At 63.9% G+C, this 55,618-nt stretch carries 60 protein-coding genes and 1 pseudogene (2 of these 61 cut by a window edge); 43 read left to right on the top strand and 18 right to left on the bottom strand.

What is annotated here, in order from left to right:
• Positions 1–276, top strand: the 3' end of a protein-coding gene (locus VVT58_RS03825) for a class I SAM-dependent methyltransferase (RefSeq protein ID WP_327754109.1). Its footprint begins 426 nt before the window's first position; only the last 276 of its 702 coding nucleotides appear in the window; its start codon lies off the left edge, out of view; it ends in the stop codon at positions 274–276.
• A gap of 70 nt (positions 277–346) precedes the next feature.
• Here VVT58_RS03825 and VVT58_RS03820 read toward each other — a convergent pair whose 3' ends face one another.
• Both VVT58_RS03820 and VVT58_RS03815 read right to left on the bottom strand, forming a co-directional pair.
• Entirely contained in the window at positions 347–907 is a 561-nt protein-coding gene (locus tag VVT58_RS03820; protein WP_327754110.1) for a PIN domain-containing protein, read from the bottom strand.
• The gene (locus VVT58_RS03815; protein ID WP_327754111.1) at positions 897–1,235 is read right to left on the bottom strand and encodes a hypothetical protein; all 339 of its coding nucleotides are present in this window, start codon (positions 1,233–1,235) and stop codon (positions 897–899) included. Before VVT58_RS03815 ends, VVT58_RS03820 begins: the two co-directional genes overlap by 11 nt.
• A gap of 670 nt (positions 1,236–1,905) precedes the next feature.
• On the opposite strand from VVT58_RS03815, the gene VVT58_RS03810 reads away from it, so the two are divergent.
• The 24 genes and pseudogenes from VVT58_RS03810 to VVT58_RS03695 all read left to right on the top strand — a co-directional run bounded on the left by VVT58_RS03810 (position 1,906) and on the right by VVT58_RS03695 (position 21,954).
• Positions 1,906–2,310 (top strand): single-stranded DNA-binding protein, encoded by a 405-nt coding sequence (locus VVT58_RS03810; protein ID WP_327754112.1) that lies wholly within the window; start codon positions 1,906–1,908, stop codon positions 2,308–2,310.
• 141 nt (positions 2,311–2,451) lie between these two features.
• Complete coding sequence (locus tag VVT58_RS03805) at positions 2,452–2,703, top strand: XRE family transcriptional regulator (protein ID WP_119036601.1); 252 nt, start codon at positions 2,452–2,454, stop codon at positions 2,701–2,703.
• A 139-nt stretch (positions 2,704–2,842) separates the two neighbouring features.
• Positions 2,843–3,106, top strand: a complete 264-nt coding sequence (locus VVT58_RS03800; RefSeq protein ID WP_327754113.1) for a DNA -binding domain-containing protein — start codon at positions 2,843–2,845, stop codon at positions 3,104–3,106.
• Between the two features lie 161 nt (positions 3,107–3,267).
• On the top strand, positions 3,268–4,047 hold the full coding sequence (locus VVT58_RS03795; RefSeq protein WP_327754114.1) for a DNA -binding domain-containing protein: 780 nt from the start codon (positions 3,268–3,270) through the stop codon (positions 4,045–4,047).
• A gap of 120 nt (positions 4,048–4,167) precedes the next feature.
• Positions 4,168–4,434: an AlpA family transcriptional regulator gene (locus VVT58_RS03790; protein ID WP_119036603.1), complete on the top strand. Its 267-nt coding sequence runs from the start codon at positions 4,168–4,170 to the stop codon at positions 4,432–4,434.
• Between the two features lie 7 nt (positions 4,435–4,441).
• Complete coding sequence (locus VVT58_RS03785) at positions 4,442–5,335, top strand: replication initiator protein A (protein WP_327754115.1); 894 nt, start codon at positions 4,442–4,444, stop codon at positions 5,333–5,335.
• Positions 5,336–5,596: 261 nt separating this feature from the next.
• Positions 5,597–6,118, top strand: coding sequence for a DUF2840 domain-containing protein (locus VVT58_RS03780; protein ID WP_327754116.1), 522 nt, complete (start codon positions 5,597–5,599; stop codon positions 6,116–6,118).
• Positions 6,115–6,663 carry a S26 family signal peptidase gene (locus VVT58_RS03775; RefSeq protein ID WP_405053720.1) on the top strand — a complete coding sequence of 183 codons (549 nt, stop codon included), beginning with the start codon at positions 6,115–6,117 and terminating at the stop codon, positions 6,661–6,663. Before VVT58_RS03780 ends, VVT58_RS03775 begins: the two co-directional genes overlap by 4 nt.
• An 11-nt stretch (positions 6,664–6,674) precedes the next feature.
• Complete coding sequence (locus VVT58_RS03770) at positions 6,675–7,007, top strand: DUF736 domain-containing protein (RefSeq protein ID WP_327754117.1); 333 nt, start codon at positions 6,675–6,677, stop codon at positions 7,005–7,007.
• Complete coding sequence (locus VVT58_RS03765) at positions 7,007–7,765, top strand: lytic transglycosylase domain-containing protein (RefSeq protein WP_327754118.1); 759 nt, start codon at positions 7,007–7,009, stop codon at positions 7,763–7,765. Before VVT58_RS03770 ends, VVT58_RS03765 begins: the two co-directional genes overlap by 1 nt.
• A gap of 259 nt (positions 7,766–8,024) precedes the next feature.
• Positions 8,025–9,755 carry a DUF3363 domain-containing protein gene (locus VVT58_RS03760; RefSeq protein WP_327754120.1) on the top strand — a complete coding sequence of 577 codons (1,731 nt, stop codon included), beginning with the start codon at positions 8,025–8,027 and terminating at the stop codon, positions 9,753–9,755.
• Between the two features lie 14 nt (positions 9,756–9,769).
• Positions 9,770–11,797, top strand: coding sequence for a conjugal transfer protein TraG (locus VVT58_RS03755; protein WP_327754121.1), 2,028 nt, complete (start codon positions 9,770–9,772; stop codon positions 11,795–11,797).
• Positions 11,794–12,213, top strand: a complete 420-nt coding sequence (locus VVT58_RS03750; protein WP_327754122.1) for a CopG family transcriptional regulator — start codon at positions 11,794–11,796, stop codon at positions 12,211–12,213. The genes VVT58_RS03755 and VVT58_RS03750 overlap by 4 nt, the downstream gene beginning before the upstream one ends.
• Before the next feature lie 188 nt (positions 12,214–12,401).
• Positions 12,402–13,340 carry a P-type conjugative transfer ATPase TrbB gene (gene trbB / locus VVT58_RS03745; protein WP_405053733.1) on the top strand — a complete coding sequence of 313 codons (939 nt, stop codon included), beginning with the start codon at positions 12,402–12,404 and terminating at the stop codon, positions 13,338–13,340.
• Positions 13,337–13,669, top strand: coding sequence for a TrbC/VirB2 family protein (locus tag VVT58_RS03740; protein ID WP_327754125.1), 333 nt, complete (start codon positions 13,337–13,339; stop codon positions 13,667–13,669). Before trbB ends, VVT58_RS03740 begins: the two co-directional genes overlap by 4 nt.
• Positions 13,669–13,938, top strand: a complete 270-nt coding sequence (locus tag VVT58_RS03735; RefSeq protein ID WP_327754126.1) for a VirB3 family type IV secretion system protein — start codon at positions 13,669–13,671, stop codon at positions 13,936–13,938. The genes VVT58_RS03740 and VVT58_RS03735 overlap by 1 nt, the downstream gene beginning before the upstream one ends.
• Positions 13,935–16,406 carry a conjugal transfer protein TrbE gene (gene trbE, locus VVT58_RS03730; RefSeq protein WP_327754278.1) on the top strand — a complete coding sequence of 824 codons (2,472 nt, stop codon included), beginning with the start codon at positions 13,935–13,937 and terminating at the stop codon, positions 16,404–16,406. Before VVT58_RS03735 ends, trbE begins: the two co-directional genes overlap by 4 nt.
• Complete coding sequence (gene trbJ / locus VVT58_RS03725; RefSeq protein WP_327754127.1) at positions 16,403–17,125, top strand: P-type conjugative transfer protein TrbJ; 723 nt, start codon at positions 16,403–16,405, stop codon at positions 17,123–17,125. The genes trbE and trbJ overlap by 4 nt, the downstream gene beginning before the upstream one ends.
• Before the next feature lie 9 nt (positions 17,126–17,134).
• Complete coding sequence (trbK-alt, locus tag VVT58_RS03720; RefSeq protein WP_327754128.1) at positions 17,135–17,440, top strand: putative entry exclusion protein TrbK-alt; 306 nt, start codon at positions 17,135–17,137, stop codon at positions 17,438–17,440.
• A pseudogene (gene trbL / locus VVT58_RS03715) lies at positions 17,437–18,818 on the top strand (P-type conjugative transfer protein TrbL). The gene trbK-alt and the pseudogene trbL overlap by 4 nt, the downstream one beginning before the upstream one ends.
• A 4-nt stretch (positions 18,819–18,822) precedes the next feature.
• Positions 18,823–19,506: a conjugal transfer protein TrbF gene (trbF, locus tag VVT58_RS03710; RefSeq protein WP_208633296.1), complete on the top strand. Its 684-nt coding sequence runs from the start codon at positions 18,823–18,825 to the stop codon at positions 19,504–19,506.
• Positions 19,503–20,519 (top strand): P-type conjugative transfer protein TrbG, encoded by a 1,017-nt coding sequence (gene trbG / locus VVT58_RS03705; RefSeq protein WP_327754131.1) that lies wholly within the window; start codon positions 19,503–19,505, stop codon positions 20,517–20,519. The genes trbF and trbG overlap by 4 nt, the downstream gene beginning before the upstream one ends.
• The gene (locus VVT58_RS03700) at positions 20,516–21,736 is read left to right on the top strand and encodes a TrbI/VirB10 family protein (protein WP_327754132.1); all 1,221 of its coding nucleotides are present in this window, start codon (positions 20,516–20,518) and stop codon (positions 21,734–21,736) included. The genes trbG and VVT58_RS03700 overlap by 4 nt, the downstream gene beginning before the upstream one ends.
• Positions 21,733–21,954 carry a DUF2274 domain-containing protein gene (locus VVT58_RS03695; RefSeq protein ID WP_327754133.1) on the top strand — a complete coding sequence of 74 codons (222 nt, stop codon included), beginning with the start codon at positions 21,733–21,735 and terminating at the stop codon, positions 21,952–21,954. Before VVT58_RS03700 ends, VVT58_RS03695 begins: the two co-directional genes overlap by 4 nt.
• Before the next feature lie 13 nt (positions 21,955–21,967).
• On the opposite strand, the gene VVT58_RS03690 is transcribed toward VVT58_RS03695, so the two are convergent.
• The 6 genes from VVT58_RS03690 to VVT58_RS03665 form a co-directional block, all read right to left on the bottom strand.
• Positions 21,968–22,276 (bottom strand): hypothetical protein, encoded by a 309-nt coding sequence (locus tag VVT58_RS03690; protein ID WP_327754134.1) that lies wholly within the window; start codon positions 22,274–22,276, stop codon positions 21,968–21,970.
• Positions 22,273–23,220: a LysR family transcriptional regulator gene (locus VVT58_RS03685; protein WP_327754135.1), complete on the bottom strand. Its 948-nt coding sequence runs from the start codon at positions 23,218–23,220 to the stop codon at positions 22,273–22,275. Before VVT58_RS03685 ends, VVT58_RS03690 begins: the two co-directional genes overlap by 4 nt.
• 84 nt (positions 23,221–23,304) lie before the next feature.
• Positions 23,305–26,394, bottom strand: coding sequence for an efflux RND transporter permease subunit (locus tag VVT58_RS03680; protein ID WP_327754136.1), 3,090 nt, complete (start codon positions 26,392–26,394; stop codon positions 23,305–23,307).
• Entirely contained in the window at positions 26,391–27,425 is a 1,035-nt protein-coding gene (locus tag VVT58_RS03675; protein ID WP_352000018.1) for an efflux RND transporter periplasmic adaptor subunit, read from the bottom strand. The genes VVT58_RS03680 and VVT58_RS03675 overlap by 4 nt, the downstream gene beginning before the upstream one ends.
• Positions 27,426–27,897: 472 nt before the next feature.
• A complete protein-coding gene (locus VVT58_RS03670; protein ID WP_327754138.1) occupies positions 27,898–29,316 on the bottom strand; it encodes an efflux transporter outer membrane subunit in 1,419 nt (472 codons plus the stop codon).
• 29 nt (positions 29,317–29,345) lie between these two features.
• Positions 29,346–29,777, bottom strand: a complete 432-nt coding sequence (locus VVT58_RS03665; protein WP_327754139.1) for a cupin domain-containing protein — start codon at positions 29,775–29,777, stop codon at positions 29,346–29,348.
• Positions 29,778–30,158: 381 nt separating this feature from the next.
• Between VVT58_RS03665 and gcvA the strand changes: the two genes are divergently transcribed.
• The 8 genes from gcvA to VVT58_RS03625 all read left to right on the top strand — a co-directional run bounded on the left by gcvA (position 30,159) and on the right by VVT58_RS03625 (position 35,520).
• Positions 30,159–31,124, top strand: coding sequence for a transcriptional regulator GcvA (gene gcvA / locus VVT58_RS03660; RefSeq protein ID WP_327754140.1), 966 nt, complete (start codon positions 30,159–30,161; stop codon positions 31,122–31,124).
• An 18-nt stretch (positions 31,125–31,142) separates the two neighbouring features.
• A complete protein-coding gene (locus VVT58_RS03655; RefSeq protein ID WP_327754141.1) occupies positions 31,143–31,724 on the top strand; it encodes a chromate transporter in 582 nt (193 codons plus the stop codon).
• Positions 31,711–32,247, top strand: coding sequence for a chromate transporter (locus VVT58_RS03650; RefSeq protein ID WP_327754142.1), 537 nt, complete (start codon positions 31,711–31,713; stop codon positions 32,245–32,247). The genes VVT58_RS03655 and VVT58_RS03650 overlap by 14 nt, the downstream gene beginning before the upstream one ends.
• An 11-nt stretch (positions 32,248–32,258) precedes the next feature.
• On the top strand, positions 32,259–32,534 hold the full coding sequence (locus VVT58_RS03645) for a hypothetical protein (RefSeq protein ID WP_327754143.1): 276 nt from the start codon (positions 32,259–32,261) through the stop codon (positions 32,532–32,534).
• A complete protein-coding gene (locus VVT58_RS03640; RefSeq protein ID WP_327754144.1) occupies positions 32,522–33,937 on the top strand; it encodes a cytochrome ubiquinol oxidase subunit I in 1,416 nt (471 codons plus the stop codon). Before VVT58_RS03645 ends, VVT58_RS03640 begins: the two co-directional genes overlap by 13 nt.
• Before the next feature lie 11 nt (positions 33,938–33,948).
• Positions 33,949–34,956, top strand: a complete 1,008-nt coding sequence (gene cydB / locus VVT58_RS03635) for a cytochrome d ubiquinol oxidase subunit II (RefSeq protein WP_327754145.1) — start codon at positions 33,949–33,951, stop codon at positions 34,954–34,956.
• A complete protein-coding gene (locus VVT58_RS03630) occupies positions 34,956–35,099 on the top strand; it encodes a DUF2474 domain-containing protein (RefSeq protein WP_327754146.1) in 144 nt (47 codons plus the stop codon). The genes cydB and VVT58_RS03630 overlap by 1 nt, the downstream gene beginning before the upstream one ends.
• Positions 35,100–35,343: 244 nt before the next feature.
• Entirely contained in the window at positions 35,344–35,520 is a 177-nt protein-coding gene (locus VVT58_RS03625) for a hypothetical protein (protein WP_327754147.1), read from the top strand.
• A gap of 163 nt (positions 35,521–35,683) precedes the next feature.
• On the opposite strand, the gene VVT58_RS03620 is transcribed toward VVT58_RS03625, so the two are convergent.
• Positions 35,684–36,568 carry a LysR family transcriptional regulator gene (locus VVT58_RS03620; RefSeq protein WP_327754148.1) on the bottom strand — a complete coding sequence of 295 codons (885 nt, stop codon included), beginning with the start codon at positions 36,566–36,568 and terminating at the stop codon, positions 35,684–35,686.
• Between the two features lie 98 nt (positions 36,569–36,666).
• Here VVT58_RS03620 and VVT58_RS03615 point away from each other — a divergent pair, with 98 nt between their 5' ends.
• On the top strand, positions 36,667–37,335 hold the full coding sequence (locus tag VVT58_RS03615; protein ID WP_327754149.1) for a DsbA family protein: 669 nt from the start codon (positions 36,667–36,669) through the stop codon (positions 37,333–37,335).
• 23 nt (positions 37,336–37,358) lie between these two features.
• Complete coding sequence (locus VVT58_RS03610) at positions 37,359–37,967, top strand: NAD(P)-dependent oxidoreductase (RefSeq protein ID WP_327754150.1); 609 nt, start codon at positions 37,359–37,361, stop codon at positions 37,965–37,967.
• Positions 37,968–38,045: 78 nt separating this feature from the next.
• On the opposite strand, the gene VVT58_RS03605 is transcribed toward VVT58_RS03610, so the two are convergent.
• The 6 genes from VVT58_RS03605 to VVT58_RS03580 all read right to left on the bottom strand — a co-directional run bounded on the left by VVT58_RS03605 (position 38,046) and on the right by VVT58_RS03580 (position 46,132).
• The gene (locus tag VVT58_RS03605; protein WP_327754151.1) at positions 38,046–38,174 is read right to left on the bottom strand and encodes a hypothetical protein; all 129 of its coding nucleotides are present in this window, start codon (positions 38,172–38,174) and stop codon (positions 38,046–38,048) included.
• 26 nt (positions 38,175–38,200) lie between these two features.
• Entirely contained in the window at positions 38,201–39,565 is a 1,365-nt protein-coding gene (locus VVT58_RS03600; RefSeq protein ID WP_119036636.1) for a site-specific integrase, read from the bottom strand.
• A 237-nt stretch (positions 39,566–39,802) separates the two neighbouring features.
• Positions 39,803–40,288 carry a methylated-DNA--[protein]-cysteine S-methyltransferase gene (locus VVT58_RS03595; protein ID WP_327754153.1) on the bottom strand — a complete coding sequence of 162 codons (486 nt, stop codon included), beginning with the start codon at positions 40,286–40,288 and terminating at the stop codon, positions 39,803–39,805.
• Between the two features lie 91 nt (positions 40,289–40,379).
• Complete coding sequence (locus tag VVT58_RS03590; protein ID WP_327754154.1) at positions 40,380–41,783, bottom strand: efflux transporter outer membrane subunit; 1,404 nt, start codon at positions 41,781–41,783, stop codon at positions 40,380–40,382.
• Positions 41,784–41,788: 5 nt separating this feature from the next.
• Entirely contained in the window at positions 41,789–44,965 is a 3,177-nt protein-coding gene (locus VVT58_RS03585; protein ID WP_327754155.1) for an efflux RND transporter permease subunit, read from the bottom strand.
• A gap of 3 nt (positions 44,966–44,968) precedes the next feature.
• Positions 44,969–46,132 carry an efflux RND transporter periplasmic adaptor subunit gene (locus VVT58_RS03580; RefSeq protein ID WP_327754156.1) on the bottom strand — a complete coding sequence of 388 codons (1,164 nt, stop codon included), beginning with the start codon at positions 46,130–46,132 and terminating at the stop codon, positions 44,969–44,971.
• A 117-nt stretch (positions 46,133–46,249) separates the two neighbouring features.
• Here VVT58_RS03580 and VVT58_RS03575 point away from each other — a divergent pair, with 117 nt between their 5' ends.
• Together VVT58_RS03575 and VVT58_RS03570 are read left to right on the top strand one after the other, a co-directional pair.
• Complete coding sequence (locus tag VVT58_RS03575) at positions 46,250–46,837, top strand: TetR/AcrR family transcriptional regulator (protein ID WP_066558160.1); 588 nt, start codon at positions 46,250–46,252, stop codon at positions 46,835–46,837.
• A gap of 118 nt (positions 46,838–46,955) precedes the next feature.
• On the top strand, positions 46,956–47,120 hold the full coding sequence (locus VVT58_RS03570) for a hypothetical protein (RefSeq protein ID WP_169576093.1): 165 nt from the start codon (positions 46,956–46,958) through the stop codon (positions 47,118–47,120).
• Positions 47,121–47,153: 33 nt separating this feature from the next.
• Here the strand turns inward: VVT58_RS03570 and VVT58_RS03565 are convergent, their stop codons facing one another.
• The 3 genes from VVT58_RS03565 to VVT58_RS03555 all read right to left on the bottom strand — a co-directional run bounded on the left by VVT58_RS03565 (position 47,154) and on the right by VVT58_RS03555 (position 52,427).
• On the bottom strand, positions 47,154–50,045 hold the full coding sequence (locus VVT58_RS03565; protein ID WP_327754158.1) for an insulinase family protein: 2,892 nt from the start codon (positions 50,043–50,045) through the stop codon (positions 47,154–47,156).
• A gap of 194 nt (positions 50,046–50,239) precedes the next feature.
• Positions 50,240–51,625: a DEAD/DEAH box helicase gene (locus tag VVT58_RS03560; protein ID WP_327754159.1), complete on the bottom strand. Its 1,386-nt coding sequence runs from the start codon at positions 51,623–51,625 to the stop codon at positions 50,240–50,242.
• Positions 51,626–51,956: 331 nt separating this feature from the next.
• Complete coding sequence (locus VVT58_RS03555; RefSeq protein WP_327754160.1) at positions 51,957–52,427, bottom strand: pyridoxamine 5'-phosphate oxidase family protein; 471 nt, start codon at positions 52,425–52,427, stop codon at positions 51,957–51,959.
• Between the two features lie 114 nt (positions 52,428–52,541).
• Between VVT58_RS03555 and VVT58_RS03550 the strand changes: the two genes are divergently transcribed.
• The 6 genes from VVT58_RS03550 to VVT58_RS03525 form a co-directional block, all read left to right on the top strand.
• Positions 52,542–53,114, top strand: a complete 573-nt coding sequence (locus tag VVT58_RS03550) for a NifU family protein (protein ID WP_066558176.1) — start codon at positions 52,542–52,544, stop codon at positions 53,112–53,114.
• 88 nt (positions 53,115–53,202) lie between these two features.
• Entirely contained in the window at positions 53,203–53,829 is a 627-nt protein-coding gene (gene tsaB, locus VVT58_RS03545) for a tRNA (adenosine(37)-N6)-threonylcarbamoyltransferase complex dimerization subunit type 1 TsaB (protein ID WP_327754161.1), read from the top strand.
• Positions 53,826–54,305, top strand: a complete 480-nt coding sequence (locus VVT58_RS03540; protein WP_327754162.1) for a GNAT family N-acetyltransferase — start codon at positions 53,826–53,828, stop codon at positions 54,303–54,305. The genes tsaB and VVT58_RS03540 overlap by 4 nt, the downstream gene beginning before the upstream one ends.
• Before the next feature lie 112 nt (positions 54,306–54,417).
• Positions 54,418–54,843 carry a MucR family transcriptional regulator gene (locus VVT58_RS03535; protein WP_327754163.1) on the top strand — a complete coding sequence of 142 codons (426 nt, stop codon included), beginning with the start codon at positions 54,418–54,420 and terminating at the stop codon, positions 54,841–54,843.
• Between the two features lie 123 nt (positions 54,844–54,966).
• Positions 54,967–55,389, top strand: coding sequence for a Fur family transcriptional regulator (locus VVT58_RS03530; protein ID WP_066558189.1), 423 nt, complete (start codon positions 54,967–54,969; stop codon positions 55,387–55,389).
• Between the two features lie 6 nt (positions 55,390–55,395).
• A protein-coding gene (locus VVT58_RS03525; RefSeq protein ID WP_327754164.1) for a lysophospholipid acyltransferase family protein crosses the window boundary here: on the top strand, positions 55,396–55,618 show its beginning. The gene runs 518 nt beyond the window's last position; 223 of the gene's 741 nt are visible here — the first part of the coding sequence; the start codon lies at positions 55,396–55,398; its stop codon lies off the right edge, out of view.

Raw genomic sequence — 55,618 nt, 5'->3', positions numbered from 1 at the left:
CGCCGGCTCAAACCCGGAGCCCCGTTCGTCGTGGCGCACTATAGTTGCCCGCAAACGGATGGCGGACGCGCGCTCTGGTTATCACGCTACGGCGCCTTTGCCCTCGCATCGGGCGCCGATCCGGAACAGGTAAAAAAGATGTGCGCCGGGGTAGGCGCAACCCTGCCGATTCTCGATCCCGCACACGATGAAGCGATCCTGCGCGCAGCGGGGTTCTCGGATGTCGCCATGTTCTACGCGGCGTTCTCTTGGCGTGGGTGGGTTGCCTACACCTAAGCGGAATGGAGATCGGCCCAGGGCTACCGCCCGGCGATCGCGCGCGGACTATGTAACCTTTTGCCGTCGCTCAGAAATGGATGAACCGACCGTGCGGGGCGAGCTGCTGGATCAGGTCGAACTCGTCCCGGTTGGCCGTCAGCACCGGCAGGCCCGCTTTCGCCGCCGTCAGGAAGATCAGCGCGTCGTTCAGGGCTTCCTTGCGCTGGTGCCGCTGCCAGTTCTGCGCGCGGGCGAGCGTGCCTGCGATCAGTCCGGCCTCGGCCCAGACGTCAGGGTCGGGCGTCAACAACCGCGTGGCCGGGATGCTGGCAATCGCCCCCGCATAATAATCGCGCAGCGCCTTCCAGTCGGCATGAGCGGGATCGGCATTGGCGATGCCGGTGCTCAATTCGCCGACGCAGACCGAGCAATGGAACAGTAGCCCCTGCACGACCAACAGTTTCGCCGCCGCCGGCAGAGTGCCGGCGGCGGCATGGATATAGACATTGGTATCGACCATGATCGCCGCCCGCCCGCCGCCGACGAAATCGGCGGCCGCGACCAAATCTTCGGGCTGACGCGGGACGAGCTGGCGAATATGCTTGTCCGGTTTGATGCGCCGCAGATGCGCGCGCAGGTCAATAGTCAAGCTGGTGATCCGGGCCGAGCTTACCGTAGTTTTTCTTGAGATAGGTCGCTACCGGGTCGGGCTGAGCCAGCATCGCCAGCGCCAGCAGACCAAGCTCGGTCGGCTTGGTCGCGCCGCTCTCGCGCTTTGCCGCCTCGATCAGCGCCTTGGGCGCGCGAAAGCTGACATGCTCGGTCGAGTCCCCGTCGAGCAGGCCGGCGCGGCGCGCTTCCTCCATCACTACCGACGCGCCGGTGATGCGCCCGGTCGCGCGCGAACGCGCGCCCTTGGGGGCGCCGCGCTTCTCCGCGCTCTTTCCACTTTTCGACGTTGCTGCACCGGCGACCATGACCGACTCCTTATGTGTGCAAGATAGTATCACCTGTCACACAAATCAAGGTGGCCGGCGACGCTGCGCCGGCCCTCTCGCACCCCGGTTAGGGGACCGCCGCGATCGCCGACGGCGGCATTCTACCCGTCGGCGCACGCCCGCAGGCTGTCCACCTAGCCATCATCCCGACGCCGCAGACGCCCCCCTGTCGCTCCCTCGGCATGGGAGCGCGACCAGCCTTCTTTCCTTTCCGGCTCCTGAGCGGATCGTGCCAGCCATGCCGGGATTGCGCCATTGGAATCCTGAACCGCGCCGCTGTCCCATTGAAATGTCCACCGTCCGCGAAAGCCGGCGGCGGGGTGAAAGGGACGCAGGACCACCCTTGAGGGCGACCAGGCCAACCAGTCTCGCGTCACCGCGAACGACGCTGCGCCCCAGCATATCGCTCCGGGTCGCTTCGCCGCAGGAACAGCCCCTTCCGACTGACTGATCCCCTAAGCCCGTGCGGTTTTCGCCAGCAACCCCCGCGGCGTCCGAACCGTGTTGGCGCTGAAGCGCCTGCCCGCACCACTTCGGGCCTTGGGGGTCAGGTCTCCGCTGCGCGTCGATGCCAGCGCCTCCCGCCGGTCTTGGCCGGGTCTCGTCGGAGGGACGGTCCCTCGGACTTGAAGCAACGGAGACTTAGATCATGCAGAACATCGTCATCCTCGCCGGCAACATCGGCCAGGCCCCGGAAAGCCGCACCACCCAGGGCGGCACCACCATCACCCACTTCACTCTCGCCACCTCGCGTCCCCGCTACGCGGAGGGCAAGGTTCTCCGGGACGAGAACGGCTATCGCGTCCAGGACACCGAATGGCACCGCATCACCGCCTTCAACGGCCTCGGCAAGACCATTCAGGACCATTGCGAGAAGGGCATGAAGGTGCTGGTTCGCGGCCGCATCCACTACACCAAGTGGACCGACCAGCAGGGCGTCGACCGCTACGGCTGCGAGATCATCGCCGAGACGGTGGACTTCCTCAGCCGGGGCAAGTCCGGCCAGACGGGCAATAACGCCGCCGACGATCTCGACGACGACGTGCCCTTCTGATCCGGGGCGCGAGAGGCCCGGCGGCTCCACGCCGCCGGGCCATTTTTTCTTGGGACATCGCGCCGCGTTGCAGTTATACCAAGACGACTATAATAGTCGTTTTCGTGGCGTATAGTTCTCGCCTGGTGAACGTGATCGCACATGATCACTTCCCGCCAGGTGCGGGCCGCACGCGCGCTTCTCGGTTGGACACAGGAGATGCTTGCCGACAAGGCCCTCGTCGCACTGACCGCGCTCAAGCGTGTAGAGTCGGTAAGCGGCCTGCCCGTGCGCGAGGAAACCCGGCACCAGGTGGTCAAGGCGCTGGAAGCGGCCGGCGTGGTTTTTCTCGACTCGGATCGAGGCCAGGGCGTGATGGTGGTCAGCGAGGCCGCGGCGAAGGCACGGAAATAAAAGACCGGGTCGCTAAGTCTATTATCCCTCTTGCATGGAGCGGCCATAGCCGATCCGGTGTGATTACTTCGATCCATTATGGTGTATATCTCGCCGGTCAGCAGGCGCAGGAGGCTATGGCTGAAGGCGGAGCGTGGCGATGGCGATAGCCGCTTTCGAGGATCGCGCGCCCGACGCGCCCCAAGTCACCGATTATGACGAACGTCACCACCGGACCTACTGGCGGCTGCTCGACGCTGCGGAGGAAAATGCCGACTGGCGCGAGGTCGTGCAGATCGTTTTCGGGATCGACCCGGTAGCCGAGCCGGAGCGCGCGCGGCTGGTTTACGACTCCCACCTCGCCAGAGCCCGATGGATGTGCGAGGCCGGCTATCGCCACTACCTGCCCCCGGACCAATCGTAAAATTGGGATTCACGCTGTTCGGCTAGAGCGTGGAATGTCGAGCCAAAACGCTGACTTGAATCAGCTATGCGACTGTCCGGACAGCAGGCCTTCACAGCCGATACTTGCCTGAGAACATCTCCCGACGCGCTCCATAGAGGGCCATGCTTGGGAGGGATTCGATGCCACCTGAGAGGGACTGGCGCGCGCCCCTGGACGAAGCCGGGGACGACGCGCTGCAATATTCCGACATCGCCATCGGCTATGTCAGCAGGAACACGCGCTATCGCATTGAATACCGCCGCGCCCTCGGCCGCGTGAAGCGCGGTGCGACAACCGCCGACGACGCCACGGCCGATCTCGTGCGGCGCTGGGGGATCAGCTTCTATGCCGCGCCGACCGCAGCCTACGATCCGAAGCTGGCCGTCGCGCGGCCTGACCTTTCGCCGAACAACATCGTGCTGGCGCCATCGCTCGAAGGAATCGGCGACGCGCGACCGCTCGACATGAAGATGCTGGGCGCCGTGCGGGCGCGCATGAAGATCGGCGACTTCCTCCACCTCATTCTCGCTGACAGCGACGGCGATGAGCATATCTGGATCTCGGGCTCGCTCGACCGGCCGCTGGCGATGATCCTGCCGCTCGGGCGCGATCCCTTCGCACGCCTCGCGGCCGCCGAGCGCCTGTCCCGCCGCTTGCTTGGCGTTGCCGCGGGGCCGCCGGCTCTGCGGCCCACACCCTTCCGCCGCCAGCATCTTCTCACCCTGTTACAGGTGCTCGACGGCCATCAGGCGGGCGCTACCCGCCGTGAACTGGCCGCTGTCCTGATCGACGGCAGCGTCCGCGACTACAGCGCCGCCGAATGGTCCGACAGTCGCCAGCGCAAACGTATCAACCGATGGTTCGCCGAGGCCGTCGAACTGCGCGACGGCGGCTATCTGCGCCTGCTGCGCGGCGCGTGAACGGGGACATTTCCGACACCCCCGGTTCTGTCCATTCACCGCATAGGGGTCGGTTCGCCACCATCACCTCCTGTCCGCCGACCCCGCTTTTCGGAGCCGGCCAACATCAGGAGGATCATCATGGCCGAGCCTGTCACCGCCACGACGCCACGCTATCTCAAGACGCCCGATGCCGCGATCCATCTGGGCCTGTCGGCCCGGACGCTGGAGAAGCATCGCTGCTTCGGCACCGGGCCGGTCTTTCGCAGGCTCGGCGGCCGCATCGTCTATGCCATCGACGATCTTGACGCCTGGGCGGCGCTGGGCACCCGGCGCTCGACCTCCGATCCGGGGAACGGCGTCGTCCATCCCGCCAAGCCGCTGCCCACCGATTGCGTGCGGCGCTGAGCGATCCATGCACCCAATCCGCTCTCAGTCCGGCTGCGCCAACGGCGAGCGAACACAGCTTGAGCTGTTTCGCTCCAAGCCCGGCGATCTCGCGCCGCGCGATGCCCAGGACTTGATGGCGTGGCCGTTCTTCAGTCTCGCCAAGACCAGGCGCACGACGCCGATCGACTTCCGCATGGGCGCGACATGGATCTCGGTCGAGGCGGTATTCGAGCACGGCATGGCGACCATTTGGGACGCCGACGTGCTGATCTGGGCCGCCAGCCAGCTCGTCGCCGCGCGCGACGCTGGCCGTCCAACGTCGCGGCTCATGGTGACGACGCCGCACGAGATATTGGCGTTCACGCGGCGCGGCACCGGCAAGGCGAGCTACGAGCGGCTGAAGGCCGCGCTCGACCGACTGCAATCCACGACCGTCGCTACGTCGATCCGGCAGGAGCATCAGCGCCGGCGCCGCCGCTTTTCCTGGATCAACGAATGGCGCGAACTGGCTGACGGCAACGGCCGCGCGCTCGGCATCGAATTGATCCTGCCCGACTGGTTCTACGACGGGGTGCTCGACCGCGCACTCGTCCTGACGATCGACCGCGCCTATTTCGACCTGACGGGCGGCCTGGAACGCTGGCTCTACCGCATCGCGCGCAAACATGGCGGGCGGCAGGACGGTGGCTGGAGCTTCGATGTTCCGCATCTTCATCTGAAGTCCGGCGCGCTGTCGCCGCTTCGTCGCTTCGCCTTCGAGCTGCGCGCCATCGTCGCCCGCCAGTCGCTTCCCGGCTACGTCCTCACCCTCGAAAACGCGCTAGGCCGTGACCGGCTGAACTTCGCGCCGATCCCGCCCGATCCGCTCCACGCCGCGATGCGCCGTGTCGGCCTCAAGCCTGTGGAAAACTGGCCATGAGGTTCGGACGATCAGGAACAGCCGGAGTCGGACCATCAGGAACGCCGGATTCGGACTTTCGGGAACGCGCGCACCTTCCAAGCGCCTGCGATTCCTTGCTGAATCCAGCCCCTTCTAACCATGCTAATAGAATCGAATCCTTCGGATTCTTGCTAACCGCGCGCGCGGCTGTGGACAGCCGGCGTCTGGCCGCGCGCGCTCGATCGGGCGGCGACCCGGCCGATCCTCGAACCGATTTCCCACCATCCCCGGAGATCACCGATGAACGATGACCGCCCTCGCGGCGTGCGCGTCGGCGGCGCGTTCAGCGCGCTCGCCAGCGACGGACTCACCCATGTCGAAGTGACCTGGATCGAGCAGAGGCTGGAGCATTGGATACGCTTCGGTCGCGTCTGGGATGATCGCATCCTGAGCCGACGAACGCGCGTCGTCAGCTTCCGGCCGGGCGCGGTCTTCGCCTTCGTCCGCTGGGCCTCGAACGACTTCGGCACCATCGTCTCGCGCATCGACGTGGTGCGCGCGGTGGCGTCGGGCGAGCCTTACACCACGCTCCCGTTCGTGCGACCCGGCGGGGAAATCCTGCTCAAGATCCAGGGCTGGCCGAAGGTGAGCCAAGTGCTCGCCGCCATCGACGCGGTGGAGGCGGCCGGCGTCGATCCCTGCGACGCCGCGCCCGATCACTGGCGCCATGTCCACCAGCGCATCGCCGCCGGCCATCAGCCGCGCCTCTACACGGCGGAGCGCCATAGCGCCTGGCTCAAGCGGCGGGAGATCGAGCAATGACCTCCCGCTTTTATGGCATGGCCACCGTCATCGCGGCGTCCGCGGCCACGGTTTCGTTCGTCGTCGTGGCGCTCGCCGATCCGGCGCCGTGGCTGATCTGGAACGCCAGCGCCAGCGCACCGATCGGCCTCTACCGCATCCATCCTGACCGCGATCCGCCGGTTGGCGCGCTCGTCGCCGCGCTGCCGCCCGCCGGTCTCGCACACTGGCTTGCCGAGCGGCGCTATCTCCTTGTCGGCGTCCCGCTTTTGAAGCATGTCGCGGCCAAGGCAGGGCAGTGCATTTGCCGGACCGGCGACGTGGTGAGCGTCGATGGGCGCACCGTCGCCATCGCTCAGACGCGCGATAGTCGCGGCCGGCCGCTGCCCGTCTGGCGCGGCTGCCGCAACCTGCGAACCGGCGAACTGCTGCTGCTCAACCCGGCCGTCCCGGACAGCCTCGACAGCCGCTACTTCGGCCCGCTTCCGGCATCCGCCGTCATCGGCCGAGCGACGCCGCTCTATCTGCGCACGCCATCGCCCATCGCCTTCACCCGTCAACCCTGAGGAGAGTGACCATGCCCGTGAACATCTTTGAACCCACCGACAATGGCTATGCCGGCCGCGTCCGGCTGTTCGCCATCAACGAGGCGATCGTGCTCGTTCCCGCCGAGCCGAGCCGTGCCGAGGATGCCGCCGATTATCACATCCATCTCGACGACGCGGACGGTCCCATCGTCGGCTTTGCGCGCAAGCGCAGCAGCGAACTCGCCGGCGATTACATCGCGCTGGAGATCGAAAGCCCGCTGTTTCCACGCTGGCTCAAGCCCAAGTTGTTCCGCGCGGATGCCGAAGGACGGACGTTTCGGCTGGCGTGGCGGCACCCGCGATCCGGCCAGGACCGCGCCTGATGCCGTTCCGGCGTCCCGGTTCGCCGCGTCGTCGGATGGTGGCGCTGGCGCTGCTCGCCGTCACGGTGGGCGCGCCGGTCGCCATTCGAGCCGCACCTGCTCACGCGCAATCGGACGCATCGTCCCCCACCGCGACGATCGGCCGTTACGTCGCAGACGCGGCGGGGCAGTTCGCCCTCCCGGAAGCCTGGATATGGGCGGTGATGCGCGCGGAGAGCAACGGCGATGTCCGCGCCGTCTCGCCGGCCGGGGCGATGGGCCTCATGCAGATCATGCCCGCGACCTGGACAACCCTGCGCGCACGTTATCGTCTCGGGTCCGATCCCTTCGATCCGCGCGCCAACATCATGACGGGCGCGGCCTATCTGCGCGAGATGCACGACCGTTACGGCAACGCGACGGCGATGCTGGCCGCCTACAATGCGGGGCCGGGCCGCTATGACGAATATCTCGCGCGCGGCCGCCCGTTGCCCGCGGAAACGCGCGCCTACCTTGCAAAGCTGACAGCGATCACCGGCGGCTCGGGTGACGCCCAAATGGCCGTCGCGCCTGCTCCCGATCCGCTCGCCTGGCGCCGCGCCGCGCTATTCACCGTGCGCTCGGGCGTCACCGCGACAGCGCCGCCGGATACCGCAAGCGATGATGCCGCCGCGCAGACCGCGCGTCGCTCGACCGACCGCACTGGCGTTACGGTGGCCGCGACCACGCCGCCTTCGACCGGCCTGTTCATCCCTCTTTCCGGCTCGCCCGCGCCATGAGCGGCTGCCGCGCACTCTGGCGAGCTTCGTCGCGGGCTTTCGTAATGCCGGAAGGAGGCAGGCTTCAGGTTTTGCAGGGTAAGGAGCGAGGGCAAGATAAAGGGCGGCAATGTGCGTTGCCATTTCGCCCCGGTCGTCGCCTTGATTCTCAAGGCTTTTGGTCATTGCTGCGCAATGTGTGCGGGAAACCCGCACTGTGCGGCGCTGGCCGAAACCCAGCCGCCAGCAGGCATTTCCGCACATTGCGGAGCGCCGCGCCATGAGCGGCGACGACGATTTCCGCATCCGGCCTGGCCGCATCCGTTCGCGCGGCGGCCAGCGCGCGCTTCCGATCGTCGCCCAGGCGATCGCCGCCGCGCAGCGCGCCGGCGGCCATGTCTCGCGCCGTGGCCGGATCATCGCGCCGGGCCGCTCGACCTTCGGCCGGGGCCGCGTCGCCAGCCTGCGCGCCACGCACCGGCTCGGCCACCGATCGCGCCAGGTCGTCATCAAGGCGCGCGTGATCCGGCACGACGGCCGCGCCTCGCTCGCCGCCCACCTCAAATATCTGCAACGCGATGGCGTCACCCGTGACGGCGAGAAGGGCGTGCTGTTCGGCGCCGAGGGCGAGGGGCTAGACCGCAACGACTTTGCCGCGCGGTGCGAGAACGACCGCCACCACTTCCGCTTCATCGTGTCGCCTGAAGACGCGCCGCAGATGGCCGACCTCAAGACCTTCACCCGCGAGCTGATGGCACGGATGGAAACGGATCTCGGCACCCGGCTCGACTGGCGGGCCGCCGAGCATTGGAACACCGACGATCCCCACATCCATGTCATCGTGCGCGGCGTTGCCGAGGACGGCCAGGACCTCGTCATCTCGCGCGATTACATCAGCGAAGGGATGCGCGCCGTCGCGCGGGGGATCGTCACCCGCGAGCTGGGGCTACGCAGCGACCTCGACATCCATGCTTCGCTGGAACGCCAGGTCGAAGCCGAACGCTGGACCGAGATCGACCGCGACCTCGCGCGCACCCAGCAGCACGATGGCGTCATCGACATGGCGCCCGAGCCGGGCGTGCGGCCGGACGGCGACCATGCGCTGCGGATGGGACGGCTGCGCAAGCTGGAACGGCTCGGCCTCGCCAGTGAGATCGCGCCCGGCCAGTGGACGTTTGCGGACGACGCGCAGCCGGCTTTGCGCGCGCTTGGCGAACGCGGCGACATCATCAAGCGGATGCACAAGGCGATGACCGACCGCGGCATCGACCGCGGCGCCGCCAGCTATGTGCTCGAACCCGATCCCGCGCAGTCCGTTGTCGGCAGGCTGGTCGACCGGGGCCTCCATGACGAGTTGAACGGCCGGGCGTATGCGATCGTCGATGGGGTCGACGGGCGCACGCACCACGTCCAGCTTCCCAACATCGAGGCGACGGGTGATTGCCGGCCGGGCGCCATCGTCGAGCTGCGCCATTTCACCGACCGCAAAGGGCGCGCTCGCGTCGCGCTCGCCGTGCGCTCGGACATGGACCTCGACGCGCAGGTCAACGCGCCGGGCGCCACCTGGCTCGATCGTCGCAATCTGGCGAGCGGCGGCCGCGATCTCGGCGGCGGCTTCGGAACCGAAGTGCGCGCCGCGATGGAAGCGCGCGCCGAGCACCTTGCGGATATGGGCCTGGCGCGGCGGCAGGGCCAACGCATCATCTTCGCGCGCGGCCTGCTCGATACGCTCAAGCGGCACGACCTGGACGCGACGGCCAAGGAACTGTCGGCCGAGATCGGCCTGCCGCACACGCCGTCAAAGGCCGGCGAATATGTCGCCGGCACGGTGCGCCAGCGCCTGACGCTCGCCTCGGGCCGCTTCGCCATGATCGACGACGGCCTGAGCTTCCAGCTTGTGCCCTGGTCCCCCTCGCTCGACCGCCAGATCGGCAAGCACATCTCCGGCGTCATGCGCGGCGATGGTGGTGTGGACTGGTCGTTCGGTCGCGGGCGGGGCCTGGGGCTGTGACAAGGAGATAGAAGATGCCCGCCACGAAGATTCTCTGGGGCCAGGTCATCACCGTTTTCGCGATCGTCCTCGCGACGGTCTGGATCGCGACGCAATGGACGGCGGCGGCGCTGGATTACCAACCGCAACTCGGCCCGCCGTGGTTCATGCTGGGCGACTGGCCGATCTATCCGCCCTACGCCTTCTTCATCTGGATGTTCTTCTTCGACGCCTACGCGCCGAAGATATTCGAGACCGGCGCGTGCATCGCGGCCTCGGGCGGCTTCCTTGGCTTCATCATTGCCATCGCCATGTCGGTGCGCCGGGCGCGGGAGCTGAAGAACGCCGAAACCTATGGCTCGGCCCGCTGGGCGGCACGCCAGGAGGCGGAGGCGGCGGGCCTGCTCGGGCCCAACGGCGTCATGCTTGGCCGGCTGGGGCGGGACTATCTCCGCCACGACGGCCCCGAGCATGTGCTCTGCTTCGCCCCAACAAGGTCGGGCAAGGGTGTCGGTCTGGTTGTGCCGACGCTGCTCACCTGGCCGGGCTCGGCGATCGTCCACGACATCAAGGGTGAAAACTGGACGCTGACCGCCGGCTTTCGCGCGCGGCAGACGCGCGTGTTGCTGTTCGATCCGACCAATGCCGCATCGGCCGCCTACAACCCGCTGCTCGAAATCCGCAAAGGCGCCTGGGAAGTGCGCGACGTGCAGAATGTCGCCGATGTGCTGGTCGACCCCGAAGGGTCGCTCGAAAAGCGCAACCATTGGGAAAAGACGTCCCATGCGCTGCTGGTCGGCGCGATCCTCCATGTCCTCTATGCCGGCGAGGACAAGACGCTGGCCGGCGTCGCCGCCTTCCTGTCCGACCCGCGCCAGCCGATCGAATCCACCCTGCGCGCCATGATGACCACCCCGCATCTGGGCGAGGCCGGCGTCCATCCCGTCGTGGCGTCGGCTGCGAGGGAATTGTTGAACAAGTCGGCCAACGAACGGTCGGGTGTTCTTTCGACCGCCATGTCGTTCCTGGGATTGTATCGCGATCCCGTGGTCGCCGAGGTGACGCGCCGCTGCGACTGGCGCATCGCCGATCTGGTCGACGACGTGCGGCCCACCACGCTCTACCTGGTCGTGCCGCCGTCGGACATTTCGCGCACGCGGCCGCTCATCCGGCTCATGCTCAATCAGATCGGGCGGCGCCTGACCGAAGATCTGAGGCCCGCGGCTGGGCGCCAGGACATGCTCATCATGTTCGACGAGTTTCCGTCCGAAGGCCGGCTGGATTTCTTCGAGAGTTCGCTCGCGTTCATGGCCGGCTACAAGATCAAATGCTTCCTCATCGCCCAATCGCTCAATCAGATCGAGAAGGCTTACGGCCCCAACAACGCGATCCTCGACAACTGCCATGTGCGCGTCTCGTTCGCGACCAATGACGAGCGCACCGCCAAGCGTATCTCGGACGCGCTCGGCACCGCCACCGAGATGCGGGCGATGAAGAATTACGCCGGCCATAGATTGTCGCCCTGGCTGGGGCATTTGATGGTGTCGCGCTCGGAGACCGCCCGCCAGCTCCTCACGCCCGGCGAGGTGATGCAGCTCCCGGCCGCCGACGAGATCGTCATGGTCGCGGGCGTGCATCCGATCCGCGCCAAGAAGATTCGCTACTTCAAGGATCGCCGGTTTACGGAGCGGGTGCTGTCGCCACCGGACCCGAAGGCCGGCGTCGGGCAACCGCGACCCGACGATTGGAGCGCATTGGCGCCGGTCTCTGCGCCACCGATGCCCGACCCTGCCGAGGACGCAAAACCGAAAAAGCCGAAGAAGAAAAAGGCTGGCAAGAAGAAATCCAGGGCCGACGACGATGCGACGAACGCGGACCTGCGGCGCGAGCCGGAAATCGAGCGCCATGTCGACATCGCGCCTCCGCCCACCCCGGCGCCCGCCAACGAGTTCGACTTGGACGAACCCGATACGGACGCGGTTAGGCAGGCCACGGTTCGGCGCCACATGCAGGATATGGCGCAGCAGGCGTCGCTCGATCCCGACGACGGCATCGAGCTATGACCACCAAGACACCGTTCTCGGTCTATCTCGACCCGGAGGTGATGCAGGCGCTCGCCGCCTATGCCGATCGCAGGGGCAAATCGCGCTCGCTGGTCGCCGAGGCCGCCATCGCATCCTTCCTCTCGCCCGACGCCGACGAGCAGCGAGAGGCCGCCATCGCCAAGCGGCTTGACCGGCTCGACCGCCGCCAGACCCGGCTGGAGCGCGATGTCGGGATCGGCGTCGAAATGATCGCGCTGTTTGTCCGTTTCTGGCTGTCGAACACGCCACCGCCACCCGAGGCGGAACGGGCTGTCCTGCGCCGTCAGGGCGGCGATCGCTACGACGCCTTCATCGAGGCGCTGGGCCGCCGACTCGCGAAAGGTCCGAAGGTCAAACAGGAAATCGGCGAGGACTTTGCGGCTCAAGAAGAATAAGCAAACTACGCCAGTTCTTGTATCTCTGCGCCAGACTACGATGACCGCATTTCCTTGTTGAATCCCGGTTTATTCTGCCTTTCTTGATGTGTCCCTGATGCCGGGCGGTAGTTCGCCCGGCCCAATTCAGGGGCCATCTCTTGTCCATCCACTCGATCCGATCCGAGGCGAATGCACGCGGCGAGCGAATGCTGCGCACCGCTCTCGGGCCGTCGATCGCCGCCTGGCTCGATGATGCCGCCGTCATCGAGGTGATGTTGAACCCCGACGGCCGGCTTTGGGTCGATCGGCTGGGCGAGGGGATTTCCGACACTGGCCTCACGCTGTCCGCACAGGACGGTGAACGCATCGTGCGCTTGGTCGCCCATCATGTCGGCGCCGAAGTTCACGCCCGTTCGCCGCGGGTCTCGGCTGAGCTGCCGGAAGGCGGCGAGCGGTTCGAGGGCCTGCTCCCGCCCGTGGTCGCTGCTCCGGCGTTCGCGATCCGCAAGCCCGCGGTCGCCGTGTTCACGCTCGATGATTACGCGACGGCCGGCATCATGTCGGCCGCCGAAGCGGCGGCGCTGCGGCACGGCGTCGCCAGTCGCGCCAATATCCTCGTCGCGGGCGGCACCGGCAGCGGCAAGACCACGCTGGTCAACGCGCTGTTGGCGGAGGTCGCCAAGACCACCGACCGCATCGTCCTGATCGAGGACACGCGCGAGCTGCAATGCGCCGCGCCCAATCTTGTCGCCATGCGGACCAAGGACGGCATCGTCTCGCTGTCCGATCTCGTGCGTTCATCGCTGCGCTTGCGGCCCGATCGCATTCCCATCGGCGAGGTGCGCGGCGCCGAGGCGCTCGATCTCCTCAAAGCCTGGGGCACAGGCCATCCCGGTGGCATCGGCACGATCCATGCCGGCACCGCGCTCGGCGCGCTGCGCCGCATGGAGCAGCTCATCCAGGAGGCCGTCGTCACGGTCCCGCGTGTGCTGCTGGCCGAGACCATCGACCTGATCGCGGTCCTGGTCCGCGACGGCCACGGCCGGCGCCTCGCAGAGCTGGCCCGCGTCGAAGGGCTCGACGCCGCGACCGGCGACTACCGGCTGACCTCTCTCACACCCGCACCCCAAGGAGCTACACCATGATCCACGCCTTGTCGGGCCGCGCACGTCGCGCCGCCCTTGCCGTAACCGCCAGCCTCGTCGCCTTGACCACTGCCGTTCCCGCCTATGCGTCGGGATCGTCGATGCCGTGGGAGGCGCCGCTGCAAAGCATCCTCGAAAGCATCGAGGGGCCGGTGGCGAAGATCGTCGCGGTCATCATCATCATCGTCACCGGCCTGACGCTGGCGTTCGGCGATACCTCGGGTGGTGCGCGCCGCATGATCCAGATCGTTTTCGGCCTCAGCATCGCGTTCGCCGCCAGCTCCTTCTTCCTCAGCTTCTTTTCGTTTGGCGGCGGGGCGCTGATCTGATGGACGCCGGCGACCCGATCGCGGGCTTCTTCGCCCCCGTCCACCGGGCGCTTACCGAGCCGATATTGCTTGGCGGCGCCCCCCGTGCGCTCGCCATCGTCAACGGCACGCTGGCCGGTGCGATCGGCCTCGGCCTGCGTCTCTGGATCGCGGGGCTGGCGATCTGGGCGATCGGCCATGCGATTTCGGTCTGGGCCGCTCGGCATGACCCGCAGTTCGTGGACGTGGCCCGGCGGCACCTTCGCTATCCCGCGTGGATGCGGCCATGATGTCCTTGCGCGAATACCGCAACAAGGCCGCGCATCTGGCCGACTTCCTGCCCTGGGCGGCGCTGGTTGGCGAAGGCGTCGTTCTAAACAAGGACGGCTCGTTCCAGCGCACCGCGCGCTTTCGCGGCCCCGATCTCGACAGCGCCACGCCGGCCGAGCTGGTCGCCACCACCGCGCGGCTGAACAATGCGCTGCGCCGCCTTGGCTCGGGCTGGGCCATCTTCGTCGAGGCGCAGCGGACGCCCGCGCTCCACTATCCGGAATCGGTGTTTCCCGATCCGGTCTCGGCGCTCGTCGACATGGAGCGGCGCGAACAGTTCCGCGAAGCGGGCAGCCACTTCGAGAGCGCCTATTATCTGACCCTGTTGTGGATGCCGCCCGCCGAGGAAGCCGCGCGGGCCGAAGGCTGGCTCTACGAGGGCCGCTCGACGTCCGGGGTCGATCCGTGGGAGTTGCTCAAGAACTTCGCCGACCGCAGCGACCGCGTGCTGGGTCTGGTCGACGGTTTCGTCCCCGAGGTCCGTTGGCTCGACGATGGCGAGACCCTGACCTACCTTCATTCAACGATCTCGACCCGGCGCCAGCGCGTGCGCGTCCCCGAGACGCCCATGCACCTCGACGCGCTATTGGTCGACGAGCCGCTGACCGGCGGTCTCGAACCCAAGCTGGGCGATCATCATCTGCGCGCTCTGACGGTCGTGGGATTCCCAAGCCTCACGTTTCCCGGCCTGCTCGACGAGCTGAACCGCCTGGCCTTCGAGTATCGCTGGTCCACCCGCGCGATCATGCTCGACAAGACCGATGCGACCAGGCTGCTGACGCGCATCCGTCGCCAATGGTTCGCCAAGCGCAAAAGCATCGCGGCGATCCTGAAAGAGGTGATGACCAACGAGGCTTCGACGCTGCTCGACAGCGATGCCTCGAACAAGGCGGCCGACGCCGACACCGCCCTGCAAGAGCTGGGCGCGGACTATGCCGGCATGGCCTACGTCACCGCGACGGTCACGGTGTGGGACCGCGACCCGGCCATCGCCGCCGAAAAGCTGCGGCTGGTCGAGAAGGTCATTCAGGGCCGCGACTTCGCCGTCATCCCCGAGGGCATGAACGCGATCGAGGCATGGCTGGGGAGTCTCCCCGGCCAAGTTTACGCGAATGTCCGCCAGCCACCCATCTCCACGCTCAATCTCGCCCACCTGATCCCCCTGTCAGCGGTATGGGCGGGGCCGGAGCGGGACGAGCATTTCGGCGCTCCCCCCTTGCTCTACGGCAAGACCGAAGGCTCGACCCCGTTCCGGTTTTCCCTTCACGTCGGCGATGTCGGGCACACGTTGATCGTCGGCCCGACCGGCGCGGGAAAATCGGTGCTGCTCGCGCTGATGGCGATGCAGTTTCGCCGCTACGAGAACGGCCAGGTCTTCGCGTTCGATTTCGGGGGCAGCATCCGCGCCGCCGCGCTCGGCATGGGCGGCGACTGGCAGGACTTGGGCGGCGGTCTTTCCGGTGACGACGATGGCGGCGTCCAGTTGCAGCCGCTGTCCCGCATCGACGATCCGGCGGAGCGCGCCTGGGCGGCGGAATGGCTGGCAGCGATCTTCGCATCCGAAGGCGTCGCGGTCGATCCGCAGGCCAAGGAGCACATCTGGTCTGCGCTCGGCTCGCTGGCGTCGGCGCCGATGCCGGAACGCACGCTGACCGGACTGACCGTCCTGCTACAATCGCAGACGCTCAAGCAGGCGCTCGCCTCTTACTGCATCGGCGGGCCGTGGGGCCGGCTGCTCGATGCCGAGTCCGAGAGGCTTGGCGAGGCGTCGGTTCAGGCGTTCGAGACCGAGGGCCTGGTCGGCGCCGGGTCTGCCGCGGCCGTGCTGTCCTATCTGTTCCACCGGATCGAAGGCCGGCTGGATGGTTCGCCGACGCTCATCATCATCGACGAGGGCTGGCTGGTGCTCGACAGCCCGGCCTTCGCCGCGCAGCTCCGCGAATGGCTGAAGACGCTCAGGAAGAAGAACGCTTCCGTCATCTTCGCCACGCAGAGCCTCGCCGACATCGAGACGAGCGCCATCGCGCCGGCCATCATCGAATCCTGCCCGACGCGGATATTCCTGCCCAACGAACGCGCGGCCGAACCGCAGATCGCGGCCATCTACGAGCGGTTCGGCCTCAACGCGCGGCAGATCGAAATCCTCAGCCGGGCGACGCCCAAGCGCGATTATTACTGCCAGTCGCGGCGCGGCAACCGGCTGTTTGAATTGGGGCTGGGCGAGGTCGCGCTGGCCTTCGCCGCCGCCTCGGCCAAGACCGATCAGCTCGCCATCGCCGAGATCATCGAAACCCACGGCGCCCCCGCCTTCGCCGCCGAATGGCTGCGCCATCGCGGCTGCGCCTGGGTCGTCGAGCTGTTGCCGGACCCTGTGTCCGACCGCGAGCCCGAACTCCCGCTCACGCCAGATATGGAGATCGAACCATGAAACTGCCTGCCATTCGCCGCGCCCTCATGGCCGGCGCTCTCGCTACGATGGCGACCCTGCCGGCGATCGCGCCGATGCCGGCCCATGCACAGTTGGGCTTCGGCGGGATCGTCTATGACCCGACGAATTATGCTCAAAACGTGCTGACGGCGGCCCGCTCGCTCCAGCAGATCAACAACCAGATCCAGCAAATCCAGCAAGCCGCGACGAGCCTCGTCAATCAGGCGCGGAACCTGGAGTCGCTGCCGTTCAGCTCGCTCCAGCAGTTGCAGCAACAGGTGCAACGCACGCAGCAACTTCTCGGGCAGGCACAGCGCATCGCTTACGACGTGCAGAACGTCCAGCAGGCGTTCACCGACCGCTACAAGGGCGCGGCGCTGACCGGCGATCACGCGCAGATGGTCGCCAACGCCAATGCACGCTGGGAAGATAGCGTCGGCGCGTTCGAGGACGCCATGCGCGTCCAGGCCGGCGTCGTCGGCAATATCGAGGGCGAGCGCACGACGATGAACGGCCTGGTCTCGGCCAGCCAGTCGGCGACCGGCGCGCTTCAGGCGACGCAGGCGGGCAACCAGCTCCTGGCGCTGCAATCGCAGCAGATCGCCGACCTCACCGCCGCCGTGGCGGCCCAGGGCCGAGCGCAGGCGCTGCAATCCGCCCGGCAAACCGCCGAGGAAGCCGAAGGCCGTGAGCGGTTCCGCCGCTTCATGGGCAACTGAGGCCGGGCGATGTCGCGCACGGCGAAGATCGCGGGGGTGGCGGCGCTGGCCGGCATGATGATGGCGGTGGCGATCCTTGCGGCCACCGACGACCGCGAGCCGTCAGCCGCGCCACAGGCAGCCGCAGTGGCGGACGAAGGTCACGACCGGCTCGCGCGCGAACTGGATCGCTGCGCCACGCTCACCATGCCCGATAGCGGCTGCGAAGCAGCCTGGGCCGCAAACCGGCGCCGTTTCTTTCACCAGGCCATGCCCGCGCCCGGGCACCCGAGCGACGGGAACATGCCGACCGATGCCGAAGGCGTCGCGCCATGAACGACACCGGCGTCATCGACACCTTCCTGTCGGTCTTCAGCACCTACATCGACAGCGGATTCGGGTTGCTCGGCCACGAAGTCGCGTTTCTCTCGACCACGCTCATCGCCATCGACCTGACCATCGCCGGCCTGTTCTGGGCCTGGGGCGCGGACGAGGACGTGCTTCAGCGGCTCGTCAAGAAGACGCTCTACATCGGCACCTTCGCGTTCATCATCGGTAACTTCCAGAACCTCGCCACCATCGTCTTCGAGAGCTTCGCCGGGCTCGGCCTCCAGGCGAGCGGCGGCGGCATGTCGATCGCGGACTTTATGAAGCCGGGCACGATCGCCGCCACCGGCCTTCAGGCGGCCAAGCCGCTGCTCGACGCGGCAGGCCAGTATTCCAGCCTCTGGGCCGTCTTCGCCAACCTCGCGCTGATCCTCGTGCTGCTGATCGCCTGGCTGATCGTGGTGCTGGCGTTTTTTATCATCTCCGTCCAAGTCTTCATCACGCTGATCGAGTTCAAATTGGTCACGCTCGCCGGGTTCGTCCTGCTTCCCTTCGCCTTCTTCAACAAGACCGCGTTCATGGCCGAGCGCGTGCTGGGCCATGTCGTCTCGACCGGCATCAAGGTGTTGGTGCTCGCCGTCATCACCGGCATCGGCACGACGCTGTTCAATCAGTTCACCAGCGCCAACCTCGGTGTCGAGCCGGACATCAATCAAGTCATGGCGATCGCGCTCGCAGCACTGTCGCTGCTCGGCCTCGCTATCTTCGGCCCCGGCATCGCCAACGGCATCGTCTCGGGCGGCCCCCAACTCGGGGCGGGCGCCGCGGCAGGCACGGCGCTGGCGGCAGGCGGCGCTTTGGTTGGCGGCGCTGCGCTCACGCGCCTCGGCATGGGCGCCGCCGGTTCCGCTATGGGCACGGCCGGCCGGATGACCGCCGCCGCCGCGCGCGGCGGTGCGCAGATGGCGGGAGGTGCTACGAGCGCCTACAGCCTCGGCTCCTCGGCAAGACCGGCGCCGGCGCCGTCGCGGGCGGCATGGCCGCAGCCGGTCAGGCCGCGGCGGGAAGCGCGGCCAATGCCGTCTTCTCGCCGCTGCGCAACGCGGCCGCCAAGGGCGGCGCGGCGATGAAGACCAGCTTCCGTTCCGGCGCGCGTGGCGGCTTCACCGCCACCGGCGGCACCATCACCGGCGGCCCTGCACCCGCTGCCACCACCGCCGCGGCCGGTTCAGTCCCTGCTGCCAGCGCCTCCGGCGCCCCCGCCTGGGCTGCTGCAATGAAGCACCGGCAGTCCGTCACGCACGGCGCCACCATTCTCACCCACACGATGAAGGCCGGCGACAGCCACGGCGGCGGCGGTGGCCCCGACATCAAGGAGAAGGACTGAGCCCATGTTCCGACGCCCGACAATCCGCTACGGCCAGATGCCCGAACCCGTCACGCCCTATCAACGCGCCGTGCAGGCGTGGGACGATCGGATCGGCTCCGCCCGCGTCCAGGCGAAGAACTGGCGCCTCGCCTTCTTCGGCGCGCTGGCCCTCGCCGGCGGACTCGCAGGCGGTCTCGTCTGGCAGTCGGCGCGCGGCACCATCGTTCCCTGGGTGGTCGAGGTCGATCGGCTGGGCCAGGCCCAGGCCGTCGCGCCCGCCGAGGCCGGCTACCATCCAACCGATCCGCAGATCGCTTTTCACCTCGCCCGCTTCATCGAGGAGGTGCGCTCGATCCCCGACGATCCGATCGTGGTGCGGCAGAACTGGTTGCGCGCTTACGACTTCACGACCGACAAGGGCGCGGCGGCGCTCAACGATTACGCCCGCGCCAACGACCCGTTCGCGCAGATCGGCAAGGCGCAGGTCGCGGTGGACGTGTCGAGCGTCATCCGGGCCTCGCCCGACAGTTTCCGCGTCGCCTGGACCGAACGCCATTACCAGGACGGGAGCCTCGCCGCGACCGAGCGTTGGTCGGCCATCCTCACGATCGTCGTGCAACCGCCGCGCACGCCCGACGCGCTGCGCAAGAACCCGCTCGGCGTCTTCGTCAACGCCCTCAACTGGTCAAAGGAGCTGTCGCAATGACGCATGTGCCTTTCCATCGCGCCGCCTCGGCGGTCCTGCTCGCGTCCGCCGCGGCGCTCGGCGGGTGCGCCACCACATCGGCGAATCCACCCGCCATCTCCTATGACAATCCGCCGGCCGAGGTCGCTGCAACGCTTGCGCCCGAGCCGCCCAAGCCGGTCAAGGTGGTGACGATCCCCGAGCCTTTGCCACTGCCTGGCCAGTTGAAGCCGGTGGCGCAGAGCACGCCAACGACCGAGCCGGCCGATCCCCGCAAGCGCGTCAGCGCGGCCAATGCGGCGGCGCGGATGCAGCCCGTGCGCGACGGTTTCCTCAATTCCATCCAGCAATATCCGTGGACCGACGGCGCGCTCTATCAGGTCTATGCCGCGCCCGGCCAGGTGACGGACATCGCCTTGCAGGAAGGCGAGAAACTCGTCGGGCCAGGCCCGGTCGCGGCTGGCGATACCGTGCGCTGGATCATCGGCGATACGACAAGCGGCGCCGGTCCTACCGCGCGCGTGCATATCCTCGTCAAGCCCACCCGGCCCGACATCACGACCAACCTCGTCATCAACAGCGACAGGCGCACCTACCATCTGGAACTGCGCGCCACGCCCGCTACCTACATGGCGTCGGTCTCCTGGATCTATCCGCACGATACGCTGCTTGCGTTGGCGGGCCGGAACGCGGCGGCGGTCTCTGTCGCGCCTGTGGCGACCGGGGTGAACGTCGCCGCGCTCAATTTCCGCTACCGCATCGACGGCGACCGCGCGCCGTGGAAGCCGCTGCGCGCCTTCGACGATGGCCGACAGGTCTATATCGAGTTTCCAGCCGGGATCTCGCAGGGCGAGATGCCGCCGCTGTTCGTGATCGGCGCGGCCGGCAGTGCCGAGCTGGTCAACTATCGCGTCCAGGGCCGCTACATGGTGGTGGACCGCCTGTTCGCGGCCGCCGAGCTGCGCCTGGGCGACAAGCACAGCGAACAGCGTGTGCGCATCGAGCGCGACGACGGACGAAAGGGGCGGCCGTGAGCGATCCCGCCGATACGCCCGCACCGGAAACGGGAAGCCCGCAAGCGCCCGCATCCGATCCGCAAGCCTTTCAGCTTCGTGGGCCGACGCCGCGCGTCATGCGCCTGTCGCGTAAAGCCCTGGCTGTCCTTGGCATCACCACCGGCCTCTGCATCGGCGGGTCGCTGATCTATGCGCTTAAACCGGCAGGCCATCGCGAGGCCAAGGAACTCTACAACACCAATGGCCGCGCAACGGCCGAGGCCATCACGTCAGCGCCGAAAGACTATACGCAGGCGCCTCGGCTTGGCCTGCCGCTTCCCGGCGATCTTGGCCGGCCCATCGTTTCGGCACAGCAGCGCGGCGAGAACGTGCCCGTGTCAGCGATCGGTTCCTCCGGCACGCCGACCGATCCTCGCGCGCAGGCGGCGGAGGCTGCTCGGCAACGTATCATCCAGGAACGCGACGCGGCGCGCACCAGTTCGGTGTTCCTGGGCCACAGCGCACAGAATGCCGGCGCGGCCGTGCAGCCTGCCACGATCGCGCCGGATCAGGCGGCGGCGCCGCAAGTTGGCGGTGCGGCGCAGGGAGACCAGCCCGCCAAGCGCGCCTTCATGGCGCAGGCGTCCAACCAGCGCACGGTTAGCGTCGAACGGCTTGCACCGCCCGCATCGCCCAACATCATCCAGGCGGGCAGCATCATCCCGGCCGCGCTCATCACCGGCATCCGTTCCGACCTTCCCGGTCAGATCACCGCCCAGGTGACGGCCAACGTCTATGACAGCATCACCGGACGCATCCTGCTCATCCCCCAAGGCGCGCGGCTGATCGGCGAATATGACAGCGACATCGCCGCCGGCCAGACCCGCGTGCTGCTTGTCTGGGACCGGCTGATAATGCCCGACGGCCGCTCGATCGTTCTCGAACGCCAGCCCGGCGCCGATGCAGCGGGCTTCGCCGGGCTACAGGACCGCGTGGACCAGCATTGGGGCAACATGCTCAAAGCCGCCGCCATCTCGACGCTGCTCGGCGTGGGCGCCGAGCTGGGCGCGGATGGCGACGACGATCTCACCCGCGCCCTGCGCCGGGCAAGCCAGGACACCATCAACCAGAGCGGCCAGCAGATCGTGCGGCGACAACTGGACGTGCAGCCGACGCTCACCATCCGGCCGGGCTATCCGTTGCGCGTGGTCATCACGCGCGACCTGGTGCTCGAACCCGTTGGAGGCACACAATGACGAAATTGAAGCTGGGGCCGCTGGCCGATGACCGGCCGGTCAAGTTCACGGTGGAACTGCCCGCCGCCGTCCATCGCGATCTCGTTGCCTATGCCGCCGCACTCGCCGCCGAGACCGGGGAACCGCCGGCCAAACCCGACAAGCTGGTCGCGCCGATGCTGACCCGGTTCATGGAGACCGATCGCGCCTTTCGCCGGCATCGCGCCCAGGCGAAGTGAGGGAGCGTCCGCCCTACTTGCCCAGGAAACGCTTGAAGCGATCCCGGCCATCGGCCTCGGTGACGGCCTGTTCGGCATTGGCGCACTCGTCGCCGCGCACCGTTCCCTGCGCGCAGCCTGCCACGATCCGGCGCCCTTCATCTAGATGCGCCGCGAAATATTGCGTGCTGCGTGCCCCGGGGGGCGCCGGGGCGGCAAGAGGTGGGCCGGCGACGGCCCTTGTCTGACCGACAGGAATAATCACCGGCCGTAGGACGATGCCCGCCCCGAATCCGACGATTAGTGCTATCAGCACGATGATGAGTGTCTTGCCCTGCGTCATGGCGGTCCCAATTCTGATTGCTGAGGCGGAGGATGCGACCCCGACAAGGGCGGTAGCGAATAGCGGACGGCCACAAAATCGAGGAACCGACGCAACACCGCATTCTCATTGTCGTCGCGCCAGTAGCCCGAGAAACCGACTCGTATGTGGCCGTTGGTCTCGTGAACTTCGCGAAACACAACACCCGGCACCTGGATGCCGAGCGCTGATTCCGCAACGATCGACATGTGCCCGCCCGGCGCGATGGCGCTCAGCACCGTTTCACGGCTAACGTCGTTCATGTCGATCTCGGGCGTGTAGCCGGGCATCCCGAGCTTGCCCAAAAGCATGTTGCGCGTCTCTGGGCCGGGATCTCGTTCGGTCAACAGGAAGCGTTCGCGGGTCAGGTCGGTCCAGTGGATGCGTTCGCGTTCGGCCAGCGGATGGCCTTCCGGCATCGCCACCAATATACGCTCGCTCCAGAATGGGCGGCTCATCAGTCCCCGGTAAGGCGCTTCGCCAATCATGATCGCGATGTCGAGCAGGCCGTTCTCTATGCCGGCCAGCAGCATATCGCGGTCTCGTTCGAACCCGCGCACCCTGACATCGGGATAGCGTTCGCCGAACTCGGTCACGGTCGCGCGCAAATTGCCAGCGGAGAAAGAGGTGTAGAAGCCGATACCGAGATTGCCGACATGACCGTCGTTCGTGGCGCGGACCCAAGCGTTTAGTTCCTCGAACTCCCTTACGATGCGCTGTGCCGTGCGCAGATAGATCATACCGTTCGGCGTCAGCGTAGCGCCGCGCGTCATGCGGTTGAAGAGCACCATGCCTAGGCGCTTCTCGATTTGCAGGATGTGTCGGCTGAGTGTGGCTTGCTTGATGTTCAGATTGCGGGCCGCTCGGCTGAAGCTACCTGCCTCATCCGCTGCGATCAAATAGCGAAGTTGACGAAGTTCAGTCAAATATTTTCCTATAATTATACGTAATAAATCGCGGAACTATGGCTTATTTTTAAAGTTGCCTTATGTTGAGCGGAATAAGTAAATTTAGTCACTTTTCTTTATCCATATTTGGAACCGGCCGAGATAAAGATAGATTACCGGCGTCGTGTAGAGCGTGAGCAACTGACTAAACACAAGTCCGCCGATTATCGCATAGCCGAGCGGTTGACGCAGCTCCGAACCAGTGCCGGTGCCGAGCGCGAGCGGAATGCCAGCCATCAATGCCGCCCCCGTCGTCATCAGGATAGGGCGGAAACGCAAGAGACACGCCTCGCGAATGGCTTGGGCTGGCGTAAGATGCCGGTCTCGCTCGGCGACGATGGCAAAATCGACCAGCATAATGCCATTTTTCTTGACGATGCCGATCAATAGGATGATCGCGATGATGCCGATCACCGAAAGATCCATATTTCCCATCCACAGCGCAAGCAGCGCCCCGACGCCGGCCGACGGCAATGTGGACAGGATGGTCAACGGATGAATGAAGCTCTCATATAAGATGCCGAGAATGATATAGATTACGACGAGCGCGGCGATAATAAGCACGGGCATCGTCGACAGAGATGCCTGGAACGCCTCCGCATTACCCTGGAACGCGCCGGTCACTGTCCCCGGCATGTTAATCTCATCTGCGGCACGGTTGATGGCGGTGACAGCCTCCCCTAACGCAACACCAGGCCGAAGATTGAACGACAGGGTAACAGCCGGAAATTGGCCCTGATGCGTTACCGATAATGAGCCAATGTGGGAGGTATCCACTTTCACAAGCGCGGAAAGCGCTACCGGAGTGCCCGTCAGCGGAGACCGCACATAGAGCCGATCAAGCGATGCAAGCGTGCGCTGCAGTGACGGCGTCGCCTCGAGAATGATCGGATATGTACTGAGTTGAGTGAAATATTGCGTGACCTGTCGCTGTCCGTAGGCATCGTTGAGCGTATCGTCGATCATTTGTGCCGAAATCCCAAAGCGCGAGGCCTGGTCCCGATTGATGTCCACGGTGAGCAGTGGCGCTTCAGCGAGAAGGTCAGTGGCAACGTCCGCGAGTTCCGGCAGTTCGCGCATTTTCTCGAGCATCTTCTGCGTCCACGTAGTCAACTCGATGTTATCGGCGCTCCGCAAGGTATATTGAAAACTGCCGCGCGAAGAGCGGCCGCCTACGGTGATGTCCTGTGTCGCTGACATGGAGAGCTTGACGCCCTGGACTTTTGCAATTTGCGGTCTCAAACGATCGATAATCTGGGATGCTGTTTTCGTGCGCTCATCGCGCGGCTTGAGAACGATATAAAAGCGAGCGGTATTCGCAGTCTGCGCATTGCCGTTGCCACCGGTGCTCCCTGTCCATGAGGCAACTCCCTCGACACCAGGGTCCTTGAGAATGACATCGCCGAGCAGGCGTTGGAGACGCTTCATCTCCTCGGGCGACACCTCCTGAGCGGCCTCCGCCAAGCCGCCGATCAGGCCGGTGTCCTGAATTGGAAAAAAGCCTTTGGGTATCTGGATGGCCATGACCACGGCCAGCATCACCGTCAGGAAGAACACGCCCAGGGTGGCCGCCTGATGGCGCAGCACAATGTCAAGCGTGCGTTGATAGCCGGACAGCATCGTGTTGAAGAACGCTTCGAGAGCGCGGTAGACGCGGCCGTGACCCGCGGGCTCCTCCCGGCGCATGAAGCGCGAGCAGAGCATCGGCGCGAGCGTGAGCGACACCAGCGCTGAGACTGCGATCGCCGCCGTCACGGTTAGAGCAAACTCTCGAAACAAACGGCCGACAATTCCACCCATCAGCAAAAGCGGGATGAAAACGGCGACCAACGAGAAGCTGATGGATAGCACTGTAAATGCGATCTCGCGCGAGCCTTTCAGCGCAGCTTCAAAGGGTTGCACTCCATTTTCGAGATGACGGTAGATATTTTCGACGACGACAATCGCGTCATCGACGACGAAGCCGACAGCTATCGTCAAGGCCATCAGAGACAGATTGTCGAGACTGAAGCCAAGCATATACATGGCTGCGAACGATCCCAGCAGCGCGAGCACGATCGTGACGCTCGGGATCACCGTCGCCCAGATATTGCGCAGGAAAAGCAGGACCACCATCACGACGAGACCGATGGTCAAGAGGAGCGTAAACTCGACGTCGTGCACCGAGGCGCGGATGGTGGTCGTTCGGTCCAGAACGGTGTGGATCGTGATGGCCGGTGGGATGTCGACTGTGAGGCTGGGCAGTTGCGCCTTAATCCGGTCAACGGTGTCGATGACGTTGGCGCCTGGCTGCTTATAGATCGTGAGAAGGATCGCGGGCTTATTATTGTCATAGGCCGCCGCGGTTCGATCGGATGCGGCGAAAACTGCCTGACCGACGTCGTTGACTCTGACAGGGGCGCCGTCACGGTAAGCGAGTACGACATCATCGAATTTTTTTGCTTCGGTGATCTGGTCGTTTGCGCGAATTGTGAAGCTCAGCTTGCCAGTGTCGAGTGCTCCCTTGGCACTCTCTGTCGTGGCGCTGGCAAGGACGGGCCGTATTTCCTCGAGTGTCAATCCGCGCGAGGCGAGCTTGGCTGGATCAACTTGGATACGGATCGCCTGCTTCTGCTCGCCGCCGAGCGAAACCTGGGCCACGCCGGGGACTTGGGAGATTTTCTGGGCGAGATAATTGTCGGCATATTCATTGACGCCGGTCAGCGGGATGGTGTCTGAACTTGCCGAAAGGACGAGGATGGGTGCGTCGGCCGGATTCAGCTTCTTATAGGTCGGCGGCGTCGTCATCGATTGCGGCAAGGTCTTGGATGCGGCGTTGATCGCCGCCTGCACATCCTGCGCAGCGGAATCGATGTTGCGATCGAGATCAAATTGAACCGTGATGGATGTCGCGCCCAGAGCGCTAACCGATGTCATCTGGGTAACGCCCGCGATTTGCCCGAGTTGGCGCTCCAGCGGCGTCGCAACTGATGAAGCCATCGTCTCAGCGCTCGCTCCGCTAAGCGTCGCGGTGACTTGAACGGTCGGGAAATCCACCTGCGGCAGCGGAGCCACGGGCAGGAGCGGAAATGCGGCAATGCCGAGGAACGCCAAGGCCGCCATCAGCAATGTCGTTGCGACTGGCCGCGCGATGAATGGTGCGGAGAGATTCACCTAACGCCCTCGGGCCTTGGCGACATCGATAACGTGGCCCTGATCTGTACCTGCGCATTGCGCTTCAGCTTGAACTGTCCCGCCGTCACAACACGCTCACCCTCGCGAAGACCCGACGTGATCACCGTCAGATCGCCACTCGACGGCCCGGTCTTGATCTGTCGGGTTTCAGCCGTGTTATGCCCTGTCACGAGCCATAGAAATAAGCCCTTCGGCCCTCGTTGGACCGCAGCCGATGGAACCACGACGACATTGTCGAGTGTCTTGAGCAACAAACGCGCGTTGACGAACTCACCAGGCCAGAGCCGTTCATCATCATTGGGGAAGATGGCTTTCAGACGAATGGTATCGGTGGCCTGATCGACCGTACCGTCCACGAGGAGGAGCCTTCCGGTGCCGAGGGGACGCAAATTGTCCTGGTCCAATGCCGTCACTTCAACCGCACCGACGGCCAAAGCGCCACGAACGTCGTCGAGGAAGCGCGCTGGCAAACTGAACAGAACTGCCGACGGCCTGATCCGCGTCAGCACGGCGATCGGCTGTGCGTCGGATACATGCACCAGGTTGCCAGGATCGACCGAGCGAATACCAATCCGTCCGTCGTTTGGCGCGCGGATTGTCGTGTAGGAGAGTTGCGTTCGCGCCGTCTCGATCGCGGCTTCGTCTGCGGCAATGGATGCTTCCAGTTGATCGACTGTCGCCTGTTGATGGTCGACGGTTTGCCGCGCTATCGCCTCCAACAGGACCAATGCCTTATACCGCTCGAGATCTTTCCTGGCGGAAACGAGCAGCGCGGTATCCTGAGCTTTTTTTGCCAGAGCCTGGTCGAGCGCAGCCTTGAACAGGCGTGGGTCTATCCTCGCGAGCACATCGCCTTTTCTTACATTCTGTCCTTCGACGAATACCACGTCCTGCATTGTCCCATCGACCTGGGGCCGAATGCCGACGGTCAAAGATGCCTGAACGATGCCAAGCCCGGTTTGATAGACAGGTACATCCTGTCGACTAGCAACAGCGGTGCTTACCGGCACTGGCGTGTGTGTGGGGAGCTTGCTCTTGGGACTCGCCAAATGCCAGTAAGTGACCGCCCCAATTGCAAGGAGAGCGGTAATCGCGCAAATGAGAACGATACGACGTTGTCGGATAGGGCGGCGCCTAGCAGGCGGATTCACTATTGCCCCACCGTGTTGCCAGAGTCCACCACTATGCTTATGGCAACGAACAAACCGATGATCGTTTTGACGTCATGAGCAAATTTACGCATAGTAATTCTCCGCTATGCCGTACAAGATGCCCCCAATAATCTTGGGCAACAAATGCGAATTTCTCACCGTTAGCCCAATCTAAGTTTATGGTCATAATGACTTGCCATCTATTCTCTTTGAGAGGATGACGCGCCTTTGAAGCGGCTACGCGGCATAGGCTGCGACATTGCCGCTGTGCCTCAGCCCGGCGCCCCGACATCGGTGTCGAAGCCAGTCGGGCAGCCAAAAGAGAGGCGGCTTAGCCGCCATTGCCGGTCGGCGGAGGCAGGGTGTCGACAAGCTGGTCGCCGCCGAGCGCACGGTAGACGGCAACTAGGTTGGTGGCGCGCACCAGCCGCGTGTTGGCGACGGTGCGGCGTGCCTGATACAGCGTCCGCTGAGCATCCAGAAGGTCAAGGTATGTGTCGATTCCGCGCTGGTAACGCGCGGTGACCAGGGTCAGCGTGTCGGCGGCGGCGGCCTCAAGCCTGGTATCGGCGGCCAATTGATCATCGATCGTCGCGCGCCGTGCGAGGGCGGTGGCGACATCGCTGAACGCGGTCTGGATCGCCTTCTGATACTTGGCTGTCGCCGCGTCGCGCTCGGCCTTCGCAAAGGCCAGATTGCCGCGATTGGCACCGCCGTCGAAGATCGGCAGCGTTGCTTGCGGGGCGACCTGCCAATTGAACGCGCCACCGGTGAACAGCGCCGACAAGGCGGTGCTTGCTAGTCCGGCGACGGCGGTCAGCGAGATGGTTGGGAAAAAGGCGGCACGGGCGGCACCGATGCGGGCGTTGGCGGCGCGCAGCGCATATTCCGCCTGGACGACGTCGGGCCGTCGTAGCAGAATTCGCGAATCGAGCCCAGCCGGTATCGCTGCCCGCAGCCCCTCGACCGTTTCGATCGCCGCCGGCAGGTCCGCGTCGGCGACCGGCGCGCCGACCAGCAGGTCGAGCTCGGCACGATCCTGCGCGACCTGCGTAGTCAGTTGCGCCTTGTCCGACTGCGCCTGCGACAGAATGGTCTCGGCCTGACGCAGATCGGTGCGCGGGGCGAGCCCACCCGCCAACCGCACTCGGGTGAGTTCAACGCTGCGTGTCGCACTGTCCTCCGTATCAACCGCGATGGCCAGCAGGCTGCGATCGGCGGCAAGGGTCAAGTAGGTGACGGCAACCTGCGCCACCAAGGTCAGCCGTGCCGACCGCAGCGCTGCTTCGGTCCCCAGATATTCATTGAAGGCGGCCGTGCTCAGGTTGCTCAACCGTCCGAACAGGTCCACTTCGAAGCCGCTGAGACCGCCGTCGAGCGCGTAGCTCTTGCCGGGAAGGTTGTTGCTGGCGCCGCCCGCTTCGCCATGCCGGACGTCGGCACCGGCGGTGACGTCCAGCTGCGGCAGTATCTGCGCTTGCGCCACTCGCGATTGCGCGCGCGCCGCCGCAACATTTGCGAGTGCCACGCGCAGGTCCTGATTGTTGGCCAGTGCCTGGCCGATGATCGCTAGCAGATGCGGATCGCGGAATATTTCGCGGTAGCTGACCGCCGGCAGCGCTGCTTCGTCGGCTCGCAGGTCTGGTGCGCCAGCCGACCACGATGGCGGGATGGCCGGATCAGGCCGGTGATAGGCCGGCGCCAGGCTGCACCCGGCGAGAGCGAGAAGTGCGGGGAGGCCTGCGGTCATGCAGTCGCTCCCTTGGAGCCCATGGAATCTCACTTTTTTATGGGATCCGGAATAGAGCGCCCTTTCCCTTTCTCGGCTACGATGAACTCCAGGAACCGTAGAGGCTTCGTTGCGCTGGGATTCCAGTGAGAATGGATCGTGCCGGCAGGAACATACAAGCTGTCGCCCGCGCGCAGCGTTACCGCGGGCCTCCCCTCCTCCTGCCAAACACCTGTTCCTGACACGACATAGAAGGTGACGGCCGCCGGATGGAGGTGTCGCGGATTGATCGCGCCGGGAGCATATTCCGTCTCGTAAACCGCGACCTCGACGTTCGCCGTACCGGGCAAGAGCGTTTTCAGGAGCGGCGCGTGCGGTATCACACCATGCTTTACCTGGCTCGCGGCCGGCGCTGCTTGAAGGATACACAAGGCGCCCATTGCCGCGACCATGATTCTTGGGATGCTCGATATGGTCGTCATTTGAAGCTCCTCGCACGTCGGGCCACCATAGAGCCGCATGGCGCGAGCTCGTTGCTGGATGGATAGCCGGGTCAGGCTGTGGCTGCCCGCCAGCTTACGCTATCATCGGACCTTGCTGCTGAGGCCAACTGCACTGCCGGTCTGAGAATGCCACCAATCGTGCCAAGGCCAGTCCCACCCGTGGTGCATGGGCCCTCGTGGAACCAGGCTTGCAATGGCCACCACTATGATTGCAACGGCAATCAAGCCAATGGCGATTTTGATACCGGGAGCAAATTTACGCATAGAAATTATCCGCCTCTGCGCTTAAGATTGCTCCGATAGGCATAGGTAGCAAACGCAAATTTCTCACGGTTAGCCCAACATATATTAGGGGTCTCAATGCATCGCCAACTACCCTCTTTGAACGGTTTGCGCGCCTTCGAAGCGGCTGGAAGGCATGGCAGCTTCAAGGCGGCAGCAGAGGAATTGAATGTCACGTCAACGGCCGTGAGCCATATGGTGCGACTTCTGGAGAATCAGCTCGGGTTCGGGCTTTTCCATCGTCGTGCGAACAAGCTTGAATTTACCGATCAGGGTCGGGCTTTCCAGCCAGGCCTTACAGACGCCTTCGATGCGATCGCGCGACTCACCGAGCAGGTGACCGTGATGCAGGCAGGGCCGGTGCTCAACGTAGGAGTTTCCCCGGCCTTTGCTTTGCACTGGCTTATTCCGCGGTTGACGAACTTCAATCGCAACCATCCCGATGTTGAGGTACGAGTCTCTGCCGGCGGTGCAATGCATCCGATGCGCGACGATTGGACATGCGCCGTGCGGCGCGGCACTGGTGACTGGCCTGGTTATGCTGCCGAAGAACTCTTCGCGTCGACACTGATACCAGTCTGCACGCCGACGATCGCAGCAGGCTTGCGGCACCCTCGCGATCTCAGCAGTGCCACCTTAATCGTCGTTGCTCATTTGCGTGAACAATGGACTTGGTGGTTCCAAGCGGCAGGCCTGCATGCGTCGATCCAGCCTGCAAATGAGGTGCTGTTCGAGAGTTCCGCGATGGCAATCCAAGCCGTTCTTGATGGCGTAGGAATCGCCGTCGCACAACTTCCGTATGTCAGTGACGCGCTGGCGGCAGGCCGTCTGGTTTCCCCCTTTCCTGTCAGCGAGCTTAAATATGAAGACTGGTATCTGGCCTATCGGCCGATGCGTAAGAAGGATCCAGCGTTATTGGCGTTCCGCGAGTGGCTGCACAGTGAAGCAGAGTTGCAACGCCAAGCGTATAAGAAGCTAAGTTCGACACAACCGCTTACGGCTGCATCGCACCTTAAAGAGTTCATGTCGGCGGTTACACGGTGATCTCCAGAAGGGGTACGAATGGAAAATCTCGAATCCCAACCTTCTAAGCCACCTTCCTTAGCAGAGATCGCTTACGTTTCCGTCCGGTACGGCAATTTCACTTTAGGGGGCGGAAGCGCCGGCGTGGCGGTCATGTACCGGGAGATATTCCATAAGCGTCATTGGCTCACCAATGATCAGTTCAATCTTGTTTTCATCTTGGCTCGGCTCGCGCCCGGTACGAACCTCTTTGCTTTCGGAACGGGCGTGGGCTGGACATTGCGCGGCATTCCCGGTGCCGTAATCGCATTGTTGGCGGGCTCCATCCCTTGCAGCCTAATAATCTTTGCCGCGACGGCATTATTCCGTGATTTGCAGCACAATCCTTGGGCTCAACCCGCGATCCATGGCGCTATTGCCGCCGCAGTTTCAATCACCGTCAAAGCCGGTTGGGAGATCGCCCATTCCCAATTGCACGGCCGCGCCAAGCCTCGTGTTGTCATCATCGCGATTACAGCCTTCGTGCTTTACACCTTTTTTCGTGTCCCCGCTTTCGACGTTCTATTGCTAGCAGCACTGACAGGCGCAGTCGTTACACGGGATACCGATGAATTTATTTGAACTCTATATCGTATTCTTACGAGGGTCTTTGACGGCTTTTTCTGGACTTGCGTCATTGCCAGTAATCCAAGATAGCCTAGTCATTCATAGCCACGTCCTCACTACCGCGCAGTTGAACGAAGCGGTCATGATTACGCGGAGCGTGCCAGGACCCGTGGGATTATATTTTGTCAGCGTTGGCTACTTCGTCGCTGGCATTCCGGGCGCGATCACTGGTTGGCTGGCAACGATTACACCTGCGTTTCTTATCATTCCAATGACCCATTTTGTTGGGCGCAAGATGAAAAATCCGCGTGTGCGCTCAATTTTAGATGCTGTCATAACCGCAAGCGCGGGCCTTCTGGTCGCTTCGGCCATCCCTCTCGCTAAAGATGCGCTTACGAATCCTGTCGATATAGTGATCGCCTTGGTTAGCTTTGCATTCCTTCTGAGGACGAACATTGACACAATTTGGATTCTTCTTGCTGCTGGTGTTATTTCAACTACTGTTCACGCCCTCGGTGTTCTGCAGAGTCTCACCTAAATCCGCCCGATATGTCCTGCATCATCGACCCGCTCGGCAATGTGCTCGTCGAACCGGATTTTTCCGGTGAAACAATCCAGCTTGCGGAACTGGACCGCCGCATTATCGCGCGCGGCAAATACGACCTCGACGTGGTCGGCCATTATGTGCGCCCGGATATTTTCAGCCTCTCGGTCGATGCCAGGCCCAAACCCGTTGTGGCTTTCACACTGCCACCTGGGCTATCGATCGTTGCTGAGGCCGACGCGGAGAACGAGGCGCAGGGGGGAATGGCATGTTCGGACTGACCGCACTGGAACTGGCGCGCATCCAGTTCGGCTTCACCATCTCCTTCCACATCATCTTTCCCGCGATCACCATCGGCCTCGCCAGCTATCTCGTCGTCCTCGAAGGGTTGTGGCTGTGGAGGAAAAACACGGTCTATCGCGACCTCTACCATTTCTGGTCGAAGATCTTCGCTGTCAATTTCGCCATGGGTGTCGTTTCCGGCCTGGTCATGGCCTATCAATTCGGCACCAACTGGAGCTATTTCTCCTCCTTCGCCGGCTCGATCACCGGCCCGCTGCTCGCTTATGAGGTGTTGACGGCCTTCTTCCTCGAAGCGGGCTTCCTGGGCGTCATGCTGTTCGGCTGGAGCAGGGTCGGGCCGGGCCTCCATTTCTTCTCGACCATCATGGTGGCGCTCGGCACCTTGATCTCGGCGACCTGGATTCTGGCGTCGAACAGCTGGATGCAGACGCCGCAGGGTTATGAGATCATCAACGACGTCGTCGTTCCGGTCGACTGGTTCAAGGTGATCTTCAATCCGTCCTTCCCCTATCGCCTCGCCCATATGACGGTGGCCGCCTTCCTCGCGACGGCGCTCTTCGTCGGCGCTTCGGGAGCTTGGCATCTCCTGCGCGGCAACGACACGCCGCGCGTGCGCACGATGCTGTCGATGGCGATGTGGATGCTGCTCATCGTCGCGCCGGTCCAGATCTTCATCGGCGACATACACGGCCTGAACACGCTGAAGCACCAACCGGCCAAGATCGCGGCGATGGAGGGGCATTGGGAGAACACGCCCGGCGAGGGGGTGCCGCTCATCCTGTTCGGGATGCCCGACATGGAAGCGGAGACGACGCGCTACGCCGTGGAGATACCCCATCTCGGCAGCCTGATCCTCACGCATGAGTGGAACGGCCAGTTTCCGGGGCTCAAGGAATTCGCCCGCGAGGACCGCCCGAATTCGCTCGTGGTGTTCTGGAGCTTCCGCATCATGGTCGGGCTCGGGCTGCTGATGCTGGTGCTCGGCGTCTGGAGCCTGTGGCTGCGCTGGCGCGGCGGACTGTTCCGATCGAAGCTTTTCCTGCGCTTTGCCATGTGGATGGGACCGGCCGGCCTGATCGCCATCCTCGCCGGTTGGTTTACCACCGAGATCGGTCGTCAGCCCTGGATCGTCTATGGGGTGATGCGCACAAGCGACGCGGTCTCGAACCATTCGGCGCTGGTGCTTTCGACCACGCTGATCGTCTTCATCGTCATGTATGCCATCGTGTTCGGAACCGGCATCAGCTACATGCTCAAGCTCGTCGCCAAAGGGCCGCATCCAGGCGAGGATGAAGCGCCCCCGCACGACCTCGCCCAGGCGCAACGTCCGGCGCGGCCGCTCTCGGCCGCACCCGACGACATCGATCCGTCGCCTTATTGAGGAGGATGAACATGGGTATCGATCTTCCTCTGATCTGGGCGATCATCATCGGCTTCGGGCTGATGATGTATGTCATCATGGACGGCTTCGACCTGGGCATCGGCATCCTGTTCCCCTTCGTGAAGGGCCGGGAGGACCGGGATGTCATGGTCAACAGCGTGGCGCCGGTCTGGGATGGCAACGAGACATGGCTGGTGCTTGGCGGCGCGGCGCTTCTGGCGGCCTTCCCGCTCGCTTATGCCGTGATCCTGAGCGCGCTCTATCTGCCGCTGATGATGATGCTGGCCGGCCTGATCTGGCGCGGCGTCGCCTTCGAATTTCGCTTCAAGGCGGACGAGGCGCACAAGCCGTTCTGGGACAAGGCCTTCATGTGGGGATCCTATATCGCGACCTTCTCGCAGGGGCTGGCGCTCGGCGGGTTCATCAACGGTTTCGAGGTCAGCGAGGGCTCCTATGCCGGCGGGTTCCTCGACTGGCTGTCCCCATTCAGCCTGTTCACCGGCGTCGCGCTGGTCATCGGCTATGCGCTGCTCGGGGCGACCTGGCTCGTCATGAAAACCGAAGGGGCGTTGCAGCAGCGGATGCGCGCGCTGGGCACGCCGATCACCTTGGCCGTCCTCGCAGCCACCGTCATCGTCAGTCTCTGGACACCTTTCGTCCATGCCGACATCGCAGCCCGCTGGTTCTCCCTGCCCAACCTGTTCTTCTTCGCACCCGTCCCGGTGCTGGTCGTGCTGGCGACATGGGCGCTTCTGAGGAGTCTGAAGCGTGAGAGTCACGCCGCGCCATTCATCCTGGCGCTGTTTCTGCTGTTTCTTGGATATACCGGGTTCGGGATCAGTCTGTGGCCCAACATCATTCCGCCGGGAGTCTCGATCTGGGATGCCGCCGGCCCGGCGCAAAGCATGGGCTTCACGCTCGTCGGCGCGCTGCTCATCATCCCCTTCATCCTCGTCTACACCGCCTGGTCCTATTACGTCTTCCGCGGCAAGGTGAAGCCCGGCGAGGGCTATCACTGATGTCGTCCGACAGGCGGGACAAGAAGCTCTGGCCGCGCCGTATCGGCTGGCTCGTGCTGATCTGGGGGGCCAGCGTCGGCGTGCTGGCGATCGTCGCGGTCCTGTTCCGCCTGCTGATGAATATGGCCGGACTGACCGTGTAGGGGCCGAGAACGACGAAACGGGGAACTACGTCTACACGCTATGGCCCTCCGTGACCCTCCCAAATGGAGCGGCGGCTGAATGGCAGCACAGGGGTGGATTCCTGCCCGACCGCTTCCAAGCGACAGAGTTGGAAAATCGGTCATCTACGCAAACGGGCGTGTGTAGCACGCTTGCGCCTGAACCCTCAATAAGTCGAGCCTGGTTCGGCTTGCAGTTCTCGGCGGCGCGGGCATTGGCTTCTTCATGGAAGCCGATATTGGCGACAACATTGCCGCCGGATGGCTCGAACGCGTTCTCGAAGACTGGATGCCGTCGGTCGCCCCGCTTTGCCCCTATTATCCCGGCCGCAAAAATCCCCGTGCCGCTTTCAGCGCCTTTATCCAAGCCGCGCGCGAATTCGGGAATGCTCGGCGTGCATGATTTCAGGCCGCCGATCTTCAAGGGTCAGCATCCGACCGTCCGCAATCTCCGATGTCGAGCAGATGAGGTGAGGAGCGGGATGATTGAAATAGTCGATCGGGGTCATGTCGGGGTTAGGAAACAGATCCCCCGCTCTTGGTGCGGAAAAGCAGACCCACCTGTTTCATTCTCTTACGTCACAATTTTTTCCGAGGAAATCGATCAGTACGCGCGCTGCCATCGGCAGATGACGGCGGGAAACGTAAAGAGCGTGGATGCCCAATGTTTCGGGCTGCCATTGCGCAAGCACCGTTTCGAGCCTGCCGTCCCGGACGTCTTGTTCGGCGGCAAAGCGCGGCAGCATCGCGATCCCCATGCCGGCGATCGCCGCGCGACGCAGGGCCACCGTGTCGTTGGTCTCGAAGCTGCCCGCCACCGGTATCAAGACCCGGGTGTGCCCGTCCTGGAGCGTCCATTCGGCGCCGCCCAGATTGGTGTAGGTCAGGCACTGATGTTCTCTCAGGTCGTCGACGCCGGCCGGACGCCCGCGAGCGTCCAGATAGGCCGGCGCGGCATAAAGCTGTGAGGGACATGTTCCCAAACGCCTGGCGATAAGCGCCGGGTCGAGGTTGTTGGCGATCCGGATGGCGACGTCGATCCGGTCCTGCACCAGATCCACGGGCCGGTCGGAAATGAGCAGAGCCACGTTAATGCAGGGATAGGCGCGCGCAAATTCCGCCAGCAACGGGACAAGAAGCGCGTCGGCGAGAATGGTCGGGGCGGTCACTCTCAACCGGCCCACGGGCGTTGCGGCGTCTGCCGCCACCTCGGAGACCGTGTCGGCGATGCGGACCATTTCCCTGCACAGTTCGAGGACGCGCTCGCCGGCCGAGGTCAGGCTGAGCCGTCGCGTCGTGCGGTGCAGCAGCCGCGTCCCCGACCAGTCCTCGATCGAGGCGATATAGCGGGACGCCATGGCGCGCGACATGTCCAGCGCCTCGGCCGCCGCCGTGGCGCTGCCGCGCTCGACGGTCTCGATGAAAACGCGGGCCGCCGTAATCCGGTCCATAGTTATTCGTTCATTCTATGCAACATTCTGTCGATCATATCGCCATTTATCTCCATTTTGTGCGACAGTATATATGTCTTCGACAAAAGGAGACAGCTATGACCAAGACCATCGAACTCCAATATTTCTTCGATCCCTTCTGCGGCTGGTGCTATGCCAGCGCACCGGCTCTCGAAGGGCTCGCCGTCAGATTCCCTGGCCAATTGCGCATGATGCCGTCCGGACTGTTCTTCGGCGGCAGGCCGGTCTCGTCCATGGCCGATCACGCCTGGCGCAACGACCAGCGCATCCAGTCGCTGACCGGCCAGCAATATACCGAGCGCTACCACCGGGATGTCCTGCTCGCCCCCGATGGGGAGTTCACCTCTGCCCCCGCCACGCTGGCGTTGCAGGCGCTGGGCGAACGCGATGCAAAGCTCGAACCCGCCTTCCTCCATGCCGTGCAGATCGCCCGCTATATCGATGGGCGCGACACGGCCAGGGAAGAGGACGTGGCGAAGGTGGCCGTTGCGGTCGCCGGCGAGAACGGGATCGATCTGACGGCCGAAGACTTTGCCGAGAAGTTGCGCAACGATGCCGAACTGCGCCGGCGCACGCTCGACCGCATCGAAGCGTCGCAGGGCCGCATGAACGAACTCGGCATCCGTGGCGTGCCCCAACTGGTGGCCATGATCGATGGCAAGCCGACCGCTCTCGACGGCGAAATTCTTTACAACGGCCCCGACCGCCTGATTGCAGCGATCGAAGACCTCACCGTCACCGCATAACTCTCAACAGAAAGGATATAATCATGAACATCGCTCTTATTGGCGCTTCCGGCCGGGTCGGCTCGCGCATTCTGGCCGAGCTTTCGAACCGCGGGCATACCGTCACCGCCATTGCGCGTGACCCTGCCAGGGTCGCTTCGCTTCCCGGCGTCACCGCGATTGCGGGCGACATCGAAGCCATGGAGGCGCTTGCCGAGCTTGTGAAAGGCCATGATCTGGTCATCAGCTCGGTGCTCTTTTCCGCAAGTGATGCGAACAAGCTCATCGCTGCCGTCAAGGCTTCCGGCGTGCGCCGCTATTACGTCGTCGGCGGGGCCGGCGGCCTGGAAGTGGCGCCCGGCAAGATGCTGCTCGATACCCCGGAATTCCCCGAGATCTACAAGGTCGAGGCGCAGGCGGGCGTGGACTTCCTCGACAAGCTCAAGGCCGAAGACACGCTGAACTGGACCTTCCTCGCGCCGTCGGCCGTCTTCGAGCCCGGCGAGCGCACAGGAAGGTTCCGCCTCGGCAAGGACCAGCTCCTGGCCAACGAGAACGGCAGCAACATTTCCTTCGAGGATTTTGCCGTCGCGCTCGTGGACGAGATCGAAACGCCGACCCACGTCCGGCAGCGCTTCACCGTCGGTTACTAAAGCCTGAAATCTCAGACATCGTGTGCGGCAGCTCGCCCGCCGCACCTTTCCAAGCGAGCGCGCCGAAGGGCGTCTCGGCTAGGGTGCCTCGCCGATCATGATGGCGATGTCGAGCTGGCCGTTCTCTATGCCAGCCAGCAGCATCGCCCGGTCGCGCTCGAAACCGCATACCCTAACGTCCCGATAGCCTTCGCCAAACTCGCTCATGCCTCACGCCGCATCGCCCAGGTCCATCAGGCCGCGAGGCGTTCCGGTTCTTCCGGTTGGGGCGGCGCTTCCGGGCGCGGCGTCAGAAAGCGGACCAGCGCCGCCTTTCTGGAGCTGCGATCGAGCGCGTAGTGCGTATGGGATAGCTTCGCTCCGCTAAGCAGCGCATCGATATATCCAGAGACCGTATCCGCTGCCATGACGAGCGCCGCATCAAGCGTATGCACGTACCGGCTTGTGACCGACCCAGACGCATGACCGAGCAGCGCCGCGATGGTGATCTCTGTGAAGCCCAGATCATTCGCCATACTGGCGAAGCTGTGACGCAGCACATGCGCGGTGAGGTCGGCCAACTCCGTGTCGGCAAAAATCTTCGCCCAATGCCGGGGGAAGCTGCCGAACGGCTTGTCGCTGTTTCGCGTGCCCGGAAACACGTAGGGGCTGTCGCTGCTCATATCCTGTTCGTCGAAATACTCCAGAACAGGCAAGCCCATCGGCCGGACCGACTGGCCCTCCTTCGTATCCTCGAACCTGAAGCAGCTTCCCGCGGTGTCGAGTTCGTCCTTGCGCAGCTTGATGATCTCACTGCGGCGACAGCCCGACATGGCGATCTGTCGGATCATCTCGACGGTGCGAGTGTAGCGTTCGTCTTCGGCGGCCTTGGTGAGGATGAGACCGAGCGTGCGATACTCGTCCTCGTTTAGGCGCCGCGATCGCACCGCGTCCTTGGGCTTGCGGACGCCGTGCGCTGGATTCACGTCAATGATGCCTAGCTCGTCCCGCGCATAGGTGAAAATGCCGCCCAGGAGGCCAACGGTGCGGCTGGCGACGCCGATGCCGCCGCGCACGATCGACTTACCGCGCAGCTTCTCGGTCTTCTCGATCCCGCGCGTCTTGCCCGCCATGATGTCCTTCATCATGGCCGTCACGTCCGCCTTGGTGACGTGCGTGACGCGCTTCTTGCCCAGAAGCGGGATGATGTGGCGGTTGATCCGGCCGAGGTCGGTGATCTTGGTGCTGGCCTTCTTCGGCCGCCCGCCCTTGCCGAGGATGCGGCCGGCATCGAGTTCGGCAATGTATAGCTCGCACAGCTCCTTCACCGAGATAGCCTTGCGCGCGCTGTTCCGATCTTCGAGCGGGTCGTTGCCCTTGGAGACATCCGCCAGGGCTTGAATGGCCAGCGTGCGAGCCTGCTCGGCGGTGATCTGACCGTGCCGGCCCAACTTCATCCGGCGTCGCACATTGTTGGCGTTCCGGTAATCGACGAAGTAGGTCCGGGTGCCGGAGGGCAGGACGAACACGCCGAAGCCCTTTAGCTCACCGCACCAAACGGTATATTGCTTGTCGCGTGGCTCGGCCTTGTCCACGACGGTTTTCGTAAGTTTCGACACATGCACCTCGCTAGAGCGGGCTCAAAAAACTCACCAAAAACTCACCACTGGATCGAAAACTGTGGGGGTCATTGGAGTAGCGCAGAGAACCCTTATAGTCAATAAACTACTGTTAAAACAGTATGTTAGCGTGCTCTAGCGTTGAGTTGGCAAGCCTTTCGTAGCGGTGTAGTTCTAGCTCCGAAGGCAAAGGCCAGAGGTTCGAATCCTCTTGGGTGCACCATTTTTGCATGGCCGTCAGAATGATCTTCCTTCCAGTTCAAGCAGATATTGCTTGGCCTTCAAGCCACCCGCAAAGCCGGTAAGCGCACCATTCGCTCCCACGACGCGGTGGCAAGGCGCAATGATCGAAATCGGATTGCGGCCATTGGCGGCCCCCACGGCCCGGTAGGCGGAGGGTTTGCCGATCTGGCTTGCAATATCGGCATAGCTGCGCGTTTCGCCAAAGGGGATGGTCAGGAGAGCCGCCCAGACCCGCTTCTGGAAATCCGTACCCTTGAAATCGAGCGGCAGATCGAATGCCTCCCGCTGTCCGGCAAAATATTCGCCAAGCTGCTGCCCGGCCTTATCCAGCAGAGGGTGATCGCCGCGCTCGACCCGCGGCTCCAGCCTGACGTGCTTCGGGTCATCATTTTCCCACAGGACCGCCGCCAGCCCCTTCTCGCTTGCCACCAGCGTCAGTTCACCGACGGGTGAGGCCATCATCCGATATGCGTAGTTCATACCCCATCCTTTCCATCATTTGATGGTGCAAGCATAGGACATGATAGGCGGAGCGCCTTCCCGCCGCTTGCGATCAAAGCGGCGGGCGTGCTTATTTGAGGCCGCCGCCCATGGCGCGATACAGTTCGACCATGTTCGTCGCCCGTGTCAGCCGCGTCGCCAGCAGGCTCTGTTCCGCATTGTAGAGCGTCCGCTGGGAATCCAGCGTGGTCAGAAAACCATCGACCCCCGCCCGGAAGCGCGCTTCCGACAGTCGATAACCGACCCGCGCGGAATCCCGCAAAGACGTCTGCGCCTCCATCTGCGCCGTCATCGTGCCGCGCCGGGCAAGCGCATCGGCAACCTCACGAAAGCCGGTCTGCACGCTCTTCTCATAGGTCGCGACCATCGCGTCATAGCTTGCCCGCGCATAACGCAAATTGCCTTGATTGCGCCCGAAATCGAAGATCGGCAGGCTGGCCGAAGGCGCCACCGACCAATAATCGCTGCCTGACTTGAACAGATTGGAAAGGCCAAGGCTCATCGTCCCGAATGCCGCGGTCAGCGAGATTTTCGGGAAGAAAGCCGCACGCGCCGCACCGATATTGGCATTGGCCGCCAATAGCTGATGCTCCGCCGCCATGATGTCCGGCCGCCGCAGCAAAGCCGTGGAAGGCAGGTCCGCCGGCAGATTGGCCAGTGTAACATCCCCATCCGGCATCGCCGTAGGCAGATCCTCCGCTGGCACAGTCGCTCCGGCCAGCAGATTCAGTGCATTCTGGTCCTGCGCGACCAGGGTCGTCGTCTGGGCAATGTCGGAACGCGCCTGGTCATAGCTGGTCTGCGCCTGCCGCACTTCCAGTTCCGACGCTATCCCCTTGGCAAAGCGCGCCTTTGTGAGATCCAGCGTCTGGCCGAAAGCCTTCTGCAGATCGCGGGCGATCTTCAGTCGCTCCTGATCCGCCGCCATGCTGAGCCAGGCATTCGCGACTTCCGCGATCAGCGCGGTCTGCGCGGCATTGCGGTTCTCGACCGAAGCGAAATATTGCTCCTGCCCCGCCTTAGCCAGATTGCGGATCCGCCCGAACAGGTCGATTTCCCACGCCGACACGCCGACCGAGGCGCTGTAGATGTCCGTTCGCCCCGATACGCCCTGTTGGGCGAAGGGCTGATCCTGATAGGTCGCGCTGCCATTGGCGCCAAGGGTCGGAAAGATATCCGCCCGCTGCACCCTATATTGCGCCCTCGCCTGCTCGACATTGGCGAGCGCCACGCGCAGGTCGCGATTATTGGCGAGCGACGTTTCGATGACCCGGGCCAGGCGCGGATCGACAAAGAAATCCTTCCACGCCGTATCCGCCGGAGCGATCGCCTGTCCCTCCGTCACGGTATAAGACGGTCCCTGCGGGCTGGCTTCCGGCACGGGCAGCGTCGGCCGCACATATTTTGGCGCCATGTCGCAGGCTGCGAGCGTCAGCGCCAGGGCAGCGGCCGGGAAGAGCTTGATCTTGTTCATTATCCTCACGCCTCCTGCGACGCCGGCACGGCGCTGCCCTCAGGCCCGCCTTCTTCCCTTCCGTGATGTTCACGGAACAGCCGCTTCACCACGGTAAAGAAGACCGGCACGAAGAAGATGGCGAGCACCGTCGCGGACAACATGCCGCCGACGACGGCCCAACCAATGGCATTCTGGCCACCAGCGCCAGCGCCCTTCGCCACCGCCAGCGGCAGCACGCCGAAGACGAAGGCGAAGCTGGTCATCAGGATCGGCCGCAGACGCAGCTTGCCCGCCTCCAGCGCCGCCCGAGCGGGCGGCAGCCCTTCGCGCATCTTTTCCTCGGCAAATTCCACGATCAGGATCGCATTCTTGGCCGATACGCCGATGGTCGTGATCAGGCCGACCTGCAAATAAATGTCGTTGTTGAGACCGACCAAGGCCGCGGCGACCACCGCCCCGAAGACGCCCAGCGGCACCACCAGCATGACCGCGATCGGCACCGACCAGCTTTCATAAAGCGCGGCCAGGCACAGGAAGACGATCAGCATCGACAGCGCGTACAGCGCCGGCGCCTGCCCGCCGGAGGTCTGCTCCTCATAGGAAATGCCGTTCCATTCATAGCCGACGCCCGCCGGCAGCTTGGCCGCCATTTCCTGCATCGCCTTCATCGCCTCGCCAGTGGAAACGCCCGGCGCGGGCGCGCCCATGATCTGCATCGACGGCACGCCGTTGAACCGCTCCAGCTTGGCGGGACCATGGGTCCATTCGGTGGTCGCGAAGGAGGAGATCGGCGCCATCACGCCCGAACTGCCCCGCACATGCAGCACGCCGATCGAATCCGGCGCTGTGCGGAAGGGCGCATCGGCCTGCACATAGACGCGCTTCACCCGGTCGCGGTCGATGAAGTCGTTGACGTAGCTGCTGCCCATCGCCGTGCTGATCGTGTCGTTGACGTCCGATTGCGCGATGCCCAGCGCCCCGGCCGCCGCCTGATCGACGTTCAGCTTGAGCTGCGGCGTATCCTCCAGGCCGTTGGGCCGCACCTGCGCCAGCCGCTTGTCGGTCATCGCCATGCCCAGCAATTGGTTGCGCGCCTCCAGCATCTTCTCATGGCCCAGGCCTGCCCGGTCCACGAGCTGAAAATCAAAGCCGGTCGCATTGCCCAATTCCTGCACTGCGGGCGGCACGAAGGCGATCGCCATGCCTGCGGCAATCTTCCGGAAGGCGCCATTGGCGCGAAGGGCGATGGCGGACACCTTGTTGTCGTCGCCCTTGCGCTCCGACCAGTCTTTCATGCGGGCGAAGACGATGCCGACATTCTGCCCCTGCCCCACGAAACCGAAGCCGGAAATGGTGAAGACGGCGGCGACATTCTTCTTCTCGTCGATCAAATAATGATCGCGCACCTTGGTCAGCGTCCGCTCGGTCTCCTCCAGCGTCGATCCGGTCGGCAGGGACACCTGGTTGATGATGATCCCCTGATCCTCATCGGGCAGGAACCCGCCCGGCAGGCGCAGGAAGACTAGTCCCATGCCGACCACGATCAGCCCATAGACCAGCATCGTACGGCCCCAGCGGCGCTCGACCTTCTCCACCGTCCCGCCATAGCGCACGACATTGCGGTCGAAGGTTCGGTTGAACCAGTCGAAGAAGCGACCGAAGCGCGAGCCGAAAAAGCCCGTCCAGATATGGCTGTGCCCCTTGGGCCGCAGGATCGTCGCGCAGAGCGCCGGAGTCAGGATCAAGGCCACCAGCACCGACAGCACCATAGCGGAGACGATGGTGATGGAGAATTGGCGGAAGATCACGCCGGTCGACCCGCCGAAGAACGCCATCGGCAGGAACACCGCCGACAGCACCAGGCCGATGCCGATCAGCGCGCCGCTGATCTCGTCCATCGATTTTTTCGCCGCTTCCTTCGGACTAAGTCCCTCTTCCTGGATGATGCGTTCGACATTTTCGACCACGACGATGGCGTCGTCGACCAGCAGGCCGATCGCCAGCACCATACCGAACAGGGTCAGCGTATTGATGGTGAAACCCGCCACATAGAGGATCGCCAGCGATCCCAGCAGCACCACCGGCACCGCAATGGTCGGGATCAGCGTGGCGCGCCAATTCTGCAGGAACAGGAACATCACCACGAAGACGAGCAGGGTCGCCTCGATCAAGGTGTGGATCACCTGCTCCACCGACAGCCTCACGAAGGTCGAATTGTCGACCGGGAAGTCATATTTGACCCAGCTCGGGAAGGTCTTGGACAGTTCGTTGATGCGGTTCTTGACGCCGTCGACGGTATCGAGCGCGTTGGCGCCGGGTGCCAGCTTGACGCCGAAACCGGCAGCCGGATGGCCGTTGAACTTCGCGCTGAAGCTGTAGCTTTCCGCGCCCAGCTCGACCCTGGCGACATCCGACAAATGGACGACTGACCCATCGCCGTTGCTGCGCAGCCTGATCTGGCGGAACTCTTCGGGCGTCTTCAGCCGCGACTGCGCCGTCACGGTGGCGTTCAGCGCCTGGCCCCTGGGCGAAGGCGTGCCGCCGATCTGGCCAGCCGAAACCTGCGCATTCTGCGCCCGGATGGCCGATTTGACGTCGCCCGTAGTGACTCCCAGATTGGCCATCTTATAAGGGTCGAGCCAGACCCGCATCGCATATTGCGCGCCCAGCAACTGCGTGTCCCCCACGCCGTTGACCCGGCTGACCGGATCCTGCAGCGCCGACGCGACGAAATCGCCCGCATCCTGCTGGTCGTGAATGCCGTCATCGGCATAGACGGCCATGATCATCAGGAAGGTCGAGGTGGATTTGGTGACGCGCAACCCCTGCTGCTGCACTTCCTGCGGCAACAGCGGCGTCGCCTGGGCCAGCTTGTTCTGCACCTGCACCTGCGCGATGTCGGCGTCGGTGCCCTGCTCGAAAGTCAGGGTGATGGTCAGATTGCCGGCGGAATCGCTGCTTGAGGAGAAATAGCGGAGATTGTCGATGCCCTTGAGCTGCTGCTCGATGATCTGCGTCGTCGTGCTTTCCAGCGTTTGGGCGTTGGCGCCGGGATAAGTGGTGGAAATCGTCACCGTAGACGGCGCGATGGCCGGAAACTGCGCCACGGCCAGCGACCGCAATGCCAGCGCGCCGGCCAGCATGATGACGATGGCAATGACCCATGCGAAGATGGGCCTGTCGATGAAATAGCGGGCCATCGCTTACCTCGCTCCGCCCGAATTCGCTTGCTTCTGCGGCGCCGTCACCTGCTGCGGCGCGCCCGGCTTCACGACCGTTCCGGGGCGCAGGTTGACCAGCCCCTCGACGATCAGCCTGTCACCCGCCTTCAATCCCTTGGTGACGATCCATTTGTCGCCCACCGGGCGGTCGGTTTCGACCTGACGCAATTCGACCTTGTTGCCTGCCCCGACGACCATGGCGGTAGCCCTGCCCCGCGCATCACGAGTAATGCCCTGCTGCGGCGCCAGGATCGCCTGGGTGCGCTGCCCCTCGACCAGCTTGGCGCGGACATACATGCCCGGCAGCAACAGGCCATCCGGATTGGCGAAGGTCGCGCGCAACGTCACCGCGCCCGAACTGGGGTCGACCGTCACCTCGGAAAATTGCAGCCGCCCCTCAATCGGATAGGCGCTGCCGTTGGGCAGCAGCAACTGCACCCGCGCCCCGTCGGCCGCGCTGACGCCGCCCGCCTGCATCGCCTGCTTGAGATCGATGATCTGCGCCGCCGACTGGGTCACGTCGACATAGACGATGTCGGTCCGCTGGATCGTCGCCAGGGCGTCGGCTTGCCCGGCCTGCACCAGCGCGCCCGGTGTGAACAGGGAGCGGCCGATACGCCCCGAAATCGGCGCCCTTATGCGCGTGAAATCCTGGTTCACCTGTGCGGCCTGCACCGCAGCCCGCTGTGCCGCGACATCGGCGCGTGCCTGTTGGGCGGCGGCGGCGGCATTGTCAGCCTCCTGCCGGCTGACCGCGTTTATGCCGACCAGCTCCTTATAGCGTTGCGCCTGCAAACCCGTGGCCCGGATCGATGCCTGCGACCGCGCCAACGCGCCCTGCGCCTGTCCCAAAGCCGCACGATAAGGGGCGTCCTCGATCTCATAAAGCAGTTGACCCGCCCGTACCAAGGCGCCTTCGGTAAACAGTCTGCGACGGATGACCCCATTAATCTGTGGCCTGACTTCCGCGGTTTCGACGGCTGCGATGCGACCCGGAAGTTCGGTCACGAGGGGCGCGGCCTCGACCGTCACATTAACGATGCCGACTGCGGGGGGCGGCGGCGCCGGCTGCTGTTGCTGGCCGCAACCGCCCAGCGCCAGGGTCGATGCGCAAGCGAGCAGTCCGACAAATATCCCCTTTTGCATCGGTCGCTGCTCCGTTTCCCTAAAGCCGATCACTGGAATGAACGTTCATTCCGCTTGCGCCGCAGGTAGGAACCTGCCACAATTTGTTCAAGAGTAAAAAAGCCGGGATGAAGATTTTTGATTGCGCCGCAACATGAACGGACTGCCCGAGACCGCATATTGAACGCGGCCCGCGATCTGTTCGCCGCCAACGGTTTCCACCAAAGCGCAATGGCCGAACTGGCCACCGCCGCCCAAGTTTCCGTGGGCCAGATCTACCGCCTGTTCAAGGGCAAGGAAGATATTATCGAAGCCATCGTGAAAAGCGACATGCAGGAACGCGAAACGATCATATCGAGCTTGCAAACCCGCCTCGACGCGGGGGAGATCAGCATCGAGCGGACGTTCGAACTGCTGCTGCTGGAGGTCATGGACGATCCGCATGAGGCTCTGTCCTTCGACATATTGGCCGAAGCATTCCGCAATGCGCCGGTTCGCGACACCATCACCGACATGTGCAGGGGCTTGCGAAAGTCATTGGGCGATTTCGCCTGCGTCGCCAATCCCGACCTGTCCGGGGAAGCGCTGAAAAGCGCCGAGGAAATCATCCTGGCCTGCCTGTTCGGCCTTGGCCACCGCAGCCTGTCGGCGCCCGACATCAGCGCCGAACGCACCGCCAAGCGTGCCGCCTTCATGATCGTCGCCGCGCTCCGCGCCATGGACTGATCGGTCCGGCGTAGCTTCCACTCCTTCCGTCGCGTTGCAGCAACGATTGGGGTGCGATGCAGCAACCATCTGCCGCTGTGAAGCATTCTCGCTCCCAAATCGTTCCGGGAGGCAGATAATGGGCATCAACGCATCGTTCGATCGCAGCTATTTCGAGGCTCGGCTTGACCGCAACCGCAGACTGGCGGCCCGCTCCAGAAATCCTGAAATCCGAGCGATTCACATGGAATATGTGCGCTTATACAGCCAGTTGCTGGAACAGTCGGGCCGCGCGCCGGCTTGAAAAGCCGCCAGGGGCGGCACGGCCTGAGCCACCCTATCGGGCGGCGACGCCATCTGGCAGCACCACCGCCGACCAGCTCTTACCCGGCACCAGATATTTGGCCGCCAACGCCTGAAGATCGGTAGGCGTGACTGTCAGCATATCCTGCGCCATGGTCTGCATCGCCTGCACATAACGCGGATCATGGGTCGCGCCCTCCATCTGGTTCATCCAAAAGGCATTGCCCGTCCCGGCGCGCATCAGCAATTGCCGCATCGGCGCCACCGCCCGCTGCAATTCATCCTCGCTCACCGGGTTCCTGGCCAAATCGGCCGCCGTATCCTTCACCACGCCGTAGAAATAATTGACGCGATCGGGCCGCACCTGGCTCGTGACCAAAATATAGCCGCCGCTTTCATAGGAAAAAGGCCAGTTATTCTGAACGCTGGGCGAATAGGCAGCCCCCTCGGTCGAGCGCAGCTTGTCGAACAACCGATCGTTGAAGATCTGCGTCAATATTTCCAGTTGCCGCGCCTCTTTGGTCAGCGCAAAGCCGCCTGCCGTCGGCCAGGCCATCACCGCCGCCGCCTGTTCCTTATCGCCCTTGTGCCGCAGGATCACCGGCGCCTCGACATGGGCGGGAAAGCGCATGATCTTGTTCGCCGCCGGAACCGGCACTTCGGGCCGCGGCGGCAAGGCGCCGAAGGTTGCAGCGACAGCCGCGATGGCATCATCCGCCTTCACCTGGCCGAAAATCTGGACCTCGATCGGTCCCGACGCCAATAGCGGTTCCCATGTCGCGCGGAAGGCCTGCGGCGTCAGTCCGTCGATTTCCGCCCGCGACGGCGTGCGGAACCGCACATCCTTGCCATGCAGCAGCCAGTTGAGATCGCGAGCCAGCACGGAATCGGGCGCCCGTTCCATCGCATCATAGGCGACCCCGGCACCCGTCTTCACCCTCGCGATCGGCGCCGGATCCCAACCGGGCGCAGCGAGCTTGGTCGCGAACAATTGAAGCTGGTCCTTATAGTCCGCCGGCCGCGTGACAGCCTGCAATTCGAAGGCATCATCGTCGATGGAAAAATCCATTCCCATGCGGCGCCCATTGGTGAGATCATCCAGTTCCCGCTGCCCCAGCTTTCCGATCCCGCTTGCGACCAGCGCATAATCGGCGGCCCAGCCCGGCGCGGCTTTGGTCGGTGAAAAGGCCTGCTGGCCATGGCCGAAGCGGACATTGATCCGCACCTTCTCCGTCTCCGCATCATTGGCGAAAAGGGTGAGCTTCACGCCATTGGAGAAGATGATGCTTTCCATCCCCGGCAGGCCGATCGGCGTGCGGGACACAATCTTGCCCGGCGCACCCAGTTTCGGCAGGTCGGCCATGGTCACTGCCTTGTCATTCAGGCGCGCATTGGTCGCCGCCTTGACCGGAGCCGCTACGGCGGCGGCCAGCTTCGCATCGACGCCCGGCTGCACCTTGCCGGTGATCAGATGCGCCCGGAAAACGCCCGCCGAAAAGAGCCGCCGCGTCGAATCCAATATCTTTTGCGGCGTCATGCCCGGCTTGCCGGAACGGAAGATGTCCAGAGCCGCCTGCGGGCTGACGGTGGTTTCGCGAATATCGACCGCGCTCACCAGATCGCTCGCCTGCTTGGCGCCCGCCTCGGTATCGGCATTTTCGACCTGGATGGCGAGCGCCGTATCCATCTGCGCATATTCGCGGTCGATTTCCAACTGGCTGGGCGGAACGGCCTTGGCGTCTTCTATGATGGCGCGGACATCGCCCAGCGCCTTCTCCCAATTTTCGCCGGTGGGCACGATGGTGACGAAAGTGCCGTCCACCGACCGGCTGACATCCTGTTGATCCACGCCCGCCTGCAGGAAGCTGCCGCCGCTGCGCGCAGCCTGCTCCAATCGACGGCTGATGATCTGAAGGGCCAGCATGTCGGTCAGCTTGTCCTGATTATAGACGATGGTGTCCGCACGCGGCTTCCATGGCCGCAACCAGGCCATGGTGAGGCCGGTAGGCGCGCCGGGTTCCACCGTCACCCTGGTCGCGGGCGCCCTGGGATCGGGCTCTCCGAAATCGGGCAGCGGCGCGCCCTTGCCCGGCACGGTCCAGGACGCGAAATTATCCTTGATCAACTGCTCGGCCATGGCCGGGTCGATATCGCCCGCGATCGAGATCACGGCATTTTCCGGACGATACCAGCGCTGATGGAAAGCCTCCATCTTCGTCGCCGTCACCGCGTTCAGCGTCGCCACGGTGCCGATCGGGCTATGATCGGCCAGCGGCTGCCCGGCAAAGAAATGCCGGCGCGTCGCATCGGAAATCCGCATTTGCGGCCCATCGCCTTCGCGCTTTTCCGCCAGCACCACGGCGCGCTCGGCATTGACCGCGCTTTCCACGATGTTGGGATCGGCCATCATGCCCGACAGGATCTTCAGGCTCTCGCCCAGGCTGGCCTGCGTCGCCTGCGGCAGATCGAGCGCATAGGTGGTCCCGGTCGGCGTCGTCTGCGCATTGCTGTCGCTGCCGAAGGTGACGCCCAGCCGCTGCCAGATCCGCTTGGATTCACCATCGGGCACATGGCGGGAGCCGCGGAAGGTCAGATGCTCCATGAAATGAGCGTAACCCAGCTCATCGGGCTGCTCCATCAGCGACCCGGCATCGATGCGCAGCCGCACCGAAACCTGCCCCGGCGGCACGCCATTGCGGCGTATCGCATAGCGCAGCCCATTGGACAGCTCGCCAAAGCGCCATGCCGGATCGATCGGCACATCGCTGTTTTCATAAAGCCATGGCCTGACCTGCGCCTTGGTCGATCCCGGCACGGCGGGCGTGACGGTGGGGTCCGTCTTCGCCACAAGTGGCGCGGAAACTCCCGAAAGCAGCAAGGCAAGGACGGACAGCGAAGCGGCAGAGCGCCGGAAGGAAAAGCTCATGGCCGCGCAGCCTAAAGAGATTTTCCTGAATGACCACTGACAAAGAGTGGGAGGCCAGAAACAAGGCGCACCGTGTTCCTGCGAAGGCAGGAACCCAGTTCAAACGGTAGAAACGCAATCAAACGGCGGAACTGGGTTCTCACGAGCCACTTATCTCGTTCGAATGCCTTCGCAGGAGCACAAAGCTCATGATCTCAACGTCCGCCCGTCCTCTGCACAGCGCCCTTATGCGCGCCGACGCCGCTGCCGCCGCGCCGGCGACGGAAGTTCTTCTTCGCGGGCTGGCCGGCTTCACCATCGGGGCGGTGTGCCCGCTCGGCATTGCCGCGCGGCTGCTTCTGCTGGTCCTGATAGCGGCGCTGACCATCGGCGCGCTTGGCCTTCTGCTCCGGCGTCTGCTCGCGGCCTTTGCGCGGCGGGGCGGCCTTGGGCATGTTGCGCACCGCCTCGACGAAATTCTCCGGCAGCGGCACGATCTCCAGCTTCACCTTGGCCGTCCGCTCGATCGCTTTCAGATAAGGCCGCTCGTCGTCCGCCACGAAGCTGATCGCGATCCCTTCCGCCCCGGCGCGGGCTGTGCGGCCGATGCGATGGACATATTGCTCGGGCACATTGGGCAGCTCGAAATTGATGACATGGGACACGCCCGAAACGTCGATCCCACGTGCCGCGATGTCGGTTGCGACCAGAAGCTTCACTTGGCCATGGCGGAAAGCCTGCAAGGCGGTGGTCCGCTGCGCCTGGCTTTTGTTGCCATGGATGGCGACGGCCTGAATTCCCGCCCCTTCCAGAAAGCGCACGACGCGGTCCGCGCCATGTTTCGTACGCGTGAAGATCAGTGCGCGGTCGATATCCTCGCTCCTGACCGTCAGGTTGAGCAGCGCCTGCTTCTCAACCTGATTGACGAAGGTCGCCTGCTGACGCACCCGCTCCGCCGTGGTCGACTGCGGCGCGACGCTGACCTTTACCGGATCGCGAAGGAACTGCGCGGCCAGCGCCTCGATCTCGCCCGGCATGGTGGCGGAGAAGAACAGGTTCTGCCGTTCCTTGGGCAGCAGCTTGGCGATGCGTTTCAAGGGATGGATGAAGCCCATGTCCATCATCTGGTCGGCTTCATCGAGGACGAAAATCTCGGTGTCCTTGATGGTGAAAGCCCGCTGGTCGATCAGGTCGAGCAGACGGCCCGGCGTCGCGACGACGATATCGACGCCCCGGCCCAGTGCGCGGATCTGCTTGTTGATCGGCACGCCGCCGAATACGACCTCCACCGACAGCTTCATGAAACGGCCATAGTCGCGGAAACTCTGCGCGATCTGCGCCGCCAGCTCGCGCGTGGGAGAAAGCACCAGCATCCGGCAGCCCTGAAGCGGCGTCGGTTTGGGGTTGCGGGCGAAATGGTCAAGGCTCGGCAGCGCGAAGGCCGCCGTCTTGCCGGTGCCGGTCTGCGCGATGCCGCACAGATCCTTGCCCTTCAGCAAAACGGGAATGGCCTGCGCCTGGATGGGGGTGGGCAAAGCATATTTCTTGGCGGCGAGCGCCTTCAGGATCGGCTCGGCAAGGCCAAGGTCGGTAAATTGCATGGATGATAACTCACAAGTCGGCCCCGGCGCCTTCCGGCATGGCCGGGACGCAAGGCGGGTTACGAAACGACCCGCGTGAAAAGGGAAGCCTCAAAGCTTGGCGCAGACTTTCATTGGCCGGCCCCGATGCCTGTCGGCCGGAGCGATCACGCTGCCAATCGCTGAAAGGGCGATTAAGCCCAACTGCTGCGCTGCAGCGCGTATGGCGGGAATGTCGGGGAAAAGCAAGCGGTAGATGGCGTTGGTGGTGACGTGACCGAAAATGATGGAGATATGTTCGTCATCCCTGCTTTCGCTGGGATGACGATTTAACTTGCCGGTGAAGACCCGCCTAAAGCGTCACTTCCACATGCTTGCTGCGCATCTCGTCGCGCACATCGCCGCCGAACATCTGACGGAACATCCCGCCCAGCGACATGTCCGCTCGCCAGATTTCGGCGCGCCCCAGGTCGAAGCGGAGCATCAGCAAGTGCGGATCCTGCCGTCCGCCGGGATACCAGCTCGCAACATCATGGGTCCAATAGCGGTCGATCACCGCCGGGTCCGTCTCCTCGACCAGCGTGCCGTCGATGCAGGCGAACAGGAAATGCCCCTTGGCGACGAACTGCGCCATCGCCGGCCCGCCCTGCGCCAATCGGTTCTCGCGCGTCGTATAGAACCAGAAGCAATGGCTCGCGCCGGGATCGAGCTGTGCCGTCATCGGCATGCTATGGTCCTGCGATCCCTGCAGACCCATCATCACAAACGGGCTTTGCGCAAGCTCTGTCCAGAAACGATGGCGGATGTCGGCCTCATTGCTCATCTTCTCTCTCCTTCGATCTCACACGGGACTCAATCGACGGGGCCAAGCGAAGCTCCGGCATTCAATTTAGCACGAAAGCTTGATCTTGCGCAGTCTTCTCTCCACATAACGCGCATGTTGATCGAGACTGAAACGACGCCCAATCCGGCCACCGTCAAATTCATCCCCGGCCGCGTGGTCATGGGCATGGGCACCCGCGATTTCGCCACGCCGGAGGAAGCGGAAGCCTCTCCTCTGGCGTCCGCGCTCTTTGGCCTGGGCGATGTGACGGGCGTGTTCTTCGGCGGCGACTTCATTTCCGTCACCATCGCGCCCGGCTCGCAGTGGAGCGACGTGAAGCCCGACATTCTCGCCACCCTGCTCGAACATTTCTCGGCCAATATGCCGCTGTTCACGCCGGGTTCGGCCGGTGAAATCTTCGTGCCGGAAGAGGAGGAATTTGCCGACGATCCCGAAGACGCGGAAATCGTCGCGCAGATTCGTGAGCTGATCGACACCCGCGTTCGCCCCGCCGTGGCCAATGACGGCGGCGACATCATCTATCGCGGCTTCGACAAGGGCACCGTTTATTTGAGGATGCAGGGCGCCTGTTCGGGCTGCCCCTCCTCCACCGCGACGCTGAAAAACGGCATCGAACAATTGCTTAAACATTATGTCCCCGAAGTGACCGAGGTTCGCGCCGTCTGATCCGGCGCGGCCAATTGGCAAATCGATCCCGATCGACTAACCGCTGATCCAAGCGTCGCATCGGGCGAGCGGTCTACAGGGGTTTTCTTTGCGCATATTGGTCATCGACACCGCGACGCAAGCGCTGTCCGTGGCGCTGCTCGATGACGGCGCGCCCATCGGCCATTTTCATGAAATCGTCGGTCGTGGCCATGCCGAAGCGCTGCTGCCTGCCATCGCCGCCATGCCCGACGGCGGGAAAGCCGATGCGATCGCTGTCGATGTCGGTCCCGGCAGCTTCACGGGCGTCCGCATCGGCATCGCCGCCGCCCGCGCGCTGGCGCTGGCCTGGGGCATTCCGCTGCACGGCTATGGCGCGCTGAGCCTGATCGCGGCCAAGGCGGCGGCCGGACATAAGAGCGAGTCCATCGCCGTGACCATCACCGGCGGCCATGGCGAGCTGTTCTGGCAGAGCTTCTCCGCGGACGGGCTCACGCCGCTTACCGCTCCAGCCTCCACGCCGATCGCGCTGCTGGCGGAGCAACTGACCCAACCATTGCTGTACGGCACGGGCGCCGAAGCCCTGGTGACGGCGCGAGGCCATGGCACGGCGGTCAGCCTCTATCCCGATGCCGCCGACTATCCGCTGGTCGCCGGGCTTCCCCCACTCCCTCCCTCCCCCATTTATTGCCGCGATGCCGACGCCCGTCCGATGACGGAACGGACCGCGCCATGATCCCCGGCCTGACCTTCGACACCTATGAACAGGGCGAGCGCAACGCGATGAGCGACGCCATGGACGTCATGGCCCGCGCGTTCGACCCGGCCTATGGTGAAGCATGGACTCTGCCCCAGCTTTCCGGCGTGATGACGATGCCGGGCACCTGGCTTACCATCGCCCGGATCGACGCCGCGCCGCTGGGATTTGCGCTGGTCCGGTCGGTACTCGACGAATGCGAGCTGCTGTTGCTGGCGGTCAGCCCGCTCTGGCGCGGCCGGGGCATTGGGGAGGCTCTATTGCTCGACAGCCTCAGGACGGCGCGCAAGCGGGGCATTACATCGATGAATCTCGAAGTTCGGGCGTCCAATACAGCAATAAGGCTATATGAAAAAGCCGGGTTCGAATATGTACACCGTCGTCCCGGTTACTATCGCGGCAATGACGGACAACTTCATGATGCGCTAAGCTTTCGTATCGATATGCTTAGATGATTTAAATCCACTCTTGCAAAACAGAAACCATCGGTATAGCTGACCCGTGCCGCTCCTGAAATGATTTTCCCCGGGCGGGTCGCATAACCAATAGCCTTCGCAAGGAAAAGAAATGGAAATCGAATCAGCGCAGAGCGAATTGCTCATTACTTTGACGTCGGATATTGTCGCGGCCCATGTCTCGAACAACAGCGTCGCCGTCTCTGACGTATCTACCCTGATCCAGAATGTACATGCCGCGCTTTCGGGCCTCACCACGCCGGCCGCCGTGCCGGAAGTGAAGCCGGAACCCGCCGTGTCGGTCCGCTCGTCGATCAAGCCCGACTACATCATCTGCCTGGAAGACGGCAAGAAGCTCAAGATGCTGAAGCGCCACCTGATGACTCATTATCAGATGACGCCGGATGATTATCGCGCCAAGTGGAGCCTGCCGGCCGATTATCCGATGGTCGCGCCCAACTATGCCGAACAGCGCCGCAGCCTGGCGAAGAAGATCGGCCTGGGCACCAAGCGCCGCCGGACCCGCGTCGCGAAATAAGCCCGCGAACCGCAGGCAAAAGCCCATGCAAAGGGGTGCGCCAATCGCGCGCCCCTTTTATGCTAGGACAAAAGCCGCTAGGTTCCCTCCCGACTTACGCAAATTTCAGCCAAGTGAGCCTGCATGAACCGCAAGATCGACGTCGAAGCCCTTTGCCACGAAAAGGGTCTGCGCATCACCGAGCAGCGCCGCGTCATCGCCCAGGTGCTGAGCGACGCCAGCGACCATCCGGATGTCGAGGAGCTGCACAGGCGATCCGCGGCGATCGATCCGGGCATTTCCATCGCCACCGTCTACCGCACCGTTCGCCTGTTCGAAGAAGCGGGCATATTGGATCGCCATGATTTCGGTGACGGCCGCGCCCGTTATGAGGCGGCGCCTGAATCCCATCACGATCATCTGATCGATGTCGAAACCGGCAATGTCATCGAATTTGTCGATCCTGAACTGGAGCAGTTGCAAAAGCAGATCGCGGAGAAGCTGGGCTTCCGCCTGGTCGACCATCGGATGGAACTCTATGGCGTCGCGCTCGACCGCAAGAACTGAGGCGGCTTGAGCAGACTCCGCCGCATCACGCGCACCGGGGCGCTGGCCGCCAGTCTGCTGCTCTGCCTTTTGCCCCATCTGCTGTGGAGCGCCGCCCGGCGGCGTTCGCCCTGGCCACGGCGCTTTCTGGCAATGGCGGCGCGATCCGTCGGCGCACGCGTGCGAATCGAGGGGCATCCCTTCCATGGCGACAGCTTCATCATCGCCAATCATGTCAGTTGGGTCGACA

Origin of the sequence: Sphingobium sp. SJ10-10 (genome assembly GCF_036038995.2) — a bacterium.
Taxonomy (GTDB): Bacteria; Pseudomonadota; Alphaproteobacteria; order Sphingomonadales; family Sphingomonadaceae; genus Sphingobium.
The sequence above is the reverse complement of the archived record's forward strand: the minus strand, read 5'-3'. Positions and strand labels throughout refer to the sequence as shown.

Coding starts and splice junctions, on each gene's coding strand:
- VVT58_RS03815 (WP_327754111.1), bottom strand. CDS start 1,235: ATGGTCGCCGGTGCAGCAACGTCGAAAAGTGGAAAGAGCGCGGAGAAG.
- VVT58_RS03810 (WP_327754112.1), top strand. CDS start 1,906: ATGCAGAACATCGTCATCCTCGCCGGCAACATCGGCCAGGCCCCGGAA.
- VVT58_RS03805 (WP_119036601.1), top strand. CDS start 2,452: ATGATCACTTCCCGCCAGGTGCGGGCCGCACGCGCGCTTCTCGGTTGG.
- VVT58_RS03800 (WP_327754113.1), top strand. CDS start 2,843: ATGGCGATAGCCGCTTTCGAGGATCGCGCGCCCGACGCGCCCCAAGTC.
- VVT58_RS03795 (WP_327754114.1), top strand. CDS start 3,268: ATGCCACCTGAGAGGGACTGGCGCGCGCCCCTGGACGAAGCCGGGGAC.
- VVT58_RS03790 (WP_119036603.1), top strand. CDS start 4,168: ATGGCCGAGCCTGTCACCGCCACGACGCCACGCTATCTCAAGACGCCC.
- VVT58_RS03785 (WP_327754115.1), top strand. CDS start 4,442: ATGCACCCAATCCGCTCTCAGTCCGGCTGCGCCAACGGCGAGCGAACA.
- VVT58_RS03780 (WP_327754116.1), top strand. CDS start 5,597: ATGAACGATGACCGCCCTCGCGGCGTGCGCGTCGGCGGCGCGTTCAGC.
- VVT58_RS03775 (WP_405053720.1), top strand. CDS start 6,115: ATGACCTCCCGCTTTTATGGCATGGCCACCGTCATCGCGGCGTCCGCG.
- VVT58_RS03770 (WP_327754117.1), top strand. CDS start 6,675: ATGCCCGTGAACATCTTTGAACCCACCGACAATGGCTATGCCGGCCGC.
- VVT58_RS03765 (WP_327754118.1), top strand. CDS start 7,007: ATGCCGTTCCGGCGTCCCGGTTCGCCGCGTCGTCGGATGGTGGCGCTG.
- VVT58_RS03760 (WP_327754120.1), top strand. CDS start 8,025: ATGAGCGGCGACGACGATTTCCGCATCCGGCCTGGCCGCATCCGTTCG.
- VVT58_RS03755 (WP_327754121.1), top strand. CDS start 9,770: ATGCCCGCCACGAAGATTCTCTGGGGCCAGGTCATCACCGTTTTCGCG.
- VVT58_RS03750 (WP_327754122.1), top strand. CDS start 11,794: ATGACCACCAAGACACCGTTCTCGGTCTATCTCGACCCGGAGGTGATG.
- trbB (WP_405053733.1), top strand. CDS start 12,402: ATGCTGCGCACCGCTCTCGGGCCGTCGATCGCCGCCTGGCTCGATGAT.
- VVT58_RS03740 (WP_327754125.1), top strand. CDS start 13,337: ATGATCCACGCCTTGTCGGGCCGCGCACGTCGCGCCGCCCTTGCCGTA.
- VVT58_RS03735 (WP_327754126.1), top strand. CDS start 13,669: ATGGACGCCGGCGACCCGATCGCGGGCTTCTTCGCCCCCGTCCACCGG.
- trbE (WP_327754278.1), top strand. CDS start 13,935: ATGATGTCCTTGCGCGAATACCGCAACAAGGCCGCGCATCTGGCCGAC.
- trbJ (WP_327754127.1), top strand. CDS start 16,403: ATGAAACTGCCTGCCATTCGCCGCGCCCTCATGGCCGGCGCTCTCGCT.
- trbK-alt (WP_327754128.1), top strand. CDS start 17,135: ATGTCGCGCACGGCGAAGATCGCGGGGGTGGCGGCGCTGGCCGGCATG.
- trbF (WP_208633296.1), top strand. CDS start 18,823: ATGTTCCGACGCCCGACAATCCGCTACGGCCAGATGCCCGAACCCGTC.
- trbG (WP_327754131.1), top strand. CDS start 19,503: ATGACGCATGTGCCTTTCCATCGCGCCGCCTCGGCGGTCCTGCTCGCG.
- VVT58_RS03695 (WP_327754133.1), top strand. CDS start 21,733: ATGACGAAATTGAAGCTGGGGCCGCTGGCCGATGACCGGCCGGTCAAG.
- VVT58_RS03690 (WP_327754134.1), bottom strand. CDS start 22,276: ATGACGCAGGGCAAGACACTCATCATCGTGCTGATAGCACTAATCGTC.
- VVT58_RS03670 (WP_327754138.1), bottom strand. CDS start 29,316: ATGACCGCAGGCCTCCCCGCACTTCTCGCTCTCGCCGGGTGCAGCCTG.
- VVT58_RS03665 (WP_327754139.1), bottom strand. CDS start 29,777: ATGACGACCATATCGAGCATCCCAAGAATCATGGTCGCGGCAATGGGC.
- gcvA (WP_327754140.1), top strand. CDS start 30,159: ATGCATCGCCAACTACCCTCTTTGAACGGTTTGCGCGCCTTCGAAGCG.
- VVT58_RS03655 (WP_327754141.1), top strand. CDS start 31,143: ATGGAAAATCTCGAATCCCAACCTTCTAAGCCACCTTCCTTAGCAGAG.
- VVT58_RS03650 (WP_327754142.1), top strand. CDS start 31,711: ATGAATTTATTTGAACTCTATATCGTATTCTTACGAGGGTCTTTGACG.
- VVT58_RS03645 (WP_327754143.1), top strand. CDS start 32,259: ATGTCCTGCATCATCGACCCGCTCGGCAATGTGCTCGTCGAACCGGAT.
- VVT58_RS03640 (WP_327754144.1), top strand. CDS start 32,522: ATGTTCGGACTGACCGCACTGGAACTGGCGCGCATCCAGTTCGGCTTC.
- cydB (WP_327754145.1), top strand. CDS start 33,949: ATGGGTATCGATCTTCCTCTGATCTGGGCGATCATCATCGGCTTCGGG.
- VVT58_RS03630 (WP_327754146.1), top strand. CDS start 34,956: ATGTCGTCCGACAGGCGGGACAAGAAGCTCTGGCCGCGCCGTATCGGC.
- VVT58_RS03625 (WP_327754147.1), top strand. CDS start 35,344: ATGGAAGCCGATATTGGCGACAACATTGCCGCCGGATGGCTCGAACGC.
- VVT58_RS03620 (WP_327754148.1), bottom strand. CDS start 36,568: ATGGACCGGATTACGGCGGCCCGCGTTTTCATCGAGACCGTCGAGCGC.
- VVT58_RS03615 (WP_327754149.1), top strand. CDS start 36,667: ATGACCAAGACCATCGAACTCCAATATTTCTTCGATCCCTTCTGCGGC.
- VVT58_RS03610 (WP_327754150.1), top strand. CDS start 37,359: ATGAACATCGCTCTTATTGGCGCTTCCGGCCGGGTCGGCTCGCGCATT.
- VVT58_RS03605 (WP_327754151.1), bottom strand. CDS start 38,174: ATGAGCGAGTTTGGCGAAGGCTATCGGGACGTTAGGGTATGCGGTTTC.
- VVT58_RS03595 (WP_327754153.1), bottom strand. CDS start 40,288: ATGAACTACGCATATCGGATGATGGCCTCACCCGTCGGTGAACTGACG.
- VVT58_RS03590 (WP_327754154.1), bottom strand. CDS start 41,783: ATGAACAAGATCAAGCTCTTCCCGGCCGCTGCCCTGGCGCTGACGCTC.
- VVT58_RS03585 (WP_327754155.1), bottom strand. CDS start 44,965: ATGGCCCGCTATTTCATCGACAGGCCCATCTTCGCATGGGTCATTGCC.
- VVT58_RS03580 (WP_327754156.1), bottom strand. CDS start 46,132: ATGCAAAAGGGGATATTTGTCGGACTGCTCGCTTGCGCATCGACCCTG.
- VVT58_RS03570 (WP_169576093.1), top strand. CDS start 46,956: ATGGGCATCAACGCATCGTTCGATCGCAGCTATTTCGAGGCTCGGCTT.
- VVT58_RS03565 (WP_327754158.1), bottom strand. CDS start 50,045: ATGAGCTTTTCCTTCCGGCGCTCTGCCGCTTCGCTGTCCGTCCTTGCC.
- VVT58_RS03560 (WP_327754159.1), bottom strand. CDS start 51,625: ATGCAATTTACCGACCTTGGCCTTGCCGAGCCGATCCTGAAGGCGCTC.
- VVT58_RS03555 (WP_327754160.1), bottom strand. CDS start 52,427: ATGAGCAATGAGGCCGACATCCGCCATCGTTTCTGGACAGAGCTTGCG.
- VVT58_RS03550 (WP_066558176.1), top strand. CDS start 52,542: ATGTTGATCGAGACTGAAACGACGCCCAATCCGGCCACCGTCAAATTC.
- VVT58_RS03540 (WP_327754162.1), top strand. CDS start 53,826: ATGATCCCCGGCCTGACCTTCGACACCTATGAACAGGGCGAGCGCAAC.
- VVT58_RS03535 (WP_327754163.1), top strand. CDS start 54,418: ATGGAAATCGAATCAGCGCAGAGCGAATTGCTCATTACTTTGACGTCG.
- VVT58_RS03530 (WP_066558189.1), top strand. CDS start 54,967: ATGAACCGCAAGATCGACGTCGAAGCCCTTTGCCACGAAAAGGGTCTG.